General features: G+C 43.8%; 55 protein-coding genes (2 of these 55 running past the window's edge). 35 read left to right on the forward strand and 20 right to left on the reverse strand.

Annotated features, from left to right (window positions below; all coding sequences use genetic code 11):
- The 4 genes from KCV09_RS14915 to KCV09_RS14930 form a co-directional block, all read left to right on the forward strand.
- Positions 1-66: the final stretch of a multicopper oxidase domain-containing protein gene (locus KCV09_RS14915; protein ID WP_212515315.1), read on the forward strand. The gene continues 1,686 nt to the left of window position 1, outside the view; only the last 66 of its 1,752 coding nucleotides appear in the window; the start codon falls outside the window, past its left edge; it ends in the stop codon at positions 64-66.
- Positions 53-871 (forward strand): copper resistance protein B, encoded by an 819-nt coding sequence (locus KCV09_RS14920; protein ID WP_004934917.1) that lies wholly within the window; start codon positions 53-55, stop codon positions 869-871. The genes KCV09_RS14915 and KCV09_RS14920 overlap by 14 nt, the downstream gene beginning before the upstream one ends.
- Before the next feature lie 70 nt (positions 872-941).
- A complete protein-coding gene (locus KCV09_RS14925; protein WP_004934920.1) occupies positions 942-1,883 on the forward strand; it encodes a hypothetical protein in 942 nt (313 codons plus the stop codon).
- A gap of 144 nt (positions 1,884-2,027) precedes the next feature.
- Positions 2,028-2,345: a DMT family transporter gene (locus KCV09_RS14930; protein ID WP_004934921.1), complete on the forward strand. Its 318-nt coding sequence runs from the start codon at positions 2,028-2,030 to the stop codon at positions 2,343-2,345.
- Between the two features lie 15 nt (positions 2,346-2,360).
- Here KCV09_RS14930 and KCV09_RS14935 read toward each other — a convergent pair whose 3' ends face one another.
- From KCV09_RS14935 to KCV09_RS14945, 3 genes are all read right to left on the reverse strand, one after another.
- Complete coding sequence (locus tag KCV09_RS14935; protein ID WP_004934924.1) at positions 2,361-2,807, reverse strand: VOC family protein; 447 nt, start codon at positions 2,805-2,807, stop codon at positions 2,361-2,363.
- Between the two features lie 132 nt (positions 2,808-2,939).
- Complete coding sequence (locus KCV09_RS14940; RefSeq protein ID WP_151815460.1) at positions 2,940-4,115, reverse strand: thiolase family protein; 1,176 nt, start codon at positions 4,113-4,115, stop codon at positions 2,940-2,942.
- Between the two features lie 114 nt (positions 4,116-4,229).
- Positions 4,230-4,748 (reverse strand): GspH/FimT family pseudopilin, encoded by a 519-nt coding sequence (locus KCV09_RS14945; RefSeq protein WP_151815461.1) that lies wholly within the window; start codon positions 4,746-4,748, stop codon positions 4,230-4,232.
- A gap of 386 nt (positions 4,749-5,134) precedes the next feature.
- On the opposite strand from KCV09_RS14945, the gene omp38 reads away from it, so the two are divergent.
- A complete protein-coding gene (gene omp38 / locus KCV09_RS14950; RefSeq protein WP_004934932.1) occupies positions 5,135-6,187 on the forward strand; it encodes an outer membrane protein Omp38 in 1,053 nt (350 codons plus the stop codon).
- A gap of 84 nt (positions 6,188-6,271) precedes the next feature.
- Here omp38 and KCV09_RS14955 read toward each other — a convergent pair whose 3' ends face one another.
- From KCV09_RS14955 to KCV09_RS14970, 4 genes are all read right to left on the reverse strand, one after another.
- Positions 6,272-6,439: a hypothetical protein gene (locus tag KCV09_RS14955; RefSeq protein ID WP_004934934.1), complete on the reverse strand. Its 168-nt coding sequence runs from the start codon at positions 6,437-6,439 to the stop codon at positions 6,272-6,274.
- Positions 6,440-6,579: 140 nt separating this feature from the next.
- Positions 6,580-8,043 carry an amino acid permease gene (locus KCV09_RS14960; RefSeq protein WP_004945517.1) on the reverse strand — a complete coding sequence of 488 codons (1,464 nt, stop codon included), beginning with the start codon at positions 8,041-8,043 and terminating at the stop codon, positions 6,580-6,582.
- A gap of 9 nt (positions 8,044-8,052) precedes the next feature.
- On the reverse strand, positions 8,053-9,078 hold the full coding sequence (locus KCV09_RS14965) for a class I SAM-dependent methyltransferase (protein WP_151815653.1): 1,026 nt from the start codon (positions 9,076-9,078) through the stop codon (positions 8,053-8,055).
- 62 nt (positions 9,079-9,140) lie between these two features.
- Complete coding sequence (locus KCV09_RS14970) at positions 9,141-10,514, reverse strand: uracil-xanthine permease family protein (RefSeq protein WP_212515316.1); 1,374 nt, start codon at positions 10,512-10,514, stop codon at positions 9,141-9,143.
- A 176-nt stretch (positions 10,515-10,690) separates the two neighbouring features.
- On the opposite strand from KCV09_RS14970, the gene typA reads away from it, so the two are divergent.
- The 3 genes from typA (at position 10,691) to KCV09_RS14985 (ending at position 13,676) form a co-directional block, all read left to right on the forward strand.
- A complete protein-coding gene (gene typA, locus KCV09_RS14975) occupies positions 10,691-12,523 on the forward strand; it encodes a translational GTPase TypA (protein WP_004934944.1) in 1,833 nt (610 codons plus the stop codon).
- A gap of 226 nt (positions 12,524-12,749) precedes the next feature.
- On the forward strand, positions 12,750-13,190 hold the full coding sequence (gene mscL, locus KCV09_RS14980) for a large conductance mechanosensitive channel protein MscL (protein WP_004934947.1): 441 nt from the start codon (positions 12,750-12,752) through the stop codon (positions 13,188-13,190).
- Positions 13,191-13,328: 138 nt separating this feature from the next.
- The gene (locus KCV09_RS14985) at positions 13,329-13,676 is read left to right on the forward strand and encodes a gamma-glutamylcyclotransferase family protein (RefSeq protein ID WP_004945525.1); all 348 of its coding nucleotides are present in this window, start codon (positions 13,329-13,331) and stop codon (positions 13,674-13,676) included.
- Between the two features lie 56 nt (positions 13,677-13,732).
- Here KCV09_RS14985 and KCV09_RS14990 read toward each other — a convergent pair whose 3' ends face one another.
- Positions 13,733-14,020, reverse strand: a complete 288-nt coding sequence (locus KCV09_RS14990) for a peptidylprolyl isomerase (RefSeq protein WP_004934954.1) — start codon at positions 14,018-14,020, stop codon at positions 13,733-13,735.
- A gap of 3 nt (positions 14,021-14,023) precedes the next feature.
- A complete protein-coding gene (gene mutM, locus KCV09_RS14995; RefSeq protein ID WP_212515317.1) occupies positions 14,024-14,872 on the reverse strand; it encodes a bifunctional DNA-formamidopyrimidine glycosylase/DNA-(apurinic or apyrimidinic site) lyase in 849 nt (282 codons plus the stop codon).
- A 246-nt stretch (positions 14,873-15,118) separates the two neighbouring features.
- On the opposite strand from mutM, the gene KCV09_RS15000 reads away from it, so the two are divergent.
- From KCV09_RS15000 to KCV09_RS15010, 3 genes are all read left to right on the forward strand, one after another.
- Positions 15,119-17,251: a TonB-dependent receptor family protein gene (locus tag KCV09_RS15000; RefSeq protein WP_212515318.1), complete on the forward strand. Its 2,133-nt coding sequence runs from the start codon at positions 15,119-15,121 to the stop codon at positions 17,249-17,251.
- Positions 17,252-17,272: 21 nt separating this feature from the next.
- Positions 17,273-18,385, forward strand: a complete 1,113-nt coding sequence (locus KCV09_RS15005) for an NADH:flavin oxidoreductase/NADH oxidase (protein ID WP_004945534.1) — start codon at positions 17,273-17,275, stop codon at positions 18,383-18,385.
- A gap of 62 nt (positions 18,386-18,447) precedes the next feature.
- Positions 18,448-19,371 (forward strand): AEC family transporter, encoded by a 924-nt coding sequence (locus KCV09_RS15010; RefSeq protein WP_004934967.1) that lies wholly within the window; start codon positions 18,448-18,450, stop codon positions 19,369-19,371.
- A 43-nt stretch (positions 19,372-19,414) separates the two neighbouring features.
- Here the strand turns inward: KCV09_RS15010 and KCV09_RS15015 are convergent, their stop codons facing one another.
- Both KCV09_RS15015 and KCV09_RS15020 read right to left on the reverse strand, forming a co-directional pair.
- Entirely contained in the window at positions 19,415-20,236 is an 822-nt protein-coding gene (locus KCV09_RS15015; protein WP_212515319.1) for a tetratricopeptide repeat protein, read from the reverse strand.
- A gap of 205 nt (positions 20,237-20,441) precedes the next feature.
- Positions 20,442-21,878, reverse strand: a complete 1,437-nt coding sequence (locus KCV09_RS15020; RefSeq protein ID WP_212515320.1) for an NCS1 family nucleobase:cation symporter-1 — start codon at positions 21,876-21,878, stop codon at positions 20,442-20,444.
- 236 nt (positions 21,879-22,114) lie between these two features.
- Between KCV09_RS15020 and KCV09_RS15025 the strand changes: the two genes are divergently transcribed.
- Positions 22,115-22,774, forward strand: a complete 660-nt coding sequence (locus KCV09_RS15025; protein ID WP_042065374.1) for an aspartate/glutamate racemase family protein — start codon at positions 22,115-22,117, stop codon at positions 22,772-22,774.
- Between the two features lie 21 nt (positions 22,775-22,795).
- Here KCV09_RS15025 and KCV09_RS15030 read toward each other — a convergent pair whose 3' ends face one another.
- Positions 22,796-23,503 carry a DsbC family protein gene (locus KCV09_RS15030; RefSeq protein WP_004945539.1) on the reverse strand — a complete coding sequence of 236 codons (708 nt, stop codon included), beginning with the start codon at positions 23,501-23,503 and terminating at the stop codon, positions 22,796-22,798.
- A 142-nt stretch (positions 23,504-23,645) separates the two neighbouring features.
- Complete coding sequence (ygfZ, locus tag KCV09_RS15035) at positions 23,646-24,371, reverse strand: CAF17-like 4Fe-4S cluster assembly/insertion protein YgfZ (protein WP_212515321.1); 726 nt, start codon at positions 24,369-24,371, stop codon at positions 23,646-23,648.
- Positions 24,372-24,561: 190 nt separating this feature from the next.
- Between ygfZ and KCV09_RS15040 the strand changes: the two genes are divergently transcribed.
- The 6 genes from KCV09_RS15040 to KCV09_RS15065 all read left to right on the forward strand — a co-directional run bounded on the left by KCV09_RS15040 (position 24,562) and on the right by KCV09_RS15065 (position 27,748).
- Positions 24,562-25,221: a pseudouridine synthase gene (locus KCV09_RS15040; RefSeq protein ID WP_212515322.1), complete on the forward strand. Its 660-nt coding sequence runs from the start codon at positions 24,562-24,564 to the stop codon at positions 25,219-25,221.
- Between the two features lie 126 nt (positions 25,222-25,347).
- The gene (locus KCV09_RS15045; protein WP_004934989.1) at positions 25,348-25,734 is read left to right on the forward strand and encodes a ribonuclease E inhibitor RraB; all 387 of its coding nucleotides are present in this window, start codon (positions 25,348-25,350) and stop codon (positions 25,732-25,734) included.
- A gap of 103 nt (positions 25,735-25,837) precedes the next feature.
- Positions 25,838-26,407: a DUF2939 domain-containing protein gene (locus tag KCV09_RS15050; protein ID WP_212515323.1), complete on the forward strand. Its 570-nt coding sequence runs from the start codon at positions 25,838-25,840 to the stop codon at positions 26,405-26,407.
- Positions 26,408-26,470: 63 nt separating this feature from the next.
- Positions 26,471-26,815 (forward strand): zinc ribbon domain-containing protein YjdM, encoded by a 345-nt coding sequence (locus KCV09_RS15055; protein WP_004934995.1) that lies wholly within the window; start codon positions 26,471-26,473, stop codon positions 26,813-26,815.
- A gap of 44 nt (positions 26,816-26,859) precedes the next feature.
- Positions 26,860-27,264, forward strand: a complete 405-nt coding sequence (locus tag KCV09_RS15060; RefSeq protein WP_151840207.1) for an NUDIX hydrolase — start codon at positions 26,860-26,862, stop codon at positions 27,262-27,264.
- A gap of 148 nt (positions 27,265-27,412) precedes the next feature.
- Positions 27,413-27,748, forward strand: coding sequence for a YegP family protein (locus tag KCV09_RS15065; RefSeq protein ID WP_076032978.1), 336 nt, complete (start codon positions 27,413-27,415; stop codon positions 27,746-27,748).
- Positions 27,749-27,951: 203 nt separating this feature from the next.
- On the opposite strand, the gene KCV09_RS15070 is transcribed toward KCV09_RS15065, so the two are convergent.
- Entirely contained in the window at positions 27,952-29,037 is a 1,086-nt protein-coding gene (locus KCV09_RS15070; protein WP_212515324.1) for a DUF6516 family protein, read from the reverse strand.
- A 240-nt stretch (positions 29,038-29,277) separates the two neighbouring features.
- Between KCV09_RS15070 and KCV09_RS15075 the strand changes: the two genes are divergently transcribed.
- Positions 29,278-31,212 carry a thioredoxin domain-containing protein gene (locus tag KCV09_RS15075; protein ID WP_212515325.1) on the forward strand — a complete coding sequence of 645 codons (1,935 nt, stop codon included), beginning with the start codon at positions 29,278-29,280 and terminating at the stop codon, positions 31,210-31,212.
- A gap of 261 nt (positions 31,213-31,473) precedes the next feature.
- Here KCV09_RS15075 and KCV09_RS15080 read toward each other — a convergent pair whose 3' ends face one another.
- The 3 genes from KCV09_RS15080 to KCV09_RS15090 form a co-directional block, all read right to left on the reverse strand.
- A complete protein-coding gene (locus KCV09_RS15080) occupies positions 31,474-32,757 on the reverse strand; it encodes a ribonucleotide-diphosphate reductase subunit beta (RefSeq protein ID WP_212515326.1) in 1,284 nt (427 codons plus the stop codon).
- Between the two features lie 134 nt (positions 32,758-32,891).
- Complete coding sequence (locus KCV09_RS15085) at positions 32,892-33,023, reverse strand: hypothetical protein (protein ID WP_004935008.1); 132 nt, start codon at positions 33,021-33,023, stop codon at positions 32,892-32,894.
- Positions 33,024-33,083: 60 nt separating this feature from the next.
- Positions 33,084-35,906 (reverse strand): ribonucleoside-diphosphate reductase subunit alpha, encoded by a 2,823-nt coding sequence (locus tag KCV09_RS15090; RefSeq protein ID WP_076032977.1) that lies wholly within the window; start codon positions 35,904-35,906, stop codon positions 33,084-33,086.
- 544 nt (positions 35,907-36,450) lie between these two features.
- On the opposite strand from KCV09_RS15090, the gene bfmR reads away from it, so the two are divergent.
- Both bfmR and bfmS read left to right on the forward strand, forming a co-directional pair.
- On the forward strand, positions 36,451-37,167 hold the full coding sequence (gene bfmR, locus KCV09_RS15095) for a response regulator transcription factor BfmR (RefSeq protein WP_004935012.1): 717 nt from the start codon (positions 36,451-36,453) through the stop codon (positions 37,165-37,167).
- 46 nt (positions 37,168-37,213) lie between these two features.
- On the forward strand, positions 37,214-38,875 hold the full coding sequence (bfmS, locus tag KCV09_RS15100) for a sensor histidine kinase BfmS (RefSeq protein ID WP_004935013.1): 1,662 nt from the start codon (positions 37,214-37,216) through the stop codon (positions 38,873-38,875).
- A gap of 29 nt (positions 38,876-38,904) precedes the next feature.
- On the opposite strand, the gene KCV09_RS15105 is transcribed toward bfmS, so the two are convergent.
- Both KCV09_RS15105 and KCV09_RS15110 read right to left on the reverse strand, forming a co-directional pair.
- Positions 38,905-39,264 (reverse strand): hypothetical protein, encoded by a 360-nt coding sequence (locus KCV09_RS15105; protein WP_004945574.1) that lies wholly within the window; start codon positions 39,262-39,264, stop codon positions 38,905-38,907.
- Between the two features lie 94 nt (positions 39,265-39,358).
- The gene (locus tag KCV09_RS15110) at positions 39,359-40,771 is read right to left on the reverse strand and encodes a GGDEF domain-containing protein (protein WP_212515327.1); all 1,413 of its coding nucleotides are present in this window, start codon (positions 40,769-40,771) and stop codon (positions 39,359-39,361) included.
- Positions 40,772-41,222: 451 nt separating this feature from the next.
- Here KCV09_RS15110 and ndhC point away from each other — a divergent pair, with 451 nt between their 5' ends.
- The 14 genes from ndhC to upp all read left to right on the forward strand — a co-directional run bounded on the left by ndhC (position 41,223) and on the right by upp (position 57,016).
- On the forward strand, positions 41,223-41,774 hold the full coding sequence (gene ndhC, locus KCV09_RS15115; protein WP_004935016.1) for an NADH-quinone oxidoreductase subunit A: 552 nt from the start codon (positions 41,223-41,225) through the stop codon (positions 41,772-41,774).
- 6 nt (positions 41,775-41,780) lie between these two features.
- Positions 41,781-42,458: a NuoB/complex I 20 kDa subunit family protein gene (locus KCV09_RS15120; RefSeq protein WP_004935017.1), complete on the forward strand. Its 678-nt coding sequence runs from the start codon at positions 41,781-41,783 to the stop codon at positions 42,456-42,458.
- An 81-nt stretch (positions 42,459-42,539) separates the two neighbouring features.
- Positions 42,540-44,327 (forward strand): NADH-quinone oxidoreductase subunit C/D, encoded by a 1,788-nt coding sequence (nuoC, locus tag KCV09_RS15125; protein WP_004935021.1) that lies wholly within the window; start codon positions 42,540-42,542, stop codon positions 44,325-44,327.
- 12 nt (positions 44,328-44,339) lie between these two features.
- Complete coding sequence (gene nuoE / locus KCV09_RS15130) at positions 44,340-44,849, forward strand: NADH-quinone oxidoreductase subunit NuoE (RefSeq protein ID WP_004935022.1); 510 nt, start codon at positions 44,340-44,342, stop codon at positions 44,847-44,849.
- Positions 44,846-46,177, forward strand: a complete 1,332-nt coding sequence (gene nuoF / locus KCV09_RS15135; RefSeq protein WP_004935024.1) for an NADH-quinone oxidoreductase subunit NuoF — start codon at positions 44,846-44,848, stop codon at positions 46,175-46,177. The genes nuoE and nuoF overlap by 4 nt, the downstream gene beginning before the upstream one ends.
- A gap of 11 nt (positions 46,178-46,188) precedes the next feature.
- The gene (gene nuoG / locus KCV09_RS15140) at positions 46,189-48,873 is read left to right on the forward strand and encodes an NADH-quinone oxidoreductase subunit NuoG (RefSeq protein WP_212515328.1); all 2,685 of its coding nucleotides are present in this window, start codon (positions 46,189-46,191) and stop codon (positions 48,871-48,873) included.
- A gap of 3 nt (positions 48,874-48,876) precedes the next feature.
- Complete coding sequence (nuoH, locus tag KCV09_RS15145) at positions 48,877-49,893, forward strand: NADH-quinone oxidoreductase subunit NuoH (protein ID WP_004935029.1); 1,017 nt, start codon at positions 48,877-48,879, stop codon at positions 49,891-49,893.
- Positions 49,894-49,911: 18 nt separating this feature from the next.
- On the forward strand, positions 49,912-50,454 hold the full coding sequence (gene nuoI / locus KCV09_RS15150) for an NADH-quinone oxidoreductase subunit NuoI (RefSeq protein WP_004935031.1): 543 nt from the start codon (positions 49,912-49,914) through the stop codon (positions 50,452-50,454).
- Entirely contained in the window at positions 50,454-50,972 is a 519-nt protein-coding gene (gene nuoJ / locus KCV09_RS15155; RefSeq protein WP_171063737.1) for an NADH-quinone oxidoreductase subunit J, read from the forward strand. The genes nuoI and nuoJ overlap by 1 nt, the downstream gene beginning before the upstream one ends.
- Positions 50,972-51,280 carry an NADH-quinone oxidoreductase subunit NuoK gene (gene nuoK / locus KCV09_RS15160; RefSeq protein ID WP_004922503.1) on the forward strand — a complete coding sequence of 103 codons (309 nt, stop codon included), beginning with the start codon at positions 50,972-50,974 and terminating at the stop codon, positions 51,278-51,280. The genes nuoJ and nuoK overlap by 1 nt, the downstream gene beginning before the upstream one ends.
- Positions 51,277-53,172, forward strand: a complete 1,896-nt coding sequence (gene nuoL / locus KCV09_RS15165; RefSeq protein ID WP_025094477.1) for an NADH-quinone oxidoreductase subunit L — start codon at positions 51,277-51,279, stop codon at positions 53,170-53,172. Before nuoK ends, nuoL begins: the two co-directional genes overlap by 4 nt.
- A gap of 1 nt (position 53,173) precedes the next feature.
- Positions 53,174-54,772, forward strand: coding sequence for an NADH-quinone oxidoreductase subunit M (nuoM, locus tag KCV09_RS15170; protein ID WP_004945590.1), 1,599 nt, complete (start codon positions 53,174-53,176; stop codon positions 54,770-54,772).
- Positions 54,773-54,775: 3 nt separating this feature from the next.
- Positions 54,776-56,272, forward strand: coding sequence for an NADH-quinone oxidoreductase subunit NuoN (nuoN, locus tag KCV09_RS15175; protein ID WP_004935040.1), 1,497 nt, complete (start codon positions 54,776-54,778; stop codon positions 56,270-56,272).
- A gap of 108 nt (positions 56,273-56,380) precedes the next feature.
- Complete coding sequence (upp, locus tag KCV09_RS15180) at positions 56,381-57,016, forward strand: uracil phosphoribosyltransferase (protein WP_004935042.1); 636 nt, start codon at positions 56,381-56,383, stop codon at positions 57,014-57,016.
- Between the two features lie 53 nt (positions 57,017-57,069).
- Here upp and gigC read toward each other — a convergent pair whose 3' ends face one another.
- Positions 57,070-57,671 carry the 3' portion of a LysR family transcriptional regulator GigC gene (gigC, locus tag KCV09_RS15185; protein WP_004935044.1) on the reverse strand. It continues 292 nt past the right edge of the window, so only the last 602 of its 894 coding nucleotides appear in the window; the start codon falls outside the window, past its right edge — the gene reads right to left on this strand; it ends in the stop codon at positions 57,070-57,072.

The raw sequence follows: 57,671 nt of genomic DNA on the forward strand, positions 1-57,671 counted from the left end.
AGTGCTTCATCTGTCGCGGAGCTTGTACAAACGTCATCACAAGGAGCTCATCATGCGCATCACTAAAATGACCTTGTGTATCTGCGCGGCGTTAGGCAGTTCAGGTACAATTGCACAAACTTCAAATGAGCAGATGCATACCCATTCTCACGCTATCATGCCAATGCCAACGACCACTCTAAAAGATACACATCTTGCATATCAGGAGTCCGATGAAGCGCAACATCATCGCGATCAGCACGGCGGACAGTGGTATCAGGCCACACAAGTGGATACTCAGTGGATGGTAAATACCCACGGCAAAGGTGCAGTACAATCGGAACTGCGGAGTTGGTGGGGAACAGATGAAAACAAGCTGTATCTCAAGGCAGAACTTGAGAAAGAAGAATCTGAATCTGCTTCACGTAATATTTCTATGCGCTATAGCCGGATGATCTCTGATTTTTGGGATATTCAAACGGGCTTAAGGTATCGTGATGATGCATCGGAATTAGCAGATGAGACACTTGATGGCGTGATTGCACTACATGGACTGGCGCCATACTTTTTTGAAACGGATCTCTCGCTGTTTATAGGCGCACATGGCTACACTGGCTTAAGCGTCGAAACCGAACGAGATGTGTTGCTGACGCAGAAGATTGTAATAAAACCGTATTTGAAAGCGGATATTGTGATCTCGGATCAATCGTCAGAAGCTGCTGAAACCGGTTTGAACGAGCTGAAAACCGGATTACAAACACGCTATGAAATTAACAAAAAAGTGATGCCATTCATTGATGTTGCATATCATTATAAGCAGCATCCCACAGCACTTTTTTCCGTTTCAGATCGAGCGTGGTGGTATGGTGCGGGCGTAACGTTTAAGTTTTAATGTAAGTTTTTTGAAATAAGCCGCTGATCAACGTATCAGCGGTCACCGATGTAATGCTCATGGTGCATAAATGAATTTAAAACAGCAGTATCAAACCAATCTGATTACCGATGCTTTGCTGCATTCGCTGCACACTCAATCACCATGTACTGTGATGTCTCAAGAATTATTGAATATTCCAGTCGATGACGATCTCAACCGTCAGTTTATGAGTTTTTATTATTTGCCTGAGCTCACCCCCGTGACTCAGCAGCAAATTAGAACGTGCTTGAATAATTTAGACCATGTGGGTTATGTCGAGCTTGATCAGCAAACCCATCACTTGGCAATTTATCATGATGGCCCCGTACAGCCTATTGAAGCGCATTTAAATCAAAATGGAATTCAATTGGTATTTCAGCAAACCCAGACCAATTATATCCCTGAGCCAATCGACTGGTCGTATATGCAGCGGCGTAATCAGATGATTAGCTGGTTGCTTAGTATTAATCTGGTGATGCTGATCGTGACGTTCCTCACTGGAGTGATAGCTTCTTCTACCGCATTGATGGCGCTCGGGTTGATTCTACTGAGCGATGTGATGATCTATGCCATGATGCTCTTTGCGATTCAGGAGAAACAAGTTGGCTTATACAAACTCACCCGCGCAGGCGTGTATTTACAATTGGGCTTAAGCCTGTTGTTGATGTTTGGTGTGGCCTTACAGATTGTGATGCGTCAATCCGCCATGTCGCAAATGGTGGTGCTCGTGGGGTTACTGGCGCTCCTTACCATGCTGGTGAATATGTGGTTATTGATACAGACCCACGCGGCCGAACTGGATTTAAACTGGAAAACATTACTGAGTTTTTATGAAGTGGTATTTAGTCTTGCGGTGGTGATTGCGGGTTTGCTGTGCCTTCAACTTAATTCGAATTGGCCGGATATTGTGATGACAGTGCTCATGGTGATGTTCTTGCTCAACCGTTCCCGCAAAGTGTTTCAGAAAAAAACCTCGTTTGTGATTCAGTAATTGATTTTGTTATGTAACAATAATGTGGGCTTTTGCTTTTTTAACGACCTATCCTATACTAAAGTATTGAAGTTGAGGAGGAACGACCTCCCCCAGAGTGGGAAAATTATCAGGCCGACCTGATTATTCAATAAGGATGTAAGCATGGCTTGGTTGATTCTGATTCTTGCTGGTTTTTTTGAAGTGATATGGGCGTACTCGATGAAGCTCTCTGAAGGCTTTACGCGCCTTGTACCAAGCGTTGTAACGATCATTTTTATGCTGTTAAGCGTTATTTTACTCTCGATTTCAATGCGTACACTACCGCTTGGTACTGCCTATACCGTCTGGACAGGAATCGGTGCGATTGGCTCATTTGTATTGGGGATTTTTCTATTGCACGAGCCAGTGAGTGCCATGAGAATGCTCGCTGCTGTCTTAATTGTTTCGGGTTTGGTTCTTATGAAACTGTCTACACATTAAGCCGAATGAAGTAATTTAAACCGATTCAAGCTGGCAATTGACCATCCACTTTATCCCGAACTGATCGGTAAAGGCGCCATAAAGGGCACCCCAAAAGGTTTTCTGTAGTTGCGTCTCGATGTGCCCACCTGCCGAGAGTAAATTAAAAAGACGTCGTGCCTCGGTCTCATCGTGATCCAGATTAATCGAAATATAGTGATTATTGCCTTTGCTGAGTCCGCGCGAGTCTGCTGCACAGAATTGTTCATTGATATCAGATCCCATCAGCACGGTATAGGCATTGATGGGTAAAGAGACATGCAAAATCTGTTGACGTTGCAGATCGGAAAGCGACTGGCCGTCTTCGGCGGGGATATCCCCGTATCGAGTGAGTTGTGCAAAATGACCACCAAATACCGATTGATAAAAGATAAACGCGGCTTCGGTTTCACCAGCAAAGTTGAGATAGTGATTAAGCTGCATCGGCGTGATCCTAAACGATGATAATAATGTTTTTAATTTAGTCTCTTTTGAGCAAAAAACAGTATTTTTTATCGGAAAATACAAAAAAACTCCCGCTGAGGCGGGAGTCATCATCTATAGATTTTTAGTGTTTCAGAGCAGTTCAATGGCCACCGCGGTCGCTTCACCACCGCCAATACACAAGGCAGCAATACCTTTGCGTCCTCCGGTACGTTTCAGTGCATGAATCAGCGTCAGAATAATTCGTGAACCGGTAGAGCCTACAGGATGGCCGAGCGCACATGCACCACCGTGGATATTCACTTTTTCGGTGTCCAGTTTGAAATCATCAATCGCACACATGGTCACCATTGCAAAGGCTTCGTTAATTTCCCATAAATCGACTTCATCTGCTTGCCATCCAGCCTTGTCTAAAACTTTTGCAATCGCACCTACAGGGGCAATGGTAAACTCTGAAGGGTGCTGAGAGTTGGAAGCAGTCGCAACAATCTTGGCCAGTGGTTCAAGCCCGCGCTGTTTAGCAAGCTCATGTGAGCATAAAACTAGAGCCGAAGCGCCATCTGAAATTGAGCTCGAATTGGCAGCGGTAATGGTGCCATCTTTGGCAAAAGCAGGCTTTAAACTCGGAATCTTATCAAGTTTGGCGTTCAGGGGTTGCTCGTCTTGTTCGACCACAACATCGCCTTTACGCGAAGTGACCGTGACAGGTACAATTTCATCCTTAAAATATCCAGCCTGAATAGCGGTTTGTGCACGTTGAAGCGAACGAATTGCGAAATCATCCATTTGTTGACGTGTGTAGTGACGCTGGCTGGCCATATCTTGAGCAAAAGAACCCATGAGCCGGCCAGTTTCGGCATCTTCCAAACCATCTAAAAACATATGATCTTTTACTTCGCCGTGCCCCATACGATAACCAGCGCGAGCTTTACTGAGTATGTAAGGTGCATTGCTCATTGATTCCATACCACCGGCTACTACAATCTGCGCGCTTCCCGCTTTGATCGCATCGGTGGCCTGCATCACGGCTTTCATGCCTGAACCACAAAGTTTGTTAATGGTCACAGCACCCGTTTGATCGGGTAAACCTGCTTGACGCATGGCTTGGCGCGCAGGCCCTTGTTTAAGACCAGCTGGGAGTACGCAGCCTAAAATGACTTCATCAACATCGTGAGGCGCTAAACCAGCACGGTGAATCGCTTCTTTAATGGTTACAGCACCCAACTCTGGCGCAGAAACTGAAGATAAAGCACCTTGAAAACCGCCCATAGCGGTACGTGCACCATTGACAATCACGACGTCTGTCATGTTATTTACTCCAAGTTCGTTATTATGCGGTTGTATTTGATCGTGACAGCAGTATAGTCAAAATTTAAGCTGATACTGCTTGTGCATACATCGGATAGCTAGACTGTCCAGTTCTCATGTTGGGCAATCGGCAAGGGTTTCGACACGAAAGTGCCCCATGCGGCTGATCACCAGACGTTTATGACTGACTTTTTGCGAACAATAATAAAAGCTTCCATTTGATCCGATTGGCAAGCCACTTGCGGCCCGAAACATCAAATGGTTAGATTGCAAAGTGCCTTTCCATGACAGCATGCCATAACGGGTATTCCAGTCTGTACTCGATAGCAGATCTTCATTGAGATCTCGCTGCCGGTTACGGTTTTGATCTAAAAATACAATAAAGCCCTTGCTCCAGTCATCGCTACAGGTTTGCTTGTCTATACTCGGGCAGAGCACAACGTTATGACGATACAGCACCGCATCGGACTTTGCTTTTTGTATGTGAATTGTGAGTGTTCTTGGAATGTGGTTGGCTTCCTGAGTCGCCATAACATGCTGATAAGTCGGTACTCCGACACCAATTAAAATGCTTAAAACCGTGAGGGTAACGGTAAATTCAATTAAACTAAAACCTAAAAAATTGTTATTCATAGTAAAGGAATGTCCATCATTTGTAGTTTTTTTCTTTTTTTAACAGTTGATTACCTTAAGCGTGTTGCAAAAATAAACGAATTGAAATATTTATTACCTAAGCGTTTTAATGCTGTTAAAATAAAGAAAGCGTGAAGAGTTGGTTATTCACAGAAATAAATTGAGTAAAAAGTTACCGAATTACAACGGAAATTGTAAGTAATTTTGTCAATAATTTACTTGATTAAAGTTATCAAGCACTTGGAAATCAGTTTAAGTGTTTGTATGATTCAACGTGAGTAGCTTAAAAATAAAACTGGGGTACAAAAATAGCTTATCTCAGGAAGCCAAATAAATTTTAGGCTGAGCTTGAACAACAAACAATTTGTTATCTCTGGAGGATATCCATGAAATTGAGTCGTATTGCACTTGCTACTATGCTTGTTGCTGCTCCACTAGCTGCTGCTAATGCTGGTGTTACAGTAACTCCATTATTACTTGGTTACACATTCCAAGACTCTCAACACAACAACGGCGGAAACAAAGGTGACCTAACGAATGGTCCTGAGCTTCAAGACGACTTGTTTGTTGGTGCAGCACTTGGTGTTGAATTAACTCCATGGTTAGGTTTCGAAGCTGAATATAACCAAGTTAAAGGTGATGTAGACGGTGCTCTAGCAGGTGCTGAATACAAACAACAACAAATCAACGGTAACTTCTACGTTACTTCTGATTTGATCACCAAAAACTATGACAGCAAAATCAAGCCATACGTATTACTAGGTGCTGGTCACTACAAGTATGATTTTGACGGTGTTCCACGCGGTGCGCGCGGTACAACTGAAGAAGGTACTTTGGGTAATGCAGGTGTTGGTGCGTTCTGGCGTTTGAACGATGCATTGTCTCTTCGTACTGAAGCGCGTGCAACTTACAACATCGATGAAGACTTCTGGAACTATACAGCACTTGCTGGTTTGAACGTTGTTCTTGGCGGTCACTTGAAGCCTGCTGCGCCTGTAGTAGAAGTTGCTCCAGTTGAGCCAACTCCAGTTCAACCTCAACCACAAGAGTTGACTGAAGATCTTAACATGGAACTTCGTGTATTCTTTGATACAAACAAATCAAACATCAAAGATCAATACAAGCCAGAAATCGCGAAAGTTGCTGAGAAATTGGTTGAATATCCAAACGCAACTGCTCGTATCGATGGTCACACAGACAACACTGGTCCACGTAAGTTGAACGAACGTTTGTCTTTGGCTCGTGCAAACTCTGTGAAGTCTTCACTTGTTAACGAATACAACATCGATCCAGCTCGTTTGACAACGCAAGGTTTTGCTTGGGATCAACCGATTGCTGACAACAGCACGAAAGAAGGCCGTGCAATGAACCGTCGTGTATTCGCTACGATCACTGGTAGCCGTACAGTAACTGTTCAGCCTGGTCAACAAGCTCAATAATCTGAGTTTGATCAAATAAAAAAGCAGCTCTTCGGAGCTGCTTTTTTTTGTCTGATTGAAATTAAATAATTCATAGTATTCACCTTAAAATTCGTTGTAATGCCCGTGTTTTAGCCATTGTTTGCTTTGTTTACGATCACGGCGATGCTGTGTGCGCGGTTGTTCAGTTTCATGTAGGCCGCCTTTTTGAAGCAGTGGTGATAATGCGACTTTATTTCTAGCCTGAATTTTAGATGCAGCTTTGAGTTTCATCATGCTTCCTATTGGAAATTAAAGATTTGTGTAAGTGACTAATACCTCGTACAAAGGATAAAAAACCCAGCGATTGCTGGGTTTCATTGACAGTGTGACGGATAATCGAGTTGTTGTCTAGCTGTGTTAAGTGACTAGCATTACAGATCTTTATCCGCTTTGACATTCATCTCTTGGTAAGTCACCAATTTAGTTTTGTATTTCCATTTGTAGCCTAACCAGATTGCCAAAAACAATGGGATACTAATATACGTTGAGAGTAATCCCATCCAGTCGATTTTGCCACCCAGCAGGGCTTGATAGTTTTGTCCTAAAATAATAATCGAACATAAAATAAAAGCAAACCACGGTGCAAATGGAAAAAATTTGGCTCGATAGGCTAAATCTTCAAGTTTATAACCTTGTGCAACATAGCCTTTACGGAAACGATAATGTGAAATCGCAATACCCAGCCAAACAATGAAGCCACACATGCCTGACATGTTGAGTAACCAGTTAAAGACTTCCTGTTGTCCAATAAATGTGGTTAGGAAACACAAAGCTGCAATGGCTGTAGTGGCATAAAGTGCATTCATTGGCACGCCACGACGGTCAAGTCGAGCAAACCATTTTGGCGCACGGCCTTCTTTGGCCATATCCCACAGCATGCGGGTAGAGGAGTACATACCCGAATTTCCAGCCGAAAGAATTGCAGTTAAAATCACTGCATTCATTAGACTTGCAGCAAAGGCAAATCCTGCTTTTTCATAGAGTAAGGTAAAAGGTGATAATGCAATATCTGAGCTATGCGCAGCTTGAAGCAGACGTGGATCGTCGTAGCTGACCAATGTGCCAATGATAAAAATACAGACCACATAAAACAGTAGAATTCGCCAGAAAATCTGTTTGATTGCAAGTGGAATAGTACGTTTTGGATCTTTAGATTCACCTGCCGCAACGCCGACCATCTCAGTTCCCTGAAATGAAAATCCAGCAATCATGGCCACACCAATCATCGCCTGCAAGCCGCCCACGAAAGGCGCATCTTTGTATGTCCAGTTGCCAAAAGTGGCTATATTGGGTGTCAGCATGATTTTAATAATCATGGCCATCCCAATAATGATAAAGGCAATAATTGCGACCACTTTGACCATTGAAAACCAGAATTCACTTTCACCAAAACCCTTAACGGTCATGGCATTGATGGCAAAAATCACCACCAAGAAAATAGCACTCCAGTAAAATCCTGGAATGTCGGGGAACCAGAATTTCATAATCAACTGTACTGCCACCAGCTCAAAAGCTACGGTAATGGCCCAGTTATACCAGTAGTTCCAGCCCAGCGCGAAACCGAAGCCTTCTTCTACATAGCGGTTACCATAGGTAAAGAAAGCGCCCGAGGTTGGATTATGCGTTGCCAGTTCGCCTAGACTGGTCATCAAAAAGTAAATCATGACGCCGATGAGCACGTAGGCCAGCAGGGCACCGCCAGGTCCCGCATTGGCAATAGTCGAGCCGGATGCAAGGAATAAACCTGTGCCAATTGAGCCACCAATGGCAATCATATTTAAATGACGAGCACCTAGCTTACGCTGGAGCTGATCAGGTTGAGTCGTTTCGCTCATGAAAATTCCTTACTTTCCTAAAGTTGCTTTGGCATAAAGCACCTTGAAGCCTTGTTGATCTGCTTTTATTTGACATTGGCCAAAGGCTTGTTCAATCAAAACGGGATAATTTAAAAAACGATTCGCCACGATCCACAATTCACCGTTTGCCTTTAAGTGTTTTTTGGCTGTTGTACACAGACCCTCACTGGCGGCATAGTCGGTATGAATCCCTTGGTGAAAAGGTGGATTACTTACAATAGCATCCAAATCCGATGGTGCATTATGAATGCCCGTTACCGCACAAAGCTGTAACTGATCCGGATTGAGCCCATTTAGACGAAATGTCATCTCTGTAGAACACAGTGCGAATGCATCCACATCCATCGCGTAAATCTTGTTTTGCGGATTTAACTGCGCTAAAGATGCACTTAATACGCCTGCACCACATCCGAAGTCGGCAAGTTTACCCGATTTTATCTGTTCAAGATAAGGTAAAAGTACGGCTGTTCCGACATCAAGCTGACGCTGACTAAATACACCTGGTAACGCACAGACCGTGAGACTATTTTGTGCAACTTCAACCGTGTACTGTTGTACCCACTGTTCAAGAGGTCGCAACTGCTCGGTTGTGTCTATTTTAGTCTGCCAAAGCTGGCAATGTCGTGCACTGTCCAGTTTTATGGTCTTGCCATAATCGAGTAACTGTTTGGCAGCACGTTCTACGCCCCCTTTTTTTTCACCGACCAAAAAAATAGACTGGCCTTGAGTGAGGTGACTGACCACCACGTGCAAAATATAGCGCAGTAGTTCTTTAGATTTGGGAACAAAAATAATCACCTGATCGGGTGTAACCGACGGAAAATGTACACCAAAACTGGTCACAATTGATTGCTGTTCAAAATATTGATGATCGGCAAAATTCCACGTCCAAACAGACGCTTGTGCGTGCTGATTCAGTTCATGGCATAAGCCATCGGCAGGCGGATTGATCAATAGCACCGTGCCAGAAAAATATTGATGCTGTCGAAGTACCACTTCACTGCGTGGATCCATCTTAATCTCTCATGAAGAACAAAGCCCAGTTTTCACTGGGCAAAATGTAAATACGATCTAAATTATTGTTTATGTTCAGGCAAAACAATATTTAGGATCAGTGCTGCAAGCCCACCAGTGGCCACGCCTGAACTAAAAATATTTTTAAACAATTCGGGTAAGTGTTCCAGAATTTGCGGTACTTGTGCAACACCTAAACCCAGTGCCAGTGAAATGGCAATAATCAGTAGGGCACGTCGATCTAAATGAATACCAGATAAAATATTAATACCTGATGCTGCCACCGCACCAAACATGACCATAACAGCTCCACCCAAAACCGCTTGCGGTACGGCTTGAATAATGCCCGCAACAGCAGGGAACAGTCCAAGTAAAATCAGCAGTACCGCAATCCAAATCCCAACATGGCGGCTGGCCACACCCGTGAGCTGAATCACGCCGTTGTTTTGTGCAAATACTGAGCTTGGAAAGGTATTAAACAGACCCGCCAGTAGCGAGTTGGCGCCATTAACCAGTACGCCACCTTTAATTCGTTGCATCCACTGTGGGCCATTGACCGCCTGATTTGAAATTTTACTGGTTGCGGTAATGTCTCCGATCGCTTCAAGTGAAGTCACCAGATAAATAAACGCCATTGGAATAAACAGACTCCATGAAAAGCTTAGCCCAAAATGCATAGGCGTGGGAATCTGAACCAATGGTGTTTCATTTAAACCTGAAAAATTTAAATGACCCATAAAACCCGCAAGAATATATCCCACAATTAAAGCAATCAGAATGGCAGAACTCTTGATCCAGATCACCTGAATACGATTGAGAAGAATAATAATTGCCAACACCGTGCATGACATAATGAGGTTATCGCTGCTGGCAAAGGTCTGATCTTGCATGGCCTGATAACCACCGCCCATACTGATGAGGCCTTCTTTGATTAAAGTGAGTCCGATCAGTAACACCACAATACCAGTCACCAGCGGTGTAATCAGGGTTTTGATCCAAGGTAAAATACGCGACACACCCATTTCAATAAATGAGCCGGCAATCACCACACCAAAAATAGCAGCCATGACTTGATTGACAGGCGTACCGGCCGCCACCATAGCGCTACCAATCCCAATAATGGGGCCAATAAAGTTAAAACTGGTACCTTGCACGATCAAAAGACCAGCCCCTAAAGGGCCGACTTTTTTACATTGTAAAAATGTGGCAACGCCAGAAATTACCAATGACATCGACAAGATCATGTTGGTTTCTTCACGTGAAACCCCCAATGCCAGACAAATCAGCAAGCCTGGTGTCACAATCGGAACAATAATTGCGAGTAAATGTTGCAAAGCTGCCAAGAATGAGACAAACGGTGCAGGCCGATCATTCAAACCATACACAAGGTCGAGTTGATCGTTGTTTTTAGAGGGAAAATTGCAAGAATCAGACATGTAAAATCATCGGTCAGCTACGACAAGGTGGCGGTATTCTAATCGAGATGAGGGAAATAATAAAAGATAATAGACAAGAGGTGAAAAAAACGCGGCTATGTCAATAAACTGTCACTACTTTTATGTAGCATTTTTCTGTATAATTTGCCCTCAAGTTTTAGGCTTATCGAATTTTCATGTCAGATATCAAAAATCTCCGCAATATTGCAATTATTGCACACGTCGACCACGGGAAAACGACCCTTGTCGATAAACTTCTTCAACAATCAGGTGCACTTGGCGATCGCGCGGGTGAGATTGAGCGTGTCATGGACTCGAATGCGCTTGAGAGCGAGCGTGGTATTACCATTCTTGCAAAAAACACAGCAATCAAGTGGCTCGACAAACGTACCGACACCGAATACCGTATTAACATCGTAGACACACCGGGACACGCCGACTTCGGTGGCGAAGTTGAACGTGTAATGTCGATGGTTGACTGCGTATTGTTGCTTGTTGACTCTCAAGAAGGCCCAATGCCACAAACGCGTTTTGTCACTCAAAAAGCGTTTGCACGTGGTTTGAAGCCAATCGTGATTATCAACAAAGTCGACAAGCCAAGCGCACGTTGTGACTGGGTGATCGATCAAGTATTTGACTTGTTTGATAACTTGGGTGCAACTGATGAGCAGTTGGACTTCCCAATTGTTTATGCATCTGGTCTTCGCGGTGTTGCAGGTCCTTCACCAGAAGAATTGGCTGAAGACATGACGCCGTTGTTTGAAACGATTGTAGACATCGTTGAACCACCAGCAGTTGATGTTGATGGTCCGTTCCAAATGCAAATTTCATCACTCGACTACAACAGCTTCGTAGGTGTAATTGGTGTTGGCCGTATTCAGCGCGGTTCAGTAAAAACCAACACACCTGTTACTGTGATTGATAAAGAAGGCAACACACGTAACGGTCGTATCTTAAAAATCATGGGTTACCATGGTCTTGAGCGTGTCGATGTAGATTCTGCATCTGCAGGTGACATCGTATGTATTACCGGTATTGATGCACTCAACATTTCAGACACCATTTGTGATCAGAAAAATGTTGAAGCGCTTCCACCATTGTCTGTTGATGAACCAACCGTATCGATGACTTTCCAAGTCAACAACTCACCGTTTGCTGGTAAAGAAGGTAAGTTCGTGACTTCACGTAACATTCGTGAACGTCTTGACCGCGAATTGATTCACAACGTTGCACTTCGTGTAGAAGATACAGACAGTCCAGACCGTTTCAAAGTATCTGGCCGTGGTGAACTTCACCTTTCAGTTTTAATTGAAAACATGCGTCGTGAAGGTTTCGAGTTGGGCGTATCGCGTCCGCAAGTAATCATCAAAGAAATTGATGGCGAAAAACAAGAACCTTACGAAAACGTAACGTTTGACGTAGAAGAACAGCATCAAGGCGCTGTGATGGAACAAATGGGCCATCGTAAAGGCGAAATGACCAATATGGAAGTTGACGGTAAAGGCCGTATCCGTATTGAAGCAACTGTTCCATCACGTGGTTTGATTGGTTTCCGTTCTGAATTCTTGACCATGACCTCTGGTACAGGAATCATGACGTCAAGCTTCTCTCATTATGGTCCTGTGAAACAAGGTACTGTTGCGAAGCGTCAAAACGGTGTATTGATTTCTATGGTTCAGGGAACTTGCTTGGGCTATGCATTGTTCAGCTTGCAAGACCGTGGTCGTTTGTTTGCTAAGCCACAGCTTGAAGTGTATGAAGGCATGATCGTGGGTATCAACTCACGTTCTGACGACATGGTGGTTAACCCAACCAAAGCGAAACAGTTAACCAACGTACGTGCGTCTGGTACAGATGATGCATTGACACTTACACCTGCAATTGAATACACGCTTGAACAAGCGCTTGAATTCATTGAAGATGACGAGCTAGTTGAAGTAACACCGAAGTCAATTCGTATCCGTAAGCGTTACTTGACTGAAAACGAACGTAAACGTAACCGCGCGTAATCGGCTCCGGCTCGATACAAGCAAGAAACTGCCAGCTCGTCTGGCAGTTTTTTTATGTTTAAAACGCGGTGCTAAAAACGTTTTATGTAGTTGAAATGTGAAATAACTTTTGTTTTTGAAGTAAAAAACAGTAAATTAAAATCCATAACTGACATAAAAGCTGCATTCATTTTAAGAATGTCATTAAAAAACAACGCAGCACTCAAGTGCTGTCTGGAGATTTTTCATGAGTATTATTCAAGAATTTAAGGAATTTGCTGTTAAGGGCAATATGATTGATCTGGCCGTCGGGGTCATTATTGGTGGTGCATTTGGTAAGATTGTCGATTCTTTGGTAAAAGACGTGATCATGCCGTTAATCACATTGATTACCGGAGGAGGCGTCGACTTCACCCAGAAGTTTATTGTACTCGGGAACAATCCTGACAATCTGCAATCTTTAGATGCCTTGCAAAAAGCGGGGGTGAACGTGCTCACCTATGGTAATTTTATTACCATTTTGATCAACTTCCTGATTTTGGCGTGGGTTGTATTTTTAATGGTGAAACTCATCAACCGTATGCGCCGTAAACAAGAGGCTGCGCCTGCTGCACCAGCACCGACACCAGAAGATATTGCGTTACTGCGCGAAATTCGTGACGAGTTAAGAAAGCGCCCAGAAGCTTAAATTCAACATCCTGTTTGAAAAACGGCACAAACAGTGCCGTTTTTTATGTACCAATTTTATTTGGCATGAATTTTTCTTATGAATTTGAGAAAATAACGATTCGTGCACATCATTTGAAATCCAGAGGATATTTTGGCAGTGAACAGACTTTTTGCTTATGGCACCTTGTGCCCAAACCGAGAAAACGCACACATTATGGCCAATATAGATGGAGTCTGGCAAAAGGCTTATGTTCGCGGCGTGATTCATACCTTGGATTGGGGGCCAGATCAAGGCTTGCCTGCGATTGTTCTGGATTCGGGCGCACCTCAGGTAGCAGGTTTTTTGTTTAGCAGTGATGAGCTAGACCAGCATTGGGATAGGTTAGACGAATTTGAGGGCTTTCAATATGAGCGTGTTCAGGTCGAGATTCAATTGGAAACTGGAGAAAAACTGGAGGCATGGACCTATCAGATGAATCAAAACGCGCGTAAATCTGCACATTGACAGATTATAACAAGGCCACGATGACGGATATGTACCACGTGGCCGAGTTGCAGTGTTTAACGAAAATCAGTTCTAAATTTGATTTCCAGCAAATGAAAACCAAACTGACTTTTTATTGGGCCATGCAAAATGCGTTCGGCGGCGCTAAATACCAGTTTGTCTATTACTGGAACTAACTGACCCTTTTTGACTTCGCCGAGCTCTCCGCCGCGTTTGGCCGAATTACAGGTCGAGTATTGCTTGGCAATGTGATGAAAGTCTGCACCTTGCTGAATTTTCTTTTTCAGTTGCTCTGCAAGATCTTTGTCCTTCACTAAAATATGTCGCACAATTGCTGTTTGCATGAATTAACCTCTCTTGCGTCGTTTCGGGGCAGTACTGTTTAGCTTTAACGGCTGACACTGGGGACAAAATACACTGGCACGTTGTCCAAGCTTTATGTTTTCTAATGTGGTCTCACAGTTCACACACATTTCGCCTGCACGGCCATAGGCCAGCAGCGTTTGCTGAAAATAACCGTTTTCACCCATGGCATTGGTATAGTCACGTAGTGTAGAGCCACCCAGTTGAATCGCATGACTCAAAATACGTTTAATTTCAACCACCAAGCCAGCGATTTGCTCACTCGATAAGGTATTGGCTGGCTGTGCCGGATGAATGCCCAGATTAAACAGGCTTTCGGTTGCATAGATATTGCCTACACCCACCACCACATGATTATCCATGATTGCAATTTTTATGCCGACTTGTTTGGTGCGAAGCTTTTCATATAAATAGTCTGCGTTAAATGCATCGCTGAGCGGCTCTGGCCCAAGGGTATCAATCAGCTTTTTCTGATATTCATCATTGAGCCACAAAATACAGCCAAAACGCCGTGGATCGTGATAACGCAACTCGGTGCCATCATCGAAAGTTAAAATCAGGTGATCGTGTTTGCGCAGTTCATCTTGAGCCGTACACAGCCGAAAACTGCCTGACATCCCTAAGTGCCAGAGCATCTGATCGGTTTCAAACTCAGCCAAGATATATTTCGAACGACGCTTGAGCGCACGAAGTTCTTGACCCACCAAACGTGAAATATCGTCTGGAATTGCCCAGCGTAATCTGGAATCACGTACTGTCACAGACTGGACGCGATGATGTAACAGGGGGAGTAAACTGGTTTTTGTCGTTTCGACTTCAGGTAATTCAGGCATTATCAGCTCAACTTATCAAACCGATGTTAATATGGGGACGATCTTGTCACTTGTAAAGGGCAGGACGCATGCTACGAGCCTGTTAAAGATAGGCTGATTTTTTATAGACGTCAAAATGTGGCGTATTTACATAAAGATCTGATCAGACATCGATAAAATCGTTTTTTATCGATATGATAGTCAGACATTCGTTGGGCTTTTAAAACTTTTCTTTTTGGGTAAAGATTTCAAGATAAGGATAAATGAATGCGTTTTTTACGATTCAATGCGCTTTCTCACTGCATATTTTTAGCAACAGGTTTAGGGGCGACGGGCTCTGTTTGGGCACAAGATACCGCAGACAACCCGCTGACACTCCCAGTCATTCAGGTTGAAGCCACCCGTACTGGCACCACATATTTGCAAACACCTGCATCTATTTTTCGTGTCGATGCACCAGCGCAGCAGCAATCTGCACAAGTGAATCTCACCGAAGTGGTGAAAGGGATTCCAAGCCTGCAAATTAATAATCGTGAAAATTATGCACAAGATTTGCAGCTCTCAATGCGAGGCTTTGGTGCACGCTCAACTTTTGGTGTGCGCGGCATTCGTTTATATGTTGATGGTATTCCGGCCACTATGCCAGATGGTCAGGGGCAAACTTCCAATATCGATTTAAGCAGTCTGGATCACGTTGAAGTACTCACTGGACCATTTTCATCTTTATATGGAAATTCTTCAGGTGGCACCATTTTAACCACCACCAAAGAAGGTCAGGGCAAAGATTCGATTGAGCTGGGATATTCTGGTGGCAGTCACGATAAAGGCCGTAGTGGCATTATTTTGCAAGGTGGTGCTAAAGCGCCGAACGAACCGAGTTATGTAATCAGTTCATCTTACTTCGACACAGACGGTTATCGTGACCACAGCGCAGCCCGAAAAGTATTGAACAACGCCAAACTGACTTGGAATCTAGATGATGGTTCAAAAATTAACTGGATCACCAATTATGTCAAAATCAATGCCGATGATCCGCAAGGTCTGACACGTGAGCAGTGGAAAGCCAATCCAAAACAGGTTAATGATGCCAATAATCTTTATGATGTGCGTAAAGAGATTGAGCAAACCCAAACCGGCCTCACGTGGACCAAACCCCTCAACGATCAAAATGAATTGTATATGATGGGATATCTGGGGAACCGTCAAGTCACGCAATACCAGTCGATTCCTCAGTCTGCGCAAAACAACCCGCGACATGCTGGTGGTGTAATTGATTTTGACCGAAACTATTACGGTGCAGACCTTCGCTGGACCGGAAAAGAATTGCTTCCTCACACCACGCTGAGTGCGGGTGTGGCGCTGGATTTTATGGATGAAGACCGTAAAGGTTATGAAAACTATATCACGGTCAATAATCAACCAAGTTACGGGGTAAAAGGAAAGTTACGCCGTGATGAAGACAATACGCTCTGGAATATCGACCCATATTTACAAGCCTCATGGCAGTTTTTACCGACTTGGCGCCTCGATACAGGGCTGCGTTATAGCAACGTTCACTACAAATCAGATGATCAATATATTGTAGGTGTCAACGGCGATGACAGTGGCAAAACGGAATATTCGAAAGTATTGCCGTCTGCCGCCTTAAGCTGGCAAATTCAGCCTGAACTACTGGCTTATGTCAGTTATGCTAAAGGCTTTGAAACACCTACCTTTACCGAGATGGCGTATCGCCCGGATGGCTTGGGTGGATTTAACTTTGATTTAAATGTATCGACCAGCGATACCTATGAAGCAGGGCTAAAATCGCAAAATAGACTGGGTGATTTTACTTTGGCTGCATTTCAAACCAAAACCAAGGATGATATTGTCTCGGCAGGCAGTATCAACGGCCGTGCAACCTTTCGCAATGCCGATAAAACCTTACGTGAGGGGATTGAGCTGACGTGGAATAAAGCCCTCTGGCGTGATCTGGTGGCTACAGCCAGTTATGGTTATCTCGATGCGACTTTTGATGCCGATGTACCAGCACGTGGAAGCGTCGCTGCCATTACATCAGGCAATAAAATTCCGGGTATTGCAAAAAATCAGGGCTATGTGGGAATCACGTGGAAGCCTCAAACGGGCTTCTATGCAGGGCTCGATGCACAGTACAACGACAAAATTTATGTCGATGATAAAAATTCTGATACAGCACCAAGCTACACCGTTATGGCAGCCTATGCAGGTTACGTGTGGAATATGCAAGCATGGAAGGTCAATGTATTTGGACGAGTGGACAATTTACTCGACAAAGATTATGTCGGCTCTGTGATTGTAAACGATGGCAATGGGCGCTACTTTGAACCTGCCGACGGACGTAACTGGAGTGCGGGCATCCGCGTAGTCAAACAGTTCTAATCTGAGAGAGTAAGCACTAAAATGGCGAAGTTATTTGAAGCAATTCAGTTTGAAAGATTGAGTCTGAGCAACAAAATCGTGATTGCACCGATGTGTCAGTACTCTGCAACCGATCAGGGTGAAGTGACCTATTGGCACGAGCAGCAATGGGCAAACTATGCGCTATCGGGCGCCGGTTTATGCATTATCGAAGCCACGGCGGTACAGCCCGAAGGACGAATCAGTTATGCCGATCTGGGGCTTTGGAATGATGAGCAGCGTGATCAGATCAAAACCTTACTGAGCAAAGTCAAACAACTTTCGCCGATGCCGTTTGCCATTCAGTTGGCGCATGCTGGCCGTAAGGCCTCGACAGACAAGCCTTGGCAAGGGCGTGGTCAAATCCCTGAAAACGATCCGCACGGTTGGCAAACGGTTGCACCGAGCAGTATTGGTTTTGGTGAGCACGATGCGCCGCCACAAGCTCTTTCACTCGAGCAAATCCAGCAGATCAAAGACGATTTTGTGGCTGCTGCACATCGTGCGGTGGAAGCGGGATTTGATTTGATTGAGCTGCATGCAGCACATGGGTATCTGTTGCACCAGTTTATGTCGCCATTGTCTAATTTACGAGATGATGAATACGGTGGTTCATTTGAAAACCGTATCCGTCTGACACTCGAGGTGCTTCAGGCCGTCAAGGCGGCGGTACCTGAAGGATATCCGGTGGGTGTGCGCATTTCCGCAACCGACTGGATGTCTACCGAGAGCTGGGATATCGAATCCAGTGTCGGTTTGTCAGAGGCGCTTGAGCAATTAGGCGCAGCTTATATTCACGTTTCGAGCGGTGGTTTACACCGTATGCAACAGATTAATGTAGGCGCCAATTATCAGGTTCCTTTTGCAGCGCAAATTAAGCAAAAAGTTGCAATTCCAGTGATTGCGGTGGGCTTGATTACCGAGCCAGATCAGGCCGAAGCCATTTTACAAAATGCCGAAGCCGATGCCATAGCACTTGCCCGTGCCATTCAGTACGATCCACGCTGGCCATGGCATGCAGCGGCAGCCTTAGGTGCCGAGATTGAAATCTCACCACAGTATCTGCGTTGTCAACCGCATGGTCTTAAGCAGCTTTTTAAACCGTTTCAACATTAATCATTTGAAAAGACGCAATTCAATTGCGTCTTTTTTTAGTTTTTAACGCAAGGAATCCCGTCGTGGTTGTTCAGGTCATTGTTCCGATTTTTCTGCTATTACTTGCAGGCTATATCAGCGTCTCCATTCGCCTGATTACGCCTGAGCAAATCAAGGCACTTAGTGCGTTTATTATCAAAATCGCCCTACCTGCATTTTTGTTATTTGCGCTATCGAACAAAACCTTAAACGACATCTGGCATCCGTCTTATTTTTTAGCCTATGGCGGTGGTTCCTTGGTAATTTTTGCCTTGGCTTTTTGTTTTTATCGTTACTTTTTTACTTATTCGCTCACCCCGACGGCAGTGATGGCCATGGGGGCTTCAATGTCAAATACCGGGTTTATTGGTACCGCTGTTTTGACCATGCTGATCGGTTCGCATGCTGCCATCTATATTTCGCTTACCCTGATTTTAGAAAATCTATTGATTCTGGCTTTGGTATTGGCCTTGGCTGAAGCGGGGATGCAAGAAAAACAGGCGATTTTTCCATTGGTGATCAAAACGGCAAAAAGCCTACTCAAAAACCCAGTCATTATTGCAATTATTTTGGGAATGAGCTGTATTTTGCTCGATTTAAGACTTCCGGCACTTCTGAATCAATCATTGGAGTTGCTTGGAAAAACGGCGTCGCCTCTGGCATTATTTGCAATTGGTGGCAGTTTGGTCGGCATGGGAATTAAAGCCTTAAACCTGCAAAGTGCACTTTTGGTCGGTATGAAAGTGCTACTCATGCCACTGCTTATTTTTAGCTTGCTTAGTGTTTTGCCTAATGTCAGTGAAGAAATGCTGCATGCCGGAACCATTTTGGCCGCTTTGCCCATGCCGATCGCCTTTGGTATATTCGGGCAAGCCTACGGACTCAATGAACGCGCGCTCACCCCGCTTATGCTCAGTACAGTTATTGGCTTTATAGGGGTGAGCATGCTGATTATCTTGTGGTGGTAGAATCAAATTTGCCCGATACAATCGGGCAAAGTGACACGCATTGTTAGCTTTTACTTTTTGCCGCTGGCGCTTTGGCTTTTTCGGCAATCAGTTTATTTACCGCTGCCAGAGATTCTTTAGCCTGTGGCACATTTTCTTGCGCTAGCGCGGTGAATATTTTTTTTGCTTCATCTAGATTTTGCGGCACAATGTTGCCATTGGCCATCATATTGCCCACTGCCATCAAGGCCGGAACATAGCCCTTTTTGGCCAGTGTTTCGATGGTACTCAAGCCCGATTTAACGGTCGCTTCATTTTTGGTTTTAAAGCCCTGACTGATGTCGTAGATGGCTTTAAGGTGCATGGCACGGTAATTATTTTGCTTGATCAGCGGATTGAGTTTTTGCAAAGCAAGCTGATCTGACGCCGGTTTATTCTCTGCAAAGAGCAATACCGCCAGCTCCACCGTTGCTTCATCAAAGCCAGCATTCGATGCTTTTTCTAGATACTGGCGTGATTTCTGAGCGTCCTTTGCTACGCCCAAATCACCAATCGAATAAACCTGGGCCAGTCGATAAGTGGCAACTGAATAGCCCTTGTTCGATGCTTCTTCATAATAGCGTAAGGCTTTTTTCGGATCTTTGCTGGTCCCTTGGCCCAGTTCGGTCATAAAGCCTAAATTATAAATGGCCTGCGCATTACCTGTTTTGGCCAGACGGTCAATTTCCTGATAAGCCGCTGGATAATTTTTTTGATTATAAAGCTGTTCTGCTTTTTCAAACGGGGTGCCTTGTGCAGGATTACTGCCTTGGGCTTGCGGTGCGGTTGCTGCAAAACTCACTGTAGTCGATAGTGCCACAACAAGGGCAAGAAGCTGTTTTTTCATGTACCAAAATCCTAATGCTTACTCATATCATTCCGTTGATGAGTATTTGTGTTTTGTGATCTAGTTCATATTAAGTAATTTATGCCGAATGTAAATGGTTCAATCGAGACAATTTACAGGATTTTGCTACAAGGCGTATCGTTCTGGGGAGACCATGTAAAAAGCTCCCCAAAAATGGAGAGCTTATGAAGAAAAGCAGCGTGTATTAAGGTTTGATCATAGCCCGTTGAATGGCTTTCACCTCTTCGCGGCTTAAATAACGGTAGAAGCTTGCGCCAAGAAATGCACCAATAAACCAGTTAAACGGCGCGAGATGTTGTAGCGCAGGCACCAGTGTAAATACTAAGCCAATTACCACAGCAGGAATCAGCGCACAAATTGCTTTTGGATTCACACCTTTTTTATACCAGTATTGTCCCGTGCTCTTGTCATTGAATAACTCATCGACCATTACCTGCTGTTTTTTTACAAAATAAAAATCTGCAATCAAGATACCAAAGAGCGGGCCAATAAATGCGGCCAGCACATCTAAGGTGTAATGAATCAGCTCTGGTGAGTTAAACAAATTCCATGGAGTAATGAGTACCGAGCCTAAGGCGGCAATCATCCCTGCACCGCGAAAGCTCAGTTTTTGTGGAAAAATATTAGAAAAATCGAATCCGGCAGACACAAAGTTCGCCACAATATTAATGCCAATGGTGGCTGTAAGTACTGTAATCAGGCCCAATACCACGGCCACCGTGCTGTCAATCATGGCAACGGTTTCCAGCGGATCGGTCACCATTTTGCCAAATACGCTGTAGGTCGCCGAGACGGTAACCACGGTGATCAGAGAGAAGAAAATGAAGTTAAATGGCAAACCCCAGAAATTGCCTTTTTTCACTTGTTGCATGTTTTGGCCATAACGGGCGAAATCACCAAAATTAAGAAGTGGCCCAGAAAAATAAGAAACCACCAACGCAATGGCTACAAATGTTTGGGTAATTTGCTGACCAGTCGTGAGATTTTTTTCGCTTAAACTAAATGAGATATTGCTCCAGCCTGCTTTATAGACCAGATACGCTGCCAAAATAAACATTACCACGTATACCAGCGGGCCTGCCCAGTCGATAAATACCCGAATGGCATTCATGCCTTTCCAAAATACCAAGGCCTGTAATACCCACATAAAGCCAAAACAGATCCAGCCAATGCTACTCAAGCCAGCAAAGCTATTCAGTGTGAGGGGTTGCAGGCTTGGAAAAAATTTGAGCAAAATGAGCATAAGCGCATTCGATGCCAGCCAAGTTTGAATACCGTACCAAGAAATGGCAATTAACCCGCGAATCAATGCCGGGATATTGGCACCATAGACCCCAAAGGCTTGTCGGGAAATAACGGCATAAGGTACGCCTGACACTTGGCTTGGTTTGGCAACCAAATTGGCGCAGATCTGAACGATCACAATACCCACAATTAATGCCAGAAAAACCTGCCAGCTTGCCAGTCCGAGTGCAAACAGGCTGGCTGCAACAATATAGCCACCCATACTGTGTACGTCGGCCATCCAGAATGAAAAAATGTTATACCACGACCAGTTTTGTTTAGCGGGTGCCAAATCTTCATTGGTCAATTTTGGACTGTAATTTGAATTGTCTGTCATAGTGCTACATCATGCGGATGAACTGTTCAGACCAGTCATGCAGGATTCACGCCAATTCCACCGTGTCATCATCAAAAATAATGAAAGTGATGATTTTATTGAGGATGTCTTGTGTCTTTTAAAATTTACATGCGAGAATCGGGCAATATCTCGAGCAAAAATGGAAGAGCATCGTGCGCAAAAATGAAGCAATAAATACACGCATTCAAGTGATTAATCCGAATACATGTGAAGAAATGACGCACTCTATTGGTCTGGCCGCTGAGCAAGTGGCCGCAGCTTCTACCCAGATTATTGCGCAAAATCCAAAAACAGGCGTGCCGTCGATTGAGGGTCACTACGATGAGGCGATTTCGGCCATTGGTGTACTTGATTTAATTCGAGAAGGACGCGAGCAGGGGGTGCATGGGCACATTATTGCCTGTTTCGGTGATCCTGCATTACATGCTGCACGTGAGCTGGCAAAAGCTCCTGTAATTGGTATTGCCGAAGCGGCGTTTCATATGGCGACTTTGGTAGCAACCAAATTTTCGATTGTCACCACCTTGTCACGTACTCGAATTATTGCCGAGCATTTATTACAACAATATGGCTTTGAAGGGCACTGTGCCAAAATTCGCTGTATCGATTTGCCGGTTCTCGCCCTAGAAAATGATAAGGAATATGCGTATATCAAACTGCTCGAAAGCTGTCAGCAGGCCAAAATGCAAGACGGAATTGGCGCCATTGTGCTGGGCTGTGGTGGTATGGCCGAAATGGCCGATCGTGTGAGTCAGGAAATTGGCATTCCGATTATCGATGGTGTGCGTTCTGCGGTGAAACTGATTGAAGGTTTACATGGTATGGGAATCCAGACCAGCAAATGGGGTGATTACGATTATCCATTATCGAAATAACCCCAAAACTGAGCAACCTGCTTATTTGGCCTGATCTAGCACGGTATTCAAACTTGCGGCATCCATCGCACCGGCAAGACGTTCGCCGTTTTTCAAAAACATTGTCGGTGTGCCTGAAATGTTGAGCTTTTCACCCAAGGCCAGATTCTTCTGGATAGGCGTTGCGCACTGTGCAGAGGCGGTCGGTGCTTGATCGCGAATCAGGTAATCTTGCCATGCCTGATACGGATTTTTTGAGCACCAGATTTGAGCTGCAATCTTTTCGGCATTTGGATGCAAGCTTTTTAATGGATAGAGAAAGGTATAAATGGTCACATTGTCGATTTGACTCAGCTCTTTTTCAAGGCGTTTGCAGTATGGACAATCAGGATCGCTAAAAACATATAGCACCCGTTTGCCATTGCCTTTGACGTGTTTGATGGCCTGATTTAAAGGCAAATCTGCCACGTTGATTTTATTGGCCTGCTGCATACGCTCTGCGGTGAGGTTGCGCTGATTTTTCGGATCAACCAAGTTACCGACCAAAAAGTACCGAGCATCGTCACTGGTATAAACAATTTGACCCTGCGTCAATACTTCGTAAATACCTTTGACGGGCGTCGGGGTGACCGAGCTGACCGCAATATCTGGATAATTCTTTTTTAAATTTTGTTGTACCGTGTTTACATCGGCATGTGCCAAACCCATGCCTGCCAAACTCAAAACCAATGTATGAAGCCAAAGTTTCATAAAAATTCCAAACAAAAATGCTTTAAGCATAATGCCGAAATAATGGCGTAGTTTTGGTTACAAAATGTGATTAATGCAGCGCTAAGGTATAAAAAAAAGACTCAAACACCGACGCCGGTATTTGAGCCCTTTATGCTTTGCTTTAACTTTGTGGGCGTGCAACGTCACCACTTAAATGTGCAGGTAATTCATGTAGCTCAACTGCTGCTTGTTCTAATGCTGCTGGCTTGGCCACCACCAGAGCGGTAAAGCCTGTGGCTGTGCCGATGCTATTGACCACCTCAACATCTGCATGCAGTTGCTGACCTGCGGCAGGTGCATCACCTTGACCTGCCACCAAGTGTAACCAGCGCTTAGGTTTGGCTTTAAACCAGAGGCGGGCAACCACTTCCTGACCTAAATAACAGCCTTTGTCGTAGTCCACACCAAGGCGCTGATGCAAGCGTAACTCTTGCGGTTGAAACACATGCTCGGTGGCCTGAGAAATCCATGCTTGACCCGACTCAATGGCCGCAAGCTGCCAAGCGGCAACATCTGTCTCGGCATTTGAAAATACGGTCGTAGTGTCTTGAATGGTAGGGAAAACCGGGCCAAGTGTGTCCAGTTTCATTTTAGAAAATGCACCGTACTTTTTGATGTGCTTGGCAAATTCTTCACCCTGATCGTGTGTGGTGACCAAAATAAACTCTTCAGGATTCAACTTGGTGATCCATAGACCGAAATGAATACGGCCTTTTAAATCGCAAATTCCGGTATAGCGGGTGGTGTTTTCGGCTAAGCGTTCGACATGCAATAACACTTGGCCTTGCAAAAATTTTTGTGCATCGACACCAATCAATGAAAATGCAGTAAAAGCGACATCGCTCATAAAACTTCTAACCTAAGTTCTATAAAAATATGCTAACTATTCTGCGCTATTTCATCAAAAAAATCAGCTTTTACAGATTGTTTGTGTCTCATCTGGTTCTAAATAAAAGCAGTTTTACACCCCAATTGACAGTTAAAAATGTGCTTGATATGGTGCGCAGCCAGTTTCCAGTAAAAGACACACCAGCTGTATGCGCTCAGGTTTTATTTATAATCCGCCCCAACATCCACTCGATATTATCTTTGAAGATCATGACCTGATTGTGGTGGATAAACCTGCGGGATTATTGTCGGTGATGGGCCGTCTGCCTGAGCATCAAGACAGTGCCTATTTACGCGTGCTGACGATGTATCCCGAGGCGAGGGTGACACATCGACTGGATATGGCCACCTCCGGCTTACTCATGTTTGCCAAGCATCGTGACGCGGAAGTGGCCATGAGCAAACTCTTTCAATTGCGCCGAATCAAAAAAGAATACACTGCGTTGGTGCAAGGATGCCCCGACACCCAAGGCTGTATCGAAGCGCCACTTATCACCGATTGGCCAAACCGCCCCAAGCAGAAAATTGATTTTGAAACGGGTAAATCTGCCAAAACCCTATATGCGCGTCTGGAGTATTGTGCTGCTACTCAGCAAAGCCGTATGCGGCTTGAACCCGTCACTGGGCGTTCGCATCAGCTCCGTGTGCATCTCATGCATATTGGTCATCCGATTCTGGGCGACAAGCTGTACCATCCGCAACCGCAGAATTTTGCACTTGGTCGTATGGCACTACACGCCACACGTCTTAGCTTGGCTCATCCGATCACAGGTTTAGCGCTCGAATTGAGTTCGACTGTGCCGTTTTAATTCTGGTATATGCTCTGGATACCATGACATAAAATTGAGTAATAAAACGTATCCGACGCTAAAATTGACATAAAAGTAAGCTAAGCTAAAAACAGACTTTTGCACCATCACAACAAGGATAAAAGAATGAGCCGAAATTACGAATTATTTCCAGACGACGACAATGGCAATGTGCTCTGGCAGATGGTTGAAGATGGCAATGACCTGAAAGAGCCACACGAGTTTGAATTTTCGATTGTATTTAAAGAGCAGGCCGATCTTGAAAAATGCGCAATGCATTTGTTGCACCAAGAACAAAAAGTGTCTTTTTTTCAAGAAGACCAGCATATTGAAGGCTCAGATTTATGGGTGCTCAACATTCATGTCACCATGATCCCGGAATATGAAGATATTGAAGATCTAGAGCAGTGGTTTACGCGTATCGGGCAGGAGTTTAACGGTGATTACGACGGCTGGGGCTGCATGAGCTATTTGTACGAATACGAAGAAGACGACGAACAGCTTCATAATTAAGCAGCCAGATGTTCATTCGTATTTCAAACCTATGCTTCTGTTTTATGCTGAGTCATAAGACTTTACCAGTATCATGTAGTAAAAGGAGATATTGGCACACTCAATGAAAACGCTTAAATATCTTCTTATACTTCTGGTGCTGGTTATTCTGGGGTATGTGGTTGCATCGCCGTATTGGGTGGTTTATCAAATCCAGAATGCTGTGCAAAAAAATGATGCACAGACGCTATCTCGCTATATCGATTTTCCGAGCGTTCAGACACATTTAAAAGAACGTATCCACATTCGTTTGGGTGATTTGCAAGATCAACAAAATGGCCCTGCAAATGCTTTAGGTGCTTTGGTGGCATCAAGCTTAATGGATCGATTGGTCGAAGTTGCGCTGACTCCCGAGGGTATGATGTTGCTGTTACAAGGCAAAGCACTGAAAGAACGCTTTGAGCGTCAGTATCTTGAGCAAAATTTGAATCAAGATCCGCATTATAACCCCGAATCGGATGCCCCCAAAGCGACCACAGCTGAAGAACAACCTGCTATGCGCTACTCGGGCCATTACGAAGCTTGGAATGCTTTTGAAGTCACGCTACAAACCCAGCAAGATAAAGAAGTCCAGTTTATATTGCACCGCTCGGGATGGTCTTGGAAACTGGTCGATATCAAAATTCCGTTTTAACAAGGCATCCAGATTTTTAAAAACAGCGCATTCACGGCATAATACAGCTTTTCGAGTTTTTTTATGTCTTTACCGCATTGTCCCAAGTGTCAGTCAGAATATACCTATCAAGAGAATGACTTATTGATTTGCCCAGAATGTGCCTATGAGTGGAAAGAAGGGGAAAGTGCACCATCCGATGAAAATGAAACCATTAAAGATGCGCATGGAAATATTCTGGCAGATGGCGATCTCGTCACAGTAATTAAAGATCTAAAAATTAAAGGGTCATCATCTGTGGTTAAAGTGGGAACCAAAGTCAAAAATATTCGTTTGGTTGCAGGCTCGTCCGATGGCCATAATATCGATTGTAAAATTGAAGGTATTGGACAAATCAAGCTCAAATCCGAGTTTGTAAAAAAAGCATAATGTTAAAAGGGAGTATTTTTTACTCCCTTTTTTAGTGAGGATCTATGGCATTTTCAGATGTTTACCGCGTGGGGGCACATGCGGTGATTACCAATCGCACAGGTCAAGTGTTATTGCTCAAAGCCACTTATGGCGATTTAGCATGGGGCTTACCGGGTGGTGGGATCGACCCTGATGAAACCATTTTAGAAGGTTTAAAGCGCGAATGCCGTGAAGAACTTGGTGTCGAGATTGAGGTTCAAGCACTCACGGGTGTTTATTTACATGCTGAAATTAACGCGCATGTAAGTATTTTTCGTTGCCATATAGATGCCGCGGCCGACATTATCTTGAGTCATGAGCATTCCGATTTTGCTTACCATGATCTTGAGCAATTGAGTGCTGTTCAGCGCCAGCGCGTAGAAGACTGTATTTACTTTAGTGGAGAGGTGATTTTTCGTAAATTTTAATCGTAATATTTGATGTCTGCTTTTAATAAAACCAGCAAATCTTCGCAATAAAATGTATAAAAAACAATCTACCTAAGTTGCTTGAAGTGTCTTATATTGATTGAACAATAAATCAACAAGCAAAATTACAAATACGAGGCAAGGAGATATGGCGGGTTGGTATGAACTGAGTCAGGCAAACGATGGTCAATATCGTTTTGTGCTTAAAGCAGGCAATGGTGAAATTATTTTGACTAGCGAGCTTTATAAAGCTAAAGCATCGGCGGAAAATGGGATTGCATCGGTACAAAAAAATAGCCCAGATGATGCACGCTATGATCGTTTAACAGCAAAAAATGGTAAACCCTATTTCAATTTAAAAGCAGCCAATCATCAAATTATAGGCAGCAGCCAGTTTTATGCTTCTGAAGCTTCACGTGATAAAGGCATTGAATCGGTTAAAAATAATGGCACCAGTACAACAGTGAAAGATTTGACGGTGTGAAGGGAATGAAAATGGGTGTAAGAAGTATTGGAAGATTGAGTTAACGTTTTAAGAGTAAAAATAAACCGCTACGATGAGCGGTTTACTTTTGACATTGCCGTTGAACGACACATCAGTTGTCATTTCCTAAAATGACTAATCAATAACTTAGCATTCTTAGCGACATCCGATGACATTTTTTAGCGACACAACAGGTGTCATTTTTAGTTAGCAACGACACAACAATTGTCATTTTTATTTTCTGCTTTCTCAATTAATTTCTTTATAGATTTAATATCAAGTATTGTTGAGCCGTATGTAAAACTTGTTTCGACAATATTCTTCTTAGATTTATGTAAATCGTGATGAATATGTGCGGGACCATAATTAATATTATGATGATTAGCAGAATCAATTCGAGAAACTTCTTTACCTTGAGAATCTATAATCATATATGCATAATTATCTAGGCTTTCTTGTCTGACAATTATTTTATATCCTGATTCTCTTTTAGCTGTAACTGTATATTTAGAAAGATCAATTTTTTCTATTTCACATTCTAGATCCACTTTAAGTGTTTCTATGGTCATAATTAAATTAATTTCATTATGGTTTAAAACCTCTGATTCTTGAGTAAATAAAGGTGGAATGCCACATTTTTCTGCAAGAAAATTAATTAAGTTTGATCGATTTTTTGCTTCACCTTCATGTTCTTCGCATAGTTGCATACCTAACATAATCCCAGCTTTGCCTAAAACAGTAGCTGTTGACATTCGATTTGTATGCTTATTACATATTACACAATTGTTGTTAGAGGAAAGCCAAATACCTTGTTCAACTCTATTATTATTTAATCTACCATCTAGTAAATCATGAAATATTTTGTCATTTTTATCGCGAAATTCTTTCCACTTTTTATAACGTTCAGAATATTCGGTATCATTTATAATTTTTGAAAGAGCTTGTCCATCAATAGGGGGTAATTCAATAGATTGACTATTAAAATATGTGCCTAATGATGCGACGTTCATTAAATTATCAGTTCGAATGAAATAGATTCTTGAAGCTGGAAATGTCGGAGTGTAATTGTAGATTGCACTAATATAGAATATGCTATTTTCAATAAAGATAAGGGTGTGATCAGCCTTTTTCATCATTTCGAGAAGATATGCTTTATTATCCAATCTAATTGAAACAAAAGGGTTTTCCTCTTTAAGAATATTGCCAGCTATACTAATAATACATTTATCAGTTTTTTCACCATTTAAATTTTCTTGTAAGCAAATCTGCATTATCTCTATTAAGGTCATAATTATTCTCGAATAAATATCAGGATATTCCCTATGTCTCATTCTATAGGGTATGCTAAGCTCAGTTTATTAGAAAAACTGATGAAAAATTTGATTTTAATTCTAAGTTTTTGAAATATATATACTTTATTTGTCATAATTAAAGCTTTGTTAGTGCTAGTGATGCCTTCATGCATGATATATCTATTTCTCTAACTAACTTAAGTTTAAAAATTGCTATTTAAATAATGGAAAATCCATATGAAACGGCAACTAGGTATTTTTACTACAGATCAAATAAACAAATCAGGCTTCAGAATTACCGCAAGTGCATTGATGAGTGCAGAGGAAAGCCACCATTCTAAAAGGCTTATTACAGGTCTTCCAGCTGGACTACCAGTTCACATACAACATGATATGCACCGCCCCTATGGATGGAGTCAAGTTCTTGGTCTCTTTATTGATAGCAATATGGTTCGGGTTGTTGGAGTAATCGAAGAGGCCGAAACTGAACAAGAGAAAATTCAGTTAATGCAGTTAGCTTCTCATTTTTGGGAATCACATCACAACAAAGTGAGTGATACTTTAAAAAATGATTTATTAGAAAGAGCTAACTTATCAGAGCTTGATGAGTCCGATAAGTTTCTTAAGATGGAGGCATATGTACTATCTCGCAAAAATATTGCATCATCGCTCTATCCTGAACTCTTTCATATCTCAAGCGATTTTGTAGACAAAGATGGCTTAACAGATTACAAAATATTGTGTCAGAGAATGAAGCAAGTTCAACCAGGAGTTTTTCTTGATAATAAGCATAATCTATTGATATTTGCACATAGGTTTTTTAGACGTAGTCTGTCACATAGAAATAAATTTAATGAATACTTTCTTTCAAGTTTTGATAAAACAGTAGTAGAGAGTCCTCATTTAGTTCCTCGACTACGTCTTGACCCAGATCTTATTGGTCATCCTGATACTGCCACTAATTTATTAGAGTTGGAATATTGGTGGGGACCACATTTTAATGATGATATTTCATCAATACCGAATGGTGTAACTGAACATAAAGCATCTGATAGAACAAGATATTTTGAGGGTATTGATAGGACTCAAATTTGGTGGAAATCACCTGAAGTACGCTTAAATTCAAATGTAGAGGATAGGTATCGCACCTTTGAAATTGAAGAGCTAATTGAGAATTTATCTGGTGGGCTTCCAGATGAGAACTATGGATGTCGTTATGCACATGCAGAATACTCTATCGGTACTTCTGCTATTACTCATTTTGATGGCGCTATCCGAGCCTATCCTCAAGATGAGTATTTAGAAAGAATTGATTTAGCGATAGACCAAGCTGGAAAGCACTCTGACTATACGAAATTGTTCAGATTTGATGGATTTATGACAGTTGATCTTTGGAAGCGATTATTAAGTGATTATTTTAAAGGGAATCCATTAATTCCAGAATATCTTGGTATTGCTCAAGATGATACAGAAATAGAGTTGGAAGAGACTACAAATGAAGATATTTCAATAACTGATATTGAAGAGCCTATACTAGAAAGTGAATTAGTTGTATTTATTAGTATTACAAACAATGATTCTCCCAAAGAGTCTTATATTGAGCCGTCAGCAATAGCATTACCGAATGAGCGACTCTTACGAATAATAGAAACTGGATTCGGTGCTATTGATAAATTCATTCGTAGTAAATTTGACATTACAAATATAACTTCAATTGCGTTTGATGATGGAATATTAAATCTAGCAAAAGTAACTTTCGGAGCTACTAGCAACCTTTCTATTGAGATACAAGATTTTCTGTCAGGGTTTTCTAATTCTTTACTTTACGATATTGAGCATAATGGATTACAACAAATAGTAGTTCCAATTAGCTGGGTTAATAATAATTTGTTGATAAATCTAAGTATCAAAGGTTCAGCTAAGCAGGTTTACCAATTATTGGTTAAATTATCTACAATCATAGACCCACTAAAGCCTGCATCAGAATGGATAGAAAACTTAGCGAGTATGATTAAAGTATTAGTACCTATTTCCACAGCTAATCCTGATTTGAATGGAGTACTTCAAGGTCATTTAACTTATGAACGTACTGGTAGTGTTGAAATACGAATGAAACTGCCTGACCAACAGGTGAAAGGATTTCTTGATGAGAAGCCAGATTGGTTGCAGTGATATAGTAATGAACTGTGAATATTTATAATTTCTCTATCTTTATATACTTGAGTTCGTTCTTTATAAATTGATACTGTTCGCTATCTATACTATAGGCACTGACAGTTAATCACATATATTGTAAATATTAAATTATGCCGCTTTTAAGTTAATTTGGCTGAGTTCTTGAGATATCGATTTTAACACCTGTCATTTAGTTCCATGACAGGTGTTGTATCATTTTTTGAGAAACCTTGTGTCGCGTGACGCGACATTCAGCCTTTACCAGCTCAACGCACCACCAGTTTGGTAATCTGTCACACGCGTTTCAAAGAAGTTCTTCTCTTTACGCAAGTCCATCATCTCAGACATCCACTGGAACGGGTTGTTTACGCCAGGGTATTGCTCTGGTAAGCCAAGCTGTGCCAAACGACGGTTACAGATAAACTTCAAATACTCTTCCATCATGGCCGCATTCATGCCCAATACACCGCGTGGCATCGTGTCACGTGCGTATTCGATTTCAAGCAAAGTACCTTCCACAATCATCTGAATCACTTCTTGTTGGAATTCGGCAGTCCATAAACTTGGGTTTTCAATCTTGATCTGGTTGATCATGTCGATACCGAAGTTTACGTGCATCGATTCATCACGCAAAATGTACTGGAACTGTTCAGATACACCGTTCATCTTGTTACGGCGGCCCATACTCAAAATTTGAGTAAAGCCACAATAGAAGAAAATCCCTTCAAGTACACAGTAGAATGCAATCAGGTTACGCAAAAGCTGCTGATCTGTTTCAGGGGTTCCTGTTTCAAACTTTGGATCACTCAAAGATTGCGTATATTTCAAGCCCCATGCTGCTTTACGTGCGACACTTGGAATCTCGTGATACATGTTGAAGATTTCACCTTCATCCATACCCAATGATTCGATACAGTACTGGTACGCATGGGTGTGAATAGCTTCTTCAAACGCCTGACGTAAAATGTACTGACGGCACTCTGGGTTGGTAATCAAACGGTAAATCGCCAAAACCAGATTATTCGCGACCAAAGAGTCGGCAGTCGAAAAGAAGCCCAAGTTACGTTTAACAATCACACGCTCGTCTTCAGTCAAGCCATTTTCAGACTTCCAAAGCGCGATGTCGTGGTTCATGTTGACTTCTTGTGGCATCCAGTGATTGGCACATCCGTCTAGATACTTCTGCCAAGCCCATTCGTATTTAAACGGCACAAGCTGGTTTAAGTCTGCACGGCAGTTGATCATTGCCTTGTCGTCAACCTGTACACGCGCTGCACCTGTTTCGATCTCCTGCAAACCAGCACTGATGTCCAGGTGCTTTAAGGATTCAGATGCTCGAGCCACCGGATCGGTTGGATCTGTTGATCGCACGGAATCGGTTCCAGTGGATTGTACATTTGCCACACTCGGCGATGATGGCTCTGTAGCAGATACCAACGGCGTAGCTGGCGCTTTTTTCGTATCGACGGGCGCAGACTGGTGTTCATGTGCAGCCGGTTTTTGCGAATCATCTTCTAAATCGTCCCAACTCAGGATAGACATATCAATTCTCTCTTCGTTGTTAATATCGTTTTCGATATCTTTTGGAAGATATCTTTACTATACGCTTATTCTGTGTAAGCAAAATTAAGTTTTATCGATAACTGCTCTAAAATTACTGAATAGAACAAATATCCCTACGACTTATTTTGATTACGCTGTTGTTCACGAATTTTCAAAAACGCGTAAACCAATGGCGTGTAGAACACAATTGAGGCCACAATGAGCACCGCCAAACCAAGCATATAGTTATGAGTCAGATGCCACATTGTGTTGTCCTCATGTTCAATCAGGAACGCCTCAAACCGAAACGTTCCTGAAGGGATGTTTTACTGACACGCTTCGCAGTCAGGATTATCGATTGAGCAAGCCATTGGCACTGGAGCAGCTTGTGTAAAGCCATCTTCAGTGGTTTCTGCTTTTACTTCTGGCGCAACTGCTGCCACTGGTGCTGCAGTCGCGGTAGCTTTAACTGCGTTTAATGCGCCAGTGTTAATAGTCGACTTCTCGGCAGAAGTGGCACCTAATGCACGGAGGTAATACGTCGTTTTGAGGCCACGCAACCATGCCATTTTATAGGTAATGTCAAGTTTCTTACCGTTTGCACCTGCAATGTACAAGTTCAGCGATTGCGCTTGATCGATCCATTTTTGACGACGAGAGGCTGCATCAACAATCCAGCGTGGCTCAACTTCAAATGCTGTAGCAAAAATTGCTTTTAATTCTTCAGGAATACGCGCAATTTTTTGTACCGAACCTTCAAAGTGTTTCAGGTCGTTAACCATCACGGTGTCCCACAGGTCGCGTTCTTTCAAAGCGCGTACAAGGTATGGGTTGATGACCGTAAATTCACCCGACAAGTTCGATTTTACATACAGGTTTTGGAAGGTTGGCTCAATCGACTGTGAAACGCCACAAATGTTCGAGATGGTAGCAGTTGGTGCAATCGCCATCACATTTGAGTTACGCATACCGTCTTTTTGCACTTTAGCGCGTAGAGTATCCCAGTCTAGGCGTTGGGTGCGGTCTACTTCAAACATACGCTCTGGACGTGATTTTGCTACGATATCAAGTGAGTCGATTGGCAAAATACCCTGATCCCAGAGTGAACCTTTAAAGGTTGAGTACACACCACGTTCAACCGCCAAGTCGCTTGACGTTTGAATCGCGTAGTAGCTGATAACTTCCATCGATTCATCTGCAAAATCAACCGCTGCATCAGAACCGTAAGCAAGACCCAATTCATATAGTGCATCTTGGAAGCCCATGATGCCCATGCCCACAGGGCGGTGCTTCAAGTTCGAGTTTTTGGCTTGTGGCACTGCGTAGTAGTTGATGTCGATAACGTTGTCGAGCATGCGCACAGCAGTTTTGATGGTGCGTGCCAGTTTCTCACGGTCAAGTGAACCACCTTGTACGTGCTGAACAAGGTTGATCGAACCTAAGTTACATACTGCAATTTCATCTTCGCTAGTGTTGAGCGTAATTTCTGTACACAAGTTTGACGAGTGAACCACGCCTGCGTGTTGTTGTGGCGAACGTAAGTTACATACATCTTTAAATGTAATCCACGGATGGCCTGTTTCAAACAGCATCGACAGCATTTTACGCCACAAGTCTTGCGCACGGACTTTTTTGTGCAACAGCTCTTGTTCTTTAGCAATCGCTTCGTAGTGCGCATAACGCTCTGCAAATGCTTCGCCAGTCAAGTCGTGTAGGTCTGGTACTTCAGATGGCGTAAACAACGTCCATTCTGCATCTTCAAACACACGCTGCATAAACAGGTCTGGTACCCAGTTGGCCGTGTTCATGTCGTGTGTACGACGGCGGTCATCACCCGTGTTCTTACGAAGCTCTAGGAATTCTTCGATGTCGAGGTGCCACGTTTCTAGGTATGCACAGACTGCACCTTTACGCTTACCACCTTGGTTAACCGCAACAGCTGTATCGTTCGCTACTTTCAAAAACGGTACAACACCTTGAGACTTACCATTGGTGCCTTTAATGTACGAGTTGAGTGCGCGTACTGGTGTCCAGTCATTACCTAAGCCGCCCGCCCATTTAGACAGCATCGCATTGTCGCGGATCGCGCCATAAATGTTGTAAAGGTCATCACCAATCGTGGTGAGGTAACAGCTCGACAACTGTGGGCGTAGTGTGCCGGCATTGAACAAGGTCGGGGTAGACGCCATGTAGTCAAAGCTTGAAAGCAGGTTATAAAACTCGATTGCACGTGCTTCACGGTTTTCTTCGTTGAGCGCCAGACCCATCGAGACACGCATGAAGAACAATTGTGGCAATTCGTAACGCACGCCATCTGAATGAATGAAGTAGCGGTCGTAAAGCGTTTGTAAGCCCAAATATGTAAACTGGTTTGAGCGCTCAGGTTTAATCGCTGCCGCCAATTGCGCCAAGTCAAACTTTAAGAGTTCTGGGTCTAGTAGCTCAAGCTCAATCCCTTTTTTCAGGAAAGTTTCAAGCGCATCGCTTTCTAGGGTGTCTTCTGGTAAACCCAAAAACTCAAGGCCTTTTGCCACAAGTTCGTTACGTAATAAACGCGCAGTCACGTAGGTATAGTTTGGCTCTTGTTCAATACGTGTACGTGTTGCCATCATCATGGTGGTGGCGATGTCGCTAATTTTGACACCGTTGTACAGGTTTTTAACAGTTTCATCGACAATTGCTTGAATATTAATGCCTTCAAGGCCTTCCGCTGCTTTTTCAACAGTGGCTTTTAGTGCATCGAGATCAAGCGGTTGAAGCTGACCTTGATTGTCGGTGATTTGTAAGGTTGGGTGATGGTTGGCGCCTGCTTGCTGGCGTGCAGTACTACGCTGCTCACGGTAAATCACGTAAGCACGCGCAACTTTTTGTTCGCCAGTACGCATCAGCGCAAGTTCAACCTGATCCTGAATTTCTTCAATATGAATAGTACCGCCAGAAGGTAAGCGACGGTTAAAGGTGTTCATCACCATTTCGGTTAATTGACTGATTCGGTCATGAATACGACTTGAGTCAGCGCTTTGCTGACCTTCAACAGCTAAGAATGCCTTTCCAATCGCAACAGAGATTTTCTCTGCATCAAAGGTAGCAACTTCTCCATTGCGTTTAATCACCTGAAGTTGTCCAGGAGTTGAAGTGATTACGCTCATGTCAGCATAGCTCCATTGTGATCTGTATTTATGTTCATGAACCATTTGAACCGGGCAAATTTGTGCACGATGTTTGAGGGATAAACACAAGACTTAGTGGTTAATATAGTTTATAGGCACAAGATACGGGAATTTAGGCAGGATATCAATCTTGACTTTTCTTTAATTTTTTTTCCAAATTCTATGTGCATGATTCTGTGGTGCATAGCATAACAAAGGCTGTTAAAAACACGTATAGATAAATGTGTGGATAACTCAAAAAACACTCGTTCAGTGCTGTTGTTTTGGTCCGGTGAAATAATTTGTTTAATAATTGGACGGTCTTTGCGACGACTGGTGAACTTGTGATCTGAGGCGGAAAAATATTTAAAAAGACCTGAAAATTCAACACTTAATAAAAATGCAACAAAATACAACGGACGTGTATCAGTTTGGTGAACGAGGACTTGTTTACAATGTAAACGTGTGTATATTGCAATCTATTATGTCGGTGTAATTGTTGGTTTTTGAACAAGACACTTTAATAGATGATAGGGGCAAAAGTATGAGCCAAGAAGAAAAGTTACCCAAGATTTTAATTGTTGAAGATGACGAGCGTCTTGCACGTCTGACACAAGAATATTTGATCCGTAATGGATTGGAAGTAGGGGTCGAAACAGACGGTAATCGCGCGATTCGTCGTATTATTGGCGAACAACCAGATTTAGTCGTACTTGATGTGATGTTACCTGGTGCCGATGGCTTAACTGTTTGTCGCGAAGTGCGCCCTCATTATCATCAACCTATTTTGATGTTGACCGCACGTACCGAAGATATGGATCAGGTGTTAGGCCTTGAAATGGGTGCCGATGACTATGTCGCAAAACCTGTTCAGCCACGCGTATTGTTGGCGCGTATCCGTGCCTTGTTGCGTCGTACCGACAAAACAGTAGAAGACGAAGTTGCACAGCGTATCGAATTTGATGATCTAGTCATCGATAATGGCGGACGCTCAGTGACGCTCAATGGTGAACTGGTCGATTTTACCAGCGCCGAATACGATTTGTTGTGGTTACTTGCCTCTAATGCTGGTCGCATTTTGTCGCGTGAAGACATTTTCGAGCGTTTACGTGGCATCGAATATGACGGTCAGGATCGCTCGATTGATGTTCGTATTTCTCGTATTCGTCCAAAAATTGGTGACGATCCGGAAAATCCGAAACGAATTAAAACCGTTCGTAGTAAAGGTTATTTGTTTGTAAAAGAAACTAATGGTTTATAATCTTTGCCATTGAGACCAAGAGCACTTCTTGTTTAAGGCTGATCGAGTGTTTAAGCACAGTATATTTTTACGTATTTATGCGGGTTTGGTGGTACTGGTCATGTTGGTGGCCCTATTTGGCTATCTGCTTGTCCAGATCATTAACTATCAGCGCGCACAGGAATATCGTGAATCATTGACCGATGGTATTTCCTTTGTGATCAGTGAGAGTATTGCTCGTCAGCCGACCAAACAGCAAAAGCTGGACTGGATTTCCGATGCCTCAGATTTACTGGAATTACCGATTTATTATGTCGATGCCAGTAAAATCGAGTTATCCCGCACCGAAAAAAAACGTATAGAAGAACAAAAATCGGTGGTTCGGTATGATGCCGAAACCTCTATTGCATATGTGATTATCGGACTGCGAAGCGATCCACAGCATTTTCTCTATATTAAGGTCGATAAAATCGGTGAGCGCCAGATGAAAGCGCTGCCGATCTTTATTTTGGATTACTTGATTTATTATCCGGGTCAAGAAAAGCAATACGTCGAAAAAATCCAGACGCATTTTTCTTATCCGATCAATATTTATAATGTGAAAGATCTGAATCTTGATTCAGAGCAGATTGGTCGTCTTCGTCAAAATCAAAGCATTATGCTATATCGTGATAATGCCACCATTCGTGGTACGACCATTTCGATTATTTCACCTATGCCGAACAATCCACTCAATGTATTGGTGCTCGGTCCGGTTCCGATGTTTAACTGGATGCCGTTTCAATTATCTGCCGGTATTACGTTGTTTAGCTTGTTTCTGCTTAGCTTAGGGGTGTATGGCTTAATCTTGCCGCTAGAGCGCAAGATCCGTCAGGTGCGTTATGCCTTAAACCGCATGAAATCAGGAGATTTGTCGCTTCGTGTTCCGATCGAGGGAAGCGATGAAATGGCTAATCTGGCTTCAAGTTATAACAATATGTCCGACCATATTCAGCGGTTGATTGAGGCACAGCGCGAACTGATGCGAGCTGTCTCGCATGAACTGCGTACGCCGGTGGCGCGAATCCGGTTTGGTATGGAAATGCTCGCAGAAGAAGACGATTACGACTACCGTATTCAACAAATGGAAATGATTGATCGGGATATTGAGGCACTCAATACCTTAATTGATGAAATCATGACTTACGCCAAGCTTGAGCAAGGTACGCCATCGCTGGATTTTGAAGAAATTATTCTGCTCGATTTGTTGAGTCAGGTAGCAGTCGAAACCGAAGCACTCAAAACCCAAAAAGAAATCGAGCTGATTCCACCTGCGACCGCCATTATGGTCGATGCAGAGCGACGTTACTTACACCGTGTGGTGCAAAACTTGGTCGGTAATGCGGTACGCTACTGCGATCATAAAGTTCGAATCAGTGGGGGTATTCAAGGCGACGGTAATGCTTACATCTGTGTCGAAGATGACGGACAGGGGATTGCAGAAGAAGACCGCGTACGAATTTTTGAGGCATTTGCACGACTTGATGACAGTCGAACCCGTGCTTCGGGTGGTTATGGGCTTGGGCTTTCTATCGTCAGTCGTATTGCTTACTGGTTTGGTGGCACAATTGAAGTAGATGAAAGTCCAGATTTGGGCGGGGCGCGTTTTATCATGCGCTGGCCGGCCAAGCGTTTTAATCAAACGTTGAAGAAGAAAAACCAGTTTAAAATGAAAGAAGGCAGCTCATAAGCTGCCTTCTTTCATTTTAAATGTTAAATTTACTGATAAAGACTGGCATCCGGTGCAATCAAGGGTTTACCTTGTTTTAATGCAGCTAATGCATCTTGGTTGAAGTCTACGCTCAGTGTATTGTTTTCAGCATCAATCTTGTAATGGTTAATTAGTTTTTGGTCCCCACCTGCCAATGTCTCTACACGGTATTCATCACTGATGTTTAAAATGCCTTCAAGGTTTGTGGTCGTTGAAGCAAAGTCTTCACGAAATAATTGATAAATTTCTTTTAAATCAAAAGTAACGTGATCTGCATCGGCGTGTTTTTGCGCATAGGTTTCGATATGGCGAACAAGTAATTGCGCATAAAAGAAATAATTCGGTTTATGTGTAAATTCAAGGCTCATTCTTTTACTCCTTATTCTGTCTTTTCAGCATACACATCCACACAGCACGTCAGTGTATAAAGATGATTAAAGCATGTAGCTGAATTGAAAAAAGTTATGAGTAACTCGAGATGGTATTTCGTCCATGTTGCTTGGCTCGATACAATGCCTGATCGGCTTCTTTGAGCATTTGTTCTAAGGATGCCGTGAGGTTCGGCTGAAAAAAGCTAATGCCAATACTGACATGAATATAAATAGGATGGTTATTGGATAAGTAAATCGGATGTTCGCTGACCTTTTTACGAATGCACTCGGCCAGTAAGAAGGTTTCATGTGCTCCAATTTGAGGTAAAAGAATGGCAAACTCTTCTCCTCCTAGGCGGCCCAAAATATCGTTGGGTCTTAGGCATGATTTGATGGTATGCGCGCACAGTTTAATGGCTTGATCACCAATAAAATGACCATAGTTATCATTCACCGATTTAAAGTGATCGATGTCCAGCATCAGCAGTGCGCTTGGGGTGCTGTTGCCTAATATTTTCGTAAATAGTGTGCGTGCGGTCTGATAAAAATAACGACGGGTAAGACTTAAGGTCAGTTCATCGTGCGAGGCTATATACTCTAGATCTTCGATCAACCGGCTCCGAATACTGTTGATATTCGACACGGTAAGCGGGGCAATCACCATCATGATCATACCCAAACGAATTGAGATGCTGTTTTCAAGATATTCTTGCGGATACAGTGCGATGTAATTATGAGTTAAATGGTACAGTAACAAACTGGCACTAATCGAGGTAATGATCGTGACTGAAAAGTGCCGATAGGTCAGCGCACACCAGATCAATACCGCAATCGGATAAAGCACAGAACCGGGTCCATTGTCATAAAAGCAGAAAGCAAGCGCAGCGGTCACGCTCATGACGGGTAGCAGATGTTGAAATTCGATAGGCGTTTGAAAGAAATGCTTAAGTTCATTTCGAAATGGCAAGCTAATCAAGATAGGCAATAGCAGCAAGGCATTTTGCATCTCTGCGGTAAACCAGCCACCCAGTTCAATCCAGAAATTACCATGCATAAATACCGGGCTGATCATAGGAACAAATAGGCTTGCAAATAAAGCACCTGCGAAACTGCCAATTGCGCAAAAGCTAAATAAAAACAAATAAAAATAGCCTTGATAGCTGTCTTGTAATTTGCGAATAAAACGATGATATAACCCAAAGGTGACTGCGATATAACACAGATTGGCCAAAGTCAGAACAAGGATTTCGGGCAGACTTGAACCAAAAATACTGTCTGACACTAAATACCCAAGTATTCCACCTGTGAGCGCGTAACGATTGCGCAGAGTGGGATAACGGATTAAGAGACCAAGAAAAATCGAATTGGCAGGCCAGAAAGAAGCAAGAAAGCTTAAGGGGCGGGTTAAAATACCCAAAGTACAGCAGAGAAAAATAATAATAAAAAAGAAAATAAAATGTTGCTTTGTAGAGCGTGATAACGTATTTCTAAAGTAGTGAACCATAGAATCAAGCCTTAAAATAAGATGACGCTCTTAATAAAATGTTACATTTTCATTCTGCTGCGCATTTAACCATAATTTATGAAAAGGATGAATAATCATAATTTAAATTTATTATGCTTGCGCTATTGTGGTGCAAATCTGATTGAACGTGATAAATCATGCCAATGACTCAAATGACAGACATAAACGACAAAAAAGTTAAAAAAAGAAAAAAATAATCATAAATTGATTAATGATTAGTTAAATCGATAATCTACGTGAACGTTGGGGTTGAACGTGATTGTGTGACAAAATTGTATAAAAACCATGCTAAAGGCGAAGAGGCTTGAACTAGAAAGAGAAAAGCGAAATCAGGTACAATTGGCGGGATTAATTTTGTGTTTGGTGCGGTTCCAAGACCGAAACATATATTTCTTTGTTAAATAATAGGCCTGCCAGGAGTTATCCCCGCATGAGTGCCATTACTCCATACGATTGGGCAATTATTGCCTTCGTGATCGGCGTTACATTTCTGTGCGTTTTTATGCTTACTGTTCCCTTACTCCTAGGGGGTAAATCATGGGGACGCGCAAAGCAGGAACAGTTTGAATCGGGTGTGGTGAGCGCAGGTGGTGCTCGCATTCGTTTGTCTGCAAAATTTTATTTGGTTGCTATTTTCTTTGTCGTGTTTGATCTTGAAGCACTTTATCTTTATGCATGGGCAACGTCTGTGCGTGAAGTGGGTTGGATGGGCTTTACCACGATGTTGATTTTTGTTGTAGATCTTCTGATTGCATTGATTTATGTCTTTGCGACGGGTGCCCTGACGTGGTCGCCTTCAGATCGTCGTAAGGCAGCAGGAATTAAACCGAAGATTGGATCTCCAAACATGAATATTGCAGAGATCACGCGATTTAATTCAATTGAAGAGTTGGTCATCGATCCAACTGGTCATATCCCTGCACAATCCTCTGGTCGAATGAAGTCAAACACATCGACAGCACCGTCATCTATACAGGAGTAACTCGGGATGAAATATACATTAACCCGTGCGAATCCGGATGCTAATCAATATCCATTACAAGAACGCCAAGTTGTCAGTGATCCACTTCAGGAAGAAGTCAATAAAAATGTATTTATGACTCGCCTTGAAGATGTATTGCATAACGTAGTGAACTGGGGACGAAAAAATTCAGTTTGGCCTTTCAACTTTGGTACGTCTTGTTGTTATGTTGAATATGCGACAACCCTAACCGGTGTCCATGACTTATCACGTTTTGGTGCCGAGGTTATTCGTGCTTCACCGCGCCAAGCTGACTTAATGATTGTCGCAGGTACGTGCTTTGTCAAGATGGCGCCTGTTATTCAGCGCTTGTACGAACAAATGCTTGAACCAAAGTGGGTCATTTCCATGGGTGCATGTGCAAACTCTGGTGGTATGTATGACATCTACTCAGTGGTACAGGGCGTAGACAAAATCATTCCAGTCGACGTTTATATCCCAGGGTGTCCACCTCGTCCAGAAGCATTAATTCAGGCGCTAATGCTGCTGCAAAACCAAATTCAACTTGAGCGTCGTCCGTTGTCTGCCGTAATTGGTGATGATCTTCAGCCGATTTATAAGCCAAAGATGATGCCAGAACGCGATCGTAAAAATGCAGAGCGGATTGCGGTTAAAAACTTACGCTCCATGGATGAAATTGAGTAAATTTTTGATAATTTGCGCTCATCAGGGCGCAGGATGATCAAAAAACCTAAAAGAATTTGTATTAAATAGGAAGCCAAACCAATGGCTGAAACTGACATTGCTATGCCAGAATCAACCGCTGTTGATTCACGCCCAGCATTTGCAATTGTAGAAGAGCTCAAGACCAAATTTGGTGAGAACTTCTATGTGCAAACAACTTGTGAAGAGTTTCCAACTGTCTGGGTTGAACGCTCACGCGTACAAGAAGTTTTGATGTTTCTACGTAAGGTAGACCGTCCTTATGTCATGTTATTCGATTTGTCTGCAATGGATGAGCGTTTACGTGTACACCGCGATGGTTTGCCTGCTTCAGATTTCACTGTTTTCTATCACTTGCTGTCTTTAGAACGTAACAGTGACATCCGAATCAAGGTTGCTTTAAATGAGAGCGATCTCAATATTGCAACAGCGACCAATATCTGGCCAAACGCCAACTGGTACGAACGTGAAGCCTACGATATGTTTGGCATCAATTTCGAAGGGCATCCAATGCTCCGTCGTATTTTGCTACCAACCTATTGGGAAGGCCATCCGCTTCGTAAAGAATATTCTGCACGTGCTACGGAATACACGCCGTACATGCAGGACAAAGCCAAGCAAGACTTCGAACAAGAGCATTTGCGTTTTGTTCCTGAAGACTGGGGTCTAAAGCGCGGTAATGCCGACGAAGACTTTATGTTCTTGAACTTGGGTCCAAACCATCCGTCTGCGCACGGTGCATTCCGTGTGGTCTTGCAGCTTGATGGTGAAGAAGTTAAAGACTGCGTACCGGATATCGGTTACCACCACCGCGGTGTGGAAAAAATGGCAGAGCGTCAAACATGGCACTCGTTCATTCCTTATACCGATCGTGTAGATTACTTGGGTGGTTGTGCGCAAAACATGCCGTATGTGATGGCAGTTGAGCAGCTTGCCGGTATTAAAGTGCCAGAGCGTGCACAAGTCATTCGTGTCATGTTGAACGAATTATTCCGTATCAACAACCACTTGTTGTTCTGTGGTACAGCCATTCAGGATGCCGGTGGTATGACACCAGTATTCTATATGTTTGCCGACCGTCAAAAAGTGTATGACATCGTCGAAGCCATCACGGGTTATCGTATGCACCCGGCTTGGTTCCGTATTGGCGGTACTGCCCACGATCTTCCAAACAACTGGCATAAGCTGGTGAAGGAACTTCTTGAGTGGATGCCAAAGCGTCTAAATGAATACCATACAGCAGCGCTGAAAAACTCGGTATTTATTGGCCGTACCCGTAATGTTGCGCAATACGACGCAAAATCAGCATTGGCTTGGGGCGTGACGGGTACAGGTTTACGTGCAACAGGTATCGACTTCGACGTACGTAAATACCGTCCGTACAGTGGCTATGAAAACTTTGATTTTGATGTGCCAGTCGAGTACGAAGGTGATGCTTACGCGCGTGTCATGGTGCATTTCCGTGAAATCACTGAGTCATTGAAAATCATTCAGCAATGTCTAGACAACATGCCGTCTGGTCCGTACAAAGCCGATCATCCATTGGCTGTTCCACCACCAAAAGACAAAACTCTGCAAGACATCGAAACCTTGATTAATCACTTCTTAAGTGTGTCATGGGGTCCGGTTATGCCTGCGGGTGAAGCATCGTTCATGACGGAAGTGGTCAAAGGGGCGAGTACCTATTATCTCACCTCAGACAAAGCCACCATGAGCTACCGTACGCGTATCCGTACACCAACCTTCACGCACTTGCAGCAAATGCCGTCAGTAATTAATGGCAGCTTGGTGTCCGACTTGATCATTTATTTGGCGACCATCGATGTGGTTATGGCCGACGTGGATCGCTAGGGATAAACGATTATGATGATTTTGACTGATAAAAAACCTCGCGTGAATGTGGAAGGGATTTTGACTGCTGATGAGATTCATGAAATTGAACATCACATTCATCATTATCCATATCCGCGTGCGGCCTCTTTGGATGCTCTTAAGTGCGTACAGCGCCGTAATGGCTGGGTTGACGATGCACAAATGAATGCAATTGCACAATTGCTTAGCATTAGTGTGGCGGACTTAGAAGGTGTTGCTACCTTTTATAACCGTATTTACCGCCAACCAGTCGGCCGCCATGTAATTTTGCTGTGTGACTCAATTGCCTGTTTCTTAATGGGTGCAGAAACGCTGGCAGAAGCATTTCAGCGTGAGTTGGGAATCCAGTACGGACAAACTACTCCAGATGGCCGTTTTACTTTATTGCCAATTTGCTGCTTAGGAAATTGCGATAAAGGTCCAACTTTAATGATCGATGAAGATACCCATGGTTTGGTGGACGTGTCTTCGGTCAAGCAGTTATTGGAGAAGTATGTATGAATACTGAACCAAAACCGATTTATGGCGATGGTAACCCTGAAACTCATCCACTGACTTGGCGTTTGAGTAAACAGGAACATGTACGAAATGCCGATGAGTACGAAGCACTAGACGGTTATGCTGGCTTTAAAAAAGCATTGGGCATGAAACCTGCTGAAGTACTTGAAGTGGTAAAAGCAGCCACAGTAAAAGGCCGTGGTGGTGCAGGTTTCCCGGCGGGCATTAAATGGTCGCTGATGGCGCCAAACGATGGTGGCCCGCGCTACCTGATTTGTAATGCCGACGAGATGGAACCAGGTACCTTTAAAGACCGTCTGTTGATGGAACAGCTTCCACATCAGTTGATCGAAGGGATGCTCATCGCAGGTTATACGCTTGAAGCAACACAAGGCTATATCTTTATTCGTGGCGAATACATCGAAGCGGCTCAGTATCTCAATGAAGCACTCGAACAAGTGCGTGCCAAAGGCTACTTGGGCGAAAACATTCTAGATACAGGCTGGAACTTCGAGCTGTATGTACATACTGGCGCAGGACGTTATATCTGTGGCGAAGAAACCGCACTGATCAACTCGCTTGAAGGTCGTCGTGCCAATCCGCGTACTAAACCGCCATTCCCGCAAGTTGCGGGTGCATGGGGTCGTCCAACGATTGTCAATAACGTTGAAACCTACAATAACTTACCTGCCATCATGTTGCGTGGTCCAGAGTGGTACATCGGTCTGTCTGCAGGCAAATCGAAAGATCCTGGCACCAAAATTTATGGGGCATCTGGCAAAGTGAAATTCCCAGGGCTTTGGGAATTGCCATTTGGTACAACGGCGCGTGAAGTGATTGAAGAGCATGCGGGCGGTATGCGTGATGGGCTTAAGCTCAAAGCGTGGTTGCCGGGTGGTGCCTCGACTGACTTCTTGGCGGCAGAACACATTGATTTGCCAATGGACTCAGAAACTATCATGAAAGCAGGCTCACGTTTGGGCACCTGTTTGTTGATGGTGGTCGATGAGACACAGTGTATGGTTGCTGCAACACGTAACTTGGAAGAGTTTTTTGCGCGTGAGTCGTGTGGCTGGTGTACACCGTGTCGTGACGGTCTCCCTTGGGCTGTAAAAGCGTTGAAAGCACTCGAAAATGGTGAAGGCAAGATGGAAGATATCCAGCACCTTCAAGAGCTCACCCGTAAGTTATGGATTGGTAAAACATTCTGTGCACACGCACCTGGTGCGATGGAGCCACTCATGGGCGCGCTTAAATATTTCCGTAGCGAGTTTGAAGCAAAAGTGGCCAATAGCCCTGTTGTTCAAGCCAGCAACGTTGCACAAGCTTAAGGAATTCGACTATGGCTACAATTCATGTCGATGGAAAATCATACGAAGTTGATGGATCTGAAAACCTGCTACAAGCATGTTTGTCCCTCGGCCTTGATATTCCATATTTTTGTTGGCATCCCTCTTTAGGTTCTGTGGGCTCATGCCGCCAGTGTGCGGTGACCCAATATGCAAATCCTGAAGACACACGTGGGCGTCTGGTGATGTCATGCATGACACCTGCAACAGACAATACCTATATCTCAATTGAAGATAAAGAAGCAGTTGAGTTTCGCGAGTCGGTGGTTGAGTTTTTGATGACCAACCATCCGCACGACTGTCCTGTGTGTGAAGAAGGCGGTCACTGTCATTTGCAAGATATGACGGTGATGACCGGTCATGACCGTCGTCGCTATCGTTTCACAAAACGTACCCACTATAACCAAGAGTTGGGTTCGTTTATTGCACATGAAATGAACCGCTGTATCGCGTGCTACCGTTGTGTACGCTACTACAACGACTACGCAGGCGGAACCGATTTTGGTGTCTACGCCAATGCAGCACGTGTGTACTTTGGTCGTCCAGAATCTGGAACGCTGGAATCTGAATTTTCGGGTAACCTCACCGAAGTGTGTCCAACAGGTGTATTCACCGATAAGACGCATTCAGCACGTTATAACCGTAAATGGGATATGCAGTACGCGCCAAGCGTATGTCATGGCTGTTCATCGGGCTGTAACATCTCTCCGGGCGAGCGTTACGGCGAATTACGTCGTATTGAAAACCGCTTCAACGGTGAAGTAAACCAATACTTCCTTTGCGATAAAGGTCGCTTTGGTGGTGGATACGTGAACCGTGAAGATCGTCCGCGTCAGCCGCAGTTCCGTTCGGGCACCTCTGTTACTACTGTGTCGGTTGATCAAGCACTTGATCAAGTAATCAGTACCTTACAAGGCAAAAAAGTATTGGGTGTGGGTTCTCCACGCGCGAGCCTTGAATCAAACTTTGCACTACGTGAGCTGGTTGGTCAGGATAACTTCTCGACTGGTATCTCGCAAAAAGAACAAAACTTGGTTGAGCTTGCTGCGTCTATCATGCAAACACAGGGAATTTACAACCCGAACATGCGTGAAATCGAAAGCTACGATGCAGTTTTGATTTTAGGTGAAGATCTGACTCAAACTGCACCGCGTATGGCGTTGTCGGTTCGTCAGGCTGCCAAAAACAAAGCCAAACAAATGGCGGCAGATCGTCGTACACCAGAATGGTTGGCAGAGCCAGTACAACGTATCGGTCAAGATGCCAAATCGCCAATCTACATTCTGGCAGCCACCCAAACACGTTTAGCCGATGTGGCAACGGGTGAGGTCGTTGCATCACCAAATGATATTGCGCGTTTAGGTTTTGCAGTGGCAGCAGCAGTTCAAGGCGAAACACTGACTGGACTAGACGATGATGCCAAAGCATTTGCACAAAGCATTGCGGATGCATTAAAAACAGCGAAAAAGCCATTGATCATCTCGGGCACAAGTCTGCAAGATCCGGCAATTATCGAAGCAGCAGCGCAAGTTGCACAAAACCTTGGCCCAGCGGCAGGATTATCCCTAACCGTTCCTGAAGTCAATTCAATGGGTCTAGCGCTTTTGGGTGGTTTAAGTCTTGAGCAAGCTTTTGCACAAGACTATGACGTGATGGTCGTGCTTGAAAACGATTTATATCGCCGTTTACCTGCAACACGTGTCAATGCTGCATTTGAAAAAGCACAATCTGTTATTGTGCTTGATCATAGTGAAACAGATACGGTGAAACAGGCCGATGTGGTACTGTCTGCTGCAAGCTTTGCAGAGGGCGATGGAACCGTAGTAAGCCAAGAGGGACGTGCACAGCGTTTCTATCAGGTCTATGATCCAAGCTACTACAAACCGGAATATGCCATTAAAGAATCTTGGCGCTGGTTACATGCCATCGATACAGGTTTAAAAGGTAAGTCAATTATCTGGACCGTGCTAGACGATGTCATTGACTCTGTTGTGAAAAATGTACCTGTACTCGATGCGATTCAAGATGTGGCACCAGATGCAGGCTATCGTGTACATGGTCTGAAAATTGCCCGTGAACCACGTCGCTATTCAGGTCGTACAGCACTACGTGCTCCGATTTCGGTTCATGAGCCAAAGCAACCTGTCGATGTCGACTCAGCATTAACGTTCTCGATGGAAGGCTATGTAGGCCCTCAAAAAGCAGCATCATTGGTTCCGTTTGCATGGGCGCCGGGTTGGAACTCACCGCAATCTTGGAACAAGTATCAAGATGAAGTCGGTGGACATTTGAAAGGTGGTGACTCAGGCGTGCGTCTGTTTGATCGTTTACCAAAACGTCCGGCACGTAGTTATGTGGCGCCGTCAGCGGTGATGTCACATCCTGAAAGCTTCCGTTTGGTACCAATGCACCATATTTTTGCCTCTGGTGAATTCACCATCAAGACACCTGCGATGGAATCGCGTATTCCAGAAGCTGCTTTTGCAGTAGGTGAACAAGATGCGGCACGTTTAAATCTAAAAGATGGTGCATCACTCAAAGTACAGGCAGGTGAGACGACAGTGAGCTTACCCGTTCAGGTGATTGAGTATTTACCAGCAGGATATATTGGTTATCCAGTAGGTTTGGCACCGACAATTTCGCTTGCTGAACCTGTTTCTGTTGCGGTGGGAGTGTAATTCATGAATCAAGAAATCATGCGCCAAACTCCACTCTGGGCAGAAAACTGGCCAATCGCATATGCCGTTGTACAGGCGATTGTGATCTTGTTGGTGGTTGTTCTAATTGCAGCATTGATGTCGTTTATCGAGCGTCGTTTGCTGGCATGGTGGCAAGACCGTTACGGTCCGAACCGTGTAGGTCCGGGCGGGATGTTCCAGATTGTAGCCGACATGCTTAAAATCATGTTTAAAGAAGACTGGACACCAAAGTTTGCAGACAAACTGACGTTTCGTCTTGCACCAGCGGTTGCTATGGCGACAGCAGTGCTGTCTTTTATCGTGATTCCAGTCAGCCCGACATTGGGTGTGGCGGACATGAGCATTGGACTGTTGTTCTTTATGGCGATGGCCGGAATTGCAGTGTATGCCGTGTTGTTTGGTGGTTGGGCATCGAATAACAAATACTCGCTCCTTGGGGGGCTTCGTTCAGCGGCTCAGACCATTTCCTATGAAGTGTTTCTCGGGATCTCGCTCATGGGCGTGGTGGCAATTGCAGGTTCATTTAATCTGCGTGAAATTGTCGAAGCTCAACGTGACATGTGGTTCATTGTTCCACAATTCCTTGGTTTCATGATTTTTGTTGTGGCAGGCGTTGCCGTAACTCACCGTCATCCATTTGACCAACCTGAAGCCGAACAAGAGCTGGCAGAAGGTTATCACGTCGAATATGGCGGCATGAAATGGGGGATGTTCTTCGTTGCTGAGTACGTCAACATTGTGCTGATTTCTGCATTGATCGTGACGTTGTTCTTTGGCGGCTGGTTAGCACCGTTCAATCTTGAAGTATCGTTTATTCCACCAGCATTCTGGTTCATTGTAAAAACAGCATTTTTTGTGATGATGTTTGTTTTGGCACGTGGTGCATTGATGCGTCCACGTTATGACCAAGTCATGAATTTTGGTTGGAAAGTTTGTTTGCCGCTGGCGTTGGTCAACCTTATGGTGACTGGTGCTGTGATTCTAATGAATCAGGCCTAAGACAGCAGGGAGTACAAAATGTATAAAGTTCTAGCTGGAGTTGGGTCAATCGTTCGTACATTGTGGATGGTCTTCACTCACATTACGCGTAAACGTGACACAATTCTGTATCCAGAAGTACCAGCAGAGGAAATTGTACCACCTCGCTTTCGTGGTCGTATTGTTTTGACACGTGATCCAGACGGAGAAGAGCGCTGCGTAGCGTGTAACCTCTGTGCGGTGGCATGTCCGGTGGGTTGTATTTCCTTGCAAAAAGCAGAGAAAGAAGACGGTCGCTGGTATCCTGAATTTTTCCGTATCAACTTTTCGCGTTGTATTTTTTGCGGAATGTGTGAAGAAGCGTGTCCAACGACTGCTATTCAGATGACGCCAGATTTCGAGTTAGCCGAATATGTACGTCAAGACCTGGTATATGAAAAAGAAAACTTACTGATTTCTGGTCCGGGTAAATATCCTGATTATAACTTCTACCGCGTTGCAGGTATGGCAATCGATGGTAAAGAAAAAGGTCAGGCACAAAAAGAAAGTGCACCAGTTGATGTACGGAGCTTATTACCATGATGTGGCCATTTTATTTGATGGCTCTTGTGGCCATTATCTCGACGATTCGAGTGGTAACGAACTCGAATCCAGTACATGCGTTGTTAAGTCTGATTGTTTCATTACTTGCAGTTGCGGGGATTTTCATGATCGTGGGTGCGCCATTTGCTGGTGCACTTGAAATCATTGTTTATGCCGGTGCCATTATGGTGTTGTTCGTTTTTGTGGTGATGATGCTCAATCTTGGGCACAACACCGTTGAACAAGAACGTAAATGGTTAAGTTCAGATGCGTGGGCGATTCCTGCGCTCATGAGCTTTTTGCTCGGACTGACATTGATCTGGATGCTCGGCGGCGAATACACCACACAAGGTCTCATGCTGGGCCGTGAAGTGATTGGTCCAAAGGCCGTTGGTCAAGTCCTCTTTACCCACTATCTATTATTGGTAGAAATTGCCGCGATGTTATTGCTTGCAGCTTTGGTTGCAGCCTTCCACTTAGGTAAACGCGAGCCAAGTGCAACAGGGGAACAAGAATAATGGGTAACATTCCTTTAGAGCATGGATTGATTGTCGCGACCATTCTTTTTGCGCTGGGTTTTTACGGCGTAATGGTGCGACGTAACTTACTGTTCATGTTGATGAGCCTTGAAATTATGATGAATGCCGCTGCATTGGCATTTGTTTTGGCAGGAAGCGTTTGGGCACAGCCTGACGGTCAAATCATGTTTATTCTGATTTTGACACTTGCTGCTGCAGAGGCATGTATCGGTCTTGCGATCGTCCTTCAGTTTTACCATCGCTTCCACCATCTGGATGTGGATGCTGCAAGTGAGATGCGCGGATGAGTACTTTATATTTAACGATTCTTTTTCCGCTGATCGGCTTTGTTTTATTGGCGGCAGGTCGCGACAAACTTTCTGAAAATGTAGCCGCGATCATTGGTGTTGGTTCAGTCGGTTTATCTGCATTATTCGCGCTTTTGGCGGGACTCGCATTTACCAGCAGTGGTCAACCTGTTTTTGTTCAGCATTTATGGACATGGTTTAATGTCGGTGGTTTTGCGCCAGGCATTACACTGCATCTTGATGGTTTGTCCTTGCTCATGATGGGCATGATCACGGGTGTGGGTTTTTTAATTCATATCTTTGCATCATGGTACATGCGTGGCGAAGATGGTTATGCGCGTTTCTTCTCATATTTTAACCTGTTTGTTGCCAGCATGTTGGTGCTGGTTTTAGGCGATAACCTTGCGTTATTGTTCTTGGGTTGGGAAGGCGTTGGTCTGTGTTCTTATTTGTTGATTGGTTTTTATTATTCAAATCCAGCCAACGGATGGGCAGCCATCAAAGCATTTACCGTGACTCGTGTGGGTGACGTCTTCTTGCTGATTGCACTCTTCTTGCTTTACCAACAGTTTGGTACGCTCAATACGCAATACATTGTGGAAAATGCAGCATCGGTGATGACACAGAGTTCATCACTTTCAATCTGGACTGCATTGATGTTGTTCTTGGGTGCAGCGGGTAAATCAGCACAGATTCCACTACAAACGTGGTTGGCAGATGCGATGGCAGGTCCTACACCTGTTTCGGCATTGATCCACGCAGCAACCATGGTGACCGCAGGGGTATACCTCACTAGCCGTATGCATTCAGTGATTGAAATGGCACCTGCGGTGATGCAGTTTATTTCAATTACAGGTGCAGTAACGCTGCTCGTAGCAGGTTTTGCAGCACTGGTACAAACCGATATCAAACGTATCTTGGCTTACTCAACCATGAGTCAGCTCGGTTATATGTTTATGGCTGTGGGTGCAGAAGCGTACCAAGCCGGATTGTTCCATATGCTTGCACATGCATTCTTCAAAGCATTATTGTTCCTATCGTCTGGTGCTGTAATTCTGGCATGTCATCACGAACAAAACATTTTCAAAATGGGTGGGCTTCGTAAGAAGATTCCATTTGTGTTCTGGTGTTTCGTGATTGGTGGCGGTGCATTGGCTGCACTACCGATCGTAACGATTGGCTTTTTCTCAAAAGATGCAATTTTGGGTGCCGTATACGCACAGTCAAGCATTGCAAATCTTCCACTTTACTCAACGTTGTATTGGGTGGGTGTAGCAGGTGCATTCCTGACCTCAATTTATACTTTCCGCCTTATTTGGGTGGTGTTCTTTGGCGAAGAAAAAACCGAAGCACATGCCATTCATGGTGTGACCTACTGGGGACCATTGGCTATTTTGGCAGTGTTTTCAACAGGTGTAGGTTATTTCCTTCAAGGGCCGGTACTCAATATCTTGACGGCAGCAAAAATTCCAGCCTTTATGATTCCTGAATCAATGGAAGCTGCGGTATCACATGCTGAGCACTTGGCAAGTGGTGTTGCAATTGCAGGTCTGGTTGTTGGAATTGTATTGTTTGCCTTTGCTTACAATGCAGTGAAATCATTTGCTGCAACTGGTCTGGGTTTAGGTTTGGCGCATATTTGCCGCACGGCATTTGGTTTCGATGCACTTTATGACATCGTATTTGTTAAACCGTATTTACTCATCGCGAAAATTTTAGGTCGTGATCCGATTGATGGCTTGTGGCTCTTGCTTCCAGCGTTGGTACGTGGTGGTAACAGCTTCACCAGCTCACGTCAAACGGGTTCGTTGCGTGAATACGCATCAAGCATGTCACTCGGTGTAGTGGTGTTATTGATGATCCTGATTATTCTTCAGGTTGTGGGGAAATAAAATGGAAAACAATTTAATTTTACCCGCGCTGATTCTGATTCCGTTCATTGCTGGTTTTGTGTGTTGGTTGGTCGATAAACTCGACCAGCAACTTCCACGCTGGATTGCCTTGATTGGCATGTTAATCACTTTGGGATTGACCATCGCACTGTGGCAGCATGGTACTTATCATTACGAGCTCGGCGAAAAAACACCAACATGGTCATCTGAGTTTTATCTTCCTTGGATTAAAACCCTCGGTATCAGCATTCATTTGGCAGTGGATGGTTTATCGCTGCTTATGGTGGGTTTAACCGCATTGCTGGGTGTTCTTGCAGTCGGTTGTTCTTGGGGTGAAATCCAGAAAAACGTTGGCTTTTTCCACCTGAACTTACTGTGGTCATTGGGCGGTGTGATCGGGGTGTTCCTAGCCATCGATATGTTCCTGTTCTTCTTCTTCTGGGAGATGATGCTGGTTCCAATCTATTTCTTGATTGCACTATGGGGACATAAAGGTTCGAATGGACGCTCGCGTGTATATGCAGCAACGAAATTCTTCCTGTATACCCAGATCTGCGGTTTGATCATGCTGATTGGTATTTTGGGTCTGGTGGTTTACGGTTACATGATGACCGGAATGATCGGATTTGATTACAACTACTTGCTTGCCGTGGCCAATAACCTACCAGCAGGTGTGGCATATGCATTTATGCTCTGCTTCTTTATTGGTTTTGCAGTCAAGCTGCCTGTTTTCCCGTTACATGGTTGGTTGCCAGATGCACATGCACAGGCACCTACGGCAGGTTCGGTTGACCTTGCAGGGATCTTGATTAAAACAGCGGCCTACGGTTTGCTTCGTTTTGTGATTCCGTTTTTTCCGGCAGCATCTGCACAGTTTGCAGATATTGCGATTATCTTTGGTTTGATCGGTATTTTCTACGGCGCTTGGTGTGCTTACCAGCAAACCGATATGAAGCGTTTATTGGCGTATACCTCAATTTCGCACATGGGCTTTGTACTGCTCGCGATTTATGCCGGAAACATTCTGACTTATCAAGGTTTGATGATCATGATGCTGGCACACGGTTTGTCGTCTGCTGCACTGTTCATTATGTGCGGTCAAATCTATGAGCGTCTGCACACTCGCGATATGCGCTTAATGGGTGGTATTCGCGGTCAGTTCCGTTACTTGCCATTTTTCTTAATGTTCTTTGTTGCGGCATTGGTTGGTATTCCAGGTTTAGGTAACTTTATTGGTGAATTCCTGATCTTGATGGGTTCATTCAACAAATATCCGACCTTTACCATTATTGCAGCTGTAAGTTTGGTGTTTGCGGGTCTATACGGTTTGATCTTGATTCACCGCGCATTGTTTGGTGAGCCGAATCCGGAACAAGCACAGCATTACAATAGCCCGCTTAAAGATTTGTCTGCTCGCGAAGTAGGGATCTTGATGATTTGTTTGGTTGGCCTAGTCTGGTTGGGGATGTATCCGCAAACTTTCCTAGACATCTCGCATTCATCTATGCAGTGGTTAAGCAACAGTTATGTGCCTGTACAACAAGTCGTTGACGTTACTCAAGAGGCAGTAGCCCAACTTAGTAATGTGGAGATCCAATAAGCCATGAACTTCACAATGTCGTTTTCTCAGCTCATGCCTTTAGCTCCTGTCCTGATTGTGGTTCTCACTGCAGTGGTGGTGATGATTCTGATTTCGATCAAACGTAATCATAATCTCATCGCGACCACCTCAGTCGTAGGCTTAAATTTAACAGCGGCTTATATTCTTTTGACCATGTTTGGCGGACAATTTGTTCCGTCTAACATCATGGGCATGTTTATGGTTGATCCATTTACATTGCTCTATCAACTTTTGATTGTTGTTGCCTCATTGGCGTGCTGTACCTTGTCGCATGCGTATATTGAAAGCTACAAAGACAATCGTGAAGAGCTGTATTTATTGCTGCTTATTTCAGTGTCGGGTGCCATGCTCATGGTGGCGAGCGCACATTATGCGTCGTTCTTTATCAGTCTTGAGTTAATGTCAATTCCGATGTACGGCTTGCTGGCCTACACCTATCAGCGTAGCCGTTCATTGGAGGCGGGTATCAAGTATTTGGTACTGTCTGCGACTGCATCTGCCATGTTATTGATGGGTATGGCTTATATTTATGCCTATACGGGTTCACTGGCATTTTACGATTCAGTACAAGCATTGTTTGAAGCGATCAAACAGCCAATGGTGATCTTGGGTCTTGGCCTGATCATTTTTGCTGTTGCATTCAAGCTGTCACTTGCACCTTTTCACAAGTGGACACCAGATGTCTACTCAGGTGCACCAGCACCATTGGTAACGTTCCTTGCGACGGCTGCCAAAGTAGCGACAGTGGGTCTGTTTGTTCGCTATATGCTGACTTCTGGCGCGATTCTAATCGACTCCATCGTGACGATCATTACCATTTTGGCGGTATTGTCGATTGTGATTGGTAACTTGCTGGCTGTACGTCAAGTTAACCTAAAACGTGTACTTGCATATTCTTCGATTGCACATTTTGGTTATTTGCTCATTGCTTTGGTAAGTATGACCTATGCAAGCTTAGGTAGTGTAACGGTTTATATTATTACTTATGTACTCACCACGATTGGTGCGTTCGGTGCTGTGGCATTGATGTCAAGCCCGTATAACAATATCGATGAAGCAGAGAGCTTGGCCGATTATCGTGGTTTGTTCTGGCGTCGTCCGGTATTGACTGCCACCTTAACCGTCATGATGCTATCTTTGGCTGGTATTCCATTGACTGCTGGTTTTATCGGGAAGTTCTTGGTCGTTATGGCTGCCGTTACGACCCAACATTGGTTCTTGGCTGCCATGATTATTGTAGGTAGTGGTATTGGTTTGTACTACTACTTACGTGTCATGATCGTCATGTATATGACACCACCAGACGTTCCTCGTATCGATGCCGATAAGCATTGGGGGCAAAAAGTTGGTGGAATCATGGTGCTTGCTGCGGCTGCATTGGTATTGATCATTGGTATCTATCCAGATCCAATCATCAAGCTGGCACTTGAGGGTGAAATTCTTTCACCATTGCACTTTGTGTTAGCAAATCATCAGTAATGATGGGTTTTTAACAAAAAGAGCCTCCATTTTTGGAGGCTTTTTTTATATTTCATGCTTAAAACCCACTATAATACCCGGAGTTTAGTGTAGTTTTAGGTGTCTCTCGTGCCCATTAAAGAAATCCGCCATCCTTTAATCCGTCATAAACTTGGTTTGTTGCGTCGTGCGGATATTAGTACTAAAAATTTTCGTGAATTAGCGCAAGAAGTCACGATGTTGCTGACCTATGAAGCAACACAGGACTTACTGTTGGTTGATCATGAAATTGATGGCTGGGCAGGTAAAGTTGCAACACAGCGTATTGCAGGCAAGAAAATCACCATCGTGCCAATTTTGCGTGCAGGCATAGGTATGCTCGATGGCGTACTCAATCTGATTCCAAGTGCCAAAGTGAGTGTATTAGGGCTAGAGCGTGATGAACAAACGCTTGAAGCACGTACCTATTACAAAAAACTGGTACCTGATGTTGCTAACCGTATTGCCATGATTATCGATCCGATGTTGGCGACCGGTAGCTCTTTGATTGCGGCGATTGATGTGCTCAAAGCCAGCGGTTGTAAAGATATCCGTGTGATGGTGTTGGTGGCCGCGCCTGAAGGAATTAAAAAGGTTCAGGACAAACATCCAGAAGTTGAGATTTATACCGCTTCAATTGATGACGGACTCAATGAGCACGGCTACATTGTACCGGGCTTAGGCGATGCCGGAGATAAGATTTTTGGTAGCGTCCAAAAAGATTAATAAAAAAAGCCACGTTCTCGTGGCTTTTTTTATTTCTTGATGATAAGAATGATTTAAATGTCATTGACTCGATTTTCACAAAAATTCATAAATGCCTTCAGCCCAGGCCCCTGATACTTTTGACGATGTACTAAAAGATGCAGCGGGCGGGTAAGCTCCCAAAATGGTGTTTTTAGAATCACCAACTGACCTTTTTCAATGAGCGGTTGTATTGCCAGTTTGGAAATACACGACATACCCAGACCACCGGCGACAATTTTTAAAATGGCTTCGTTATGTCCGAGTGTCAGACGAATATTGGCATCAGGTACATCTTGCAAGATCGCATTATCAAACACTTCACGCGTACCAGATCCTTCTTCACGCAAAATCCACTCCACGTTTAAAAAGTCTTCTGGGGTGAGTGCACGATTGAGCTGAGCCAGCGGATGCTCTGGCGAGCAGCATACGGCAAGTTCATCGTTGAGCCAGTGAATACACTGTAGCTGCGGTAAATGACACGAACCTTCAATCAGTGCCAGATCAAGCTGGAATTGATTGACGGCTTCAATCATTTGACGAGTATTGCCTACTTGTAGCTGCAAATGCGCTTGCGGATGGATCTGTAAAAAGTCTGCCATTAGATCGGGAATCAGGTAATCACTGATGGTCAGGG

Origin of the sequence: Acinetobacter soli, from assembly GCF_018139125.1 — a bacterium.
Taxonomy (GTDB): domain Bacteria; phylum Pseudomonadota; class Gammaproteobacteria; order Pseudomonadales; family Moraxellaceae; genus Acinetobacter; species Acinetobacter soli.

Coding starts and splice junctions, on each gene's coding strand:
- KCV09_RS15105 (WP_004945574.1), bottom strand. CDS start 39,264: ATGAGCCTTGAATTTACACATAAACCGAATTATTTCTTTTATGCGCAA.
- nuoK (WP_004922503.1), top strand. CDS start 50,972: ATGGGTAACATTCCTTTAGAGCATGGATTGATTGTCGCGACCATTCTT.
- nuoJ (WP_171063737.1), top strand. CDS start 50,454: ATGTGGCCATTTTATTTGATGGCTCTTGTGGCCATTATCTCGACGATT.
- KCV09_RS15090 (WP_076032977.1), bottom strand. CDS start 35,906: ATGAGCGTAATCACTTCAACTCCTGGACAACTTCAGGTGATTAAACGC.
- mutM (WP_212515317.1), bottom strand. CDS start 14,872: ATGCCTGAATTACCTGAAGTCGAAACGACAAAAACCAGTTTACTCCCC.
- KCV09_RS15030 (WP_004945539.1), bottom strand. CDS start 23,503: ATGAAACTTTGGCTTCATACATTGGTTTTGAGTTTGGCAGGCATGGGT.
- KCV09_RS14940 (WP_151815460.1), bottom strand. CDS start 4,115: ATGACAGACGTCGTGATTGTCAATGGTGCACGTACCGCTATGGGCGGT.
- KCV09_RS14945 (WP_151815461.1), bottom strand. CDS start 4,748: ATGAATAACAATTTTTTAGGTTTTAGTTTAATTGAATTTACCGTTACC.
- KCV09_RS14925 (WP_004934920.1), top strand. CDS start 942: ATGAATTTAAAACAGCAGTATCAAACCAATCTGATTACCGATGCTTTG.
- KCV09_RS14965 (WP_151815653.1), bottom strand. CDS start 9,078: ATGGATCCACGCAGTGAAGTGGTACTTCGACAGCATCAATATTTTTCT.
- KCV09_RS15065 (WP_076032978.1), top strand. CDS start 27,413: ATGGCGGGTTGGTATGAACTGAGTCAGGCAAACGATGGTCAATATCGT.
- ygfZ (WP_212515321.1), bottom strand. CDS start 24,371: ATGAGCGATGTCGCTTTTACTGCATTTTCATTGATTGGTGTCGATGCA.
- bfmR (WP_004935012.1), top strand. CDS start 36,451: ATGAGCCAAGAAGAAAAGTTACCCAAGATTTTAATTGTTGAAGATGAC.
- KCV09_RS15025 (WP_042065374.1), top strand. CDS start 22,115: ATGACGCACTCTATTGGTCTGGCCGCTGAGCAAGTGGCCGCAGCTTCT.
- nuoI (WP_004935031.1), top strand. CDS start 49,912: ATGTATAAAGTTCTAGCTGGAGTTGGGTCAATCGTTCGTACATTGTGG.
- nuoF (WP_004935024.1), top strand. CDS start 44,846: ATGAATACTGAACCAAAACCGATTTATGGCGATGGTAACCCTGAAACT.
- typA (WP_004934944.1), top strand. CDS start 10,691: ATGTCAGATATCAAAAATCTCCGCAATATTGCAATTATTGCACACGTC.
- KCV09_RS14935 (WP_004934924.1), bottom strand. CDS start 2,807: ATGCAGCTTAATCACTATCTCAACTTTGCTGGTGAAACCGAAGCCGCG.
- KCV09_RS14970 (WP_212515316.1), bottom strand. CDS start 10,514: ATGTCTGATTCTTGCAATTTTCCCTCTAAAAACAACGATCAACTCGAC.
- KCV09_RS15020 (WP_212515320.1), bottom strand. CDS start 21,878: ATGACAGACAATTCAAATTACAGTCCAAAATTGACCAATGAAGATTTG.
- nuoH (WP_004935029.1), top strand. CDS start 48,877: ATGAATCAAGAAATCATGCGCCAAACTCCACTCTGGGCAGAAAACTGG.
- mscL (WP_004934947.1), top strand. CDS start 12,750: ATGAGTATTATTCAAGAATTTAAGGAATTTGCTGTTAAGGGCAATATG.
- KCV09_RS15000 (WP_212515318.1), top strand. CDS start 15,119: ATGCGTTTTTTACGATTCAATGCGCTTTCTCACTGCATATTTTTAGCA.
- KCV09_RS15015 (WP_212515319.1), bottom strand. CDS start 20,236: ATGAAAAAACAGCTTCTTGCCCTTGTTGTGGCACTATCGACTACAGTG.
- KCV09_RS15045 (WP_004934989.1), top strand. CDS start 25,348: ATGAGCCGAAATTACGAATTATTTCCAGACGACGACAATGGCAATGTG.
- KCV09_RS14960 (WP_004945517.1), bottom strand. CDS start 8,043: ATGAGCGAAACGACTCAACCTGATCAGCTCCAGCGTAAGCTAGGTGCT.
- KCV09_RS15005 (WP_004945534.1), top strand. CDS start 17,273: ATGGCGAAGTTATTTGAAGCAATTCAGTTTGAAAGATTGAGTCTGAGC.
- KCV09_RS14930 (WP_004934921.1), top strand. CDS start 2,028: ATGGCTTGGTTGATTCTGATTCTTGCTGGTTTTTTTGAAGTGATATGG.
- KCV09_RS15080 (WP_212515326.1), bottom strand. CDS start 32,757: ATGTCTATCCTGAGTTGGGACGATTTAGAAGATGATTCGCAAAAACCG.
- KCV09_RS15050 (WP_212515323.1), top strand. CDS start 25,838: ATGAAAACGCTTAAATATCTTCTTATACTTCTGGTGCTGGTTATTCTG.
- KCV09_RS14920 (WP_004934917.1), top strand. CDS start 53: ATGCGCATCACTAAAATGACCTTGTGTATCTGCGCGGCGTTAGGCAGT.
- KCV09_RS14955 (WP_004934934.1), bottom strand. CDS start 6,439: ATGAAACTCAAAGCTGCATCTAAAATTCAGGCTAGAAATAAAGTCGCA.
- KCV09_RS15040 (WP_212515322.1), top strand. CDS start 24,562: ATGCGCTCAGGTTTTATTTATAATCCGCCCCAACATCCACTCGATATT.
- ndhC (WP_004935016.1), top strand. CDS start 41,223: ATGAGTGCCATTACTCCATACGATTGGGCAATTATTGCCTTCGTGATC.
- nuoG (WP_212515328.1), top strand. CDS start 46,189: ATGGCTACAATTCATGTCGATGGAAAATCATACGAAGTTGATGGATCT.
- nuoL (WP_025094477.1), top strand. CDS start 51,277: ATGAGTACTTTATATTTAACGATTCTTTTTCCGCTGATCGGCTTTGTT.
- KCV09_RS15120 (WP_004935017.1), top strand. CDS start 41,781: ATGAAATATACATTAACCCGTGCGAATCCGGATGCTAATCAATATCCA.
- KCV09_RS15075 (WP_212515325.1), top strand. CDS start 29,278: ATGAAACGGCAACTAGGTATTTTTACTACAGATCAAATAAACAAATCA.
- KCV09_RS15070 (WP_212515324.1), bottom strand. CDS start 29,037: ATGACCTTAATAGAGATAATGCAGATTTGCTTACAAGAAAATTTAAAT.
- nuoM (WP_004945590.1), top strand. CDS start 53,174: ATGGAAAACAATTTAATTTTACCCGCGCTGATTCTGATTCCGTTCATT.
- KCV09_RS15060 (WP_151840207.1), top strand. CDS start 26,860: ATGGCATTTTCAGATGTTTACCGCGTGGGGGCACATGCGGTGATTACC.
- nuoC (WP_004935021.1), top strand. CDS start 42,540: ATGGCTGAAACTGACATTGCTATGCCAGAATCAACCGCTGTTGATTCA.
- KCV09_RS14990 (WP_004934954.1), bottom strand. CDS start 14,020: ATGCAAACAGCAATTGTGCGACATATTTTAGTGAAGGACAAAGATCTT.
- nuoE (WP_004935022.1), top strand. CDS start 44,340: ATGATGATTTTGACTGATAAAAAACCTCGCGTGAATGTGGAAGGGATT.
- KCV09_RS15110 (WP_212515327.1), bottom strand. CDS start 40,771: ATGGTTCACTACTTTAGAAATACGTTATCACGCTCTACAAAGCAACAT.
- KCV09_RS15055 (WP_004934995.1), top strand. CDS start 26,471: ATGTCTTTACCGCATTGTCCCAAGTGTCAGTCAGAATATACCTATCAA.
- nuoN (WP_004935040.1), top strand. CDS start 54,776: ATGAACTTCACAATGTCGTTTTCTCAGCTCATGCCTTTAGCTCCTGTC.
- KCV09_RS15085 (WP_004935008.1), bottom strand. CDS start 33,023: ATGTGGCATCTGACTCATAACTATATGCTTGGTTTGGCGGTGCTCATT.
- omp38 (WP_004934932.1), top strand. CDS start 5,135: ATGAAATTGAGTCGTATTGCACTTGCTACTATGCTTGTTGCTGCTCCA.